Source organism: Clostridium sp. AUH-JLR23 (genome assembly GCF_964238065.1).
GTDB lineage: Bacteria > Bacillota_I > Bacilli_A > Erysipelotrichales > Coprobacillaceae > Allocoprobacillus > Allocoprobacillus merdigallinarum.
This window is the reverse complement of the sequence record NZ_CAXSKY010000020.1, coordinates 1-50603: the sequence shown is the minus strand read 5'-3', so window position 1 is coordinate 50603 and position 50603 is coordinate 1. Positions and strand designations below refer to the sequence as shown.

The 50603-nt window shown below is 31.5% G+C and carries 61 protein-coding genes and 1 other RNA gene; 17 read left to right on the top strand and 45 right to left on the bottom strand.

Translation table 11 applies throughout. From position 1 onward, the window contains the following. Window positions 1-208: 208 nt before the first annotated feature. Window positions 209-661 (bottom strand): D-aminoacyl-tRNA deacylase, encoded by a 453-nt coding sequence (dtd, locus tag ACESR5_RS10140; RefSeq protein ID WP_087244220.1) that lies wholly within the window; start codon window positions 659-661, stop codon window positions 209-211. Between the two features lie 218 nt (window positions 662-879). Here dtd and ACESR5_RS10135 point away from each other — a divergent pair, with 218 nt between their 5' ends. Then, entirely contained in the window at window positions 880-2145 is a 1266-nt protein-coding gene (locus tag ACESR5_RS10135) for a replication-associated recombination protein A (protein WP_373155446.1), read from the top strand. Window positions 2146-2202: 57 nt separating this feature from the next. On the opposite strand, the gene ACESR5_RS10130 is transcribed toward ACESR5_RS10135, so the two are convergent. Genes ACESR5_RS10130 through mutS form a run of 5 tightly spaced genes read right to left on the bottom strand, consistent with a single transcriptional unit; the run spans window position 2203 to window position 8751 of the window. Next, a complete protein-coding gene (locus ACESR5_RS10130; RefSeq protein WP_373155443.1) occupies window positions 2203-3120 on the bottom strand; it encodes an NDP-sugar synthase in 918 nt (305 codons plus the stop codon). 33 nt (window positions 3121-3153) lie between these two features. After that, entirely contained in the window at window positions 3154-4083 is a 930-nt protein-coding gene (miaA, locus tag ACESR5_RS10125; RefSeq protein WP_373155440.1) for a tRNA (adenosine(37)-N6)-dimethylallyltransferase MiaA, read from the bottom strand. After that, window positions 4076-4435, bottom strand: a complete 360-nt coding sequence (locus tag ACESR5_RS10120) for a phage holin family protein (protein WP_087244209.1) — start codon at window positions 4433-4435, stop codon at window positions 4076-4078. Before ACESR5_RS10120 ends, miaA begins: the two co-directional genes overlap by 8 nt. Beyond that, the gene (gene mutL, locus ACESR5_RS10115; RefSeq protein WP_289527680.1) at window positions 4435-6249 is read right to left on the bottom strand and encodes a DNA mismatch repair endonuclease MutL; all 1815 of its coding nucleotides are present in this window, start codon (window positions 6247-6249) and stop codon (window positions 4435-4437) included. The genes ACESR5_RS10120 and mutL overlap by 1 nt, the downstream gene beginning before the upstream one ends. Before the next feature lie 12 nt (window positions 6250-6261). Beyond that, window positions 6262-8751 (bottom strand): DNA mismatch repair protein MutS, encoded by a 2490-nt coding sequence (mutS, locus tag ACESR5_RS10110; protein WP_373155437.1) that lies wholly within the window; start codon window positions 8749-8751, stop codon window positions 6262-6264. A 303-nt stretch (window positions 8752-9054) separates the two neighbouring features. On the opposite strand from mutS, the gene ACESR5_RS10105 reads away from it, so the two are divergent. Continuing rightward, on the top strand, window positions 9055-10239 hold the full coding sequence (locus tag ACESR5_RS10105) for an IS110 family transposase (protein ID WP_373155434.1): 1185 nt from the start codon (window positions 9055-9057) through the stop codon (window positions 10237-10239). A gap of 264 nt (window positions 10240-10503) precedes the next feature. On the opposite strand, the gene cotE is transcribed toward ACESR5_RS10105, so the two are convergent. From cotE to ACESR5_RS10035, 14 genes are all read right to left on the bottom strand, one after another. After that, complete coding sequence (gene cotE, locus ACESR5_RS10100; RefSeq protein ID WP_087244206.1) at window positions 10504-11010, bottom strand: outer spore coat protein CotE; 507 nt, start codon at window positions 11008-11010, stop codon at window positions 10504-10506. A gap of 147 nt (window positions 11011-11157) precedes the next feature. Next, on the bottom strand, window positions 11158-12666 hold the full coding sequence (locus ACESR5_RS10095) for an IMP dehydrogenase (protein WP_087244205.1): 1509 nt from the start codon (window positions 12664-12666) through the stop codon (window positions 11158-11160). Window positions 12667-12731: 65 nt separating this feature from the next. Next, a complete protein-coding gene (locus ACESR5_RS10090; RefSeq protein WP_206080655.1) occupies window positions 12732-13067 on the bottom strand; it encodes a YlbF family regulator in 336 nt (111 codons plus the stop codon). Next, on the bottom strand, window positions 13060-14502 hold the full coding sequence (gene miaB, locus ACESR5_RS10085) for a tRNA (N6-isopentenyl adenosine(37)-C2)-methylthiotransferase MiaB (protein WP_087244203.1): 1443 nt from the start codon (window positions 14500-14502) through the stop codon (window positions 13060-13062). The genes ACESR5_RS10090 and miaB overlap by 8 nt, the downstream gene beginning before the upstream one ends. Window positions 14503-14583: 81 nt before the next feature. Then, window positions 14584-14829, bottom strand: coding sequence for a hypothetical protein (locus tag ACESR5_RS10080; protein WP_087244202.1), 246 nt, complete (start codon window positions 14827-14829; stop codon window positions 14584-14586). A 62-nt stretch (window positions 14830-14891) separates the two neighbouring features. Next, window positions 14892-15152: a stage V sporulation protein S gene (locus ACESR5_RS10075; RefSeq protein WP_087297571.1), complete on the bottom strand. Its 261-nt coding sequence runs from the start codon at window positions 15150-15152 to the stop codon at window positions 14892-14894. Between the two features lie 47 nt (window positions 15153-15199). Then, window positions 15200-15982 carry a TIGR00282 family metallophosphoesterase gene (locus ACESR5_RS10070; protein ID WP_087244200.1) on the bottom strand — a complete coding sequence of 261 codons (783 nt, stop codon included), beginning with the start codon at window positions 15980-15982 and terminating at the stop codon, window positions 15200-15202. Window positions 15983-16024: 42 nt separating this feature from the next. Continuing rightward, on the bottom strand, window positions 16025-17584 hold the full coding sequence (gene rny / locus ACESR5_RS10065) for a ribonuclease Y (RefSeq protein WP_087244199.1): 1560 nt from the start codon (window positions 17582-17584) through the stop codon (window positions 16025-16027). Window positions 17585-17729: 145 nt separating this feature from the next. Continuing rightward, window positions 17730-18761: a recombinase RecA gene (gene recA, locus ACESR5_RS10060; RefSeq protein ID WP_087244198.1), complete on the bottom strand. Its 1032-nt coding sequence runs from the start codon at window positions 18759-18761 to the stop codon at window positions 17730-17732. Between the two features lie 44 nt (window positions 18762-18805). Beyond that, window positions 18806-19261 carry a CinA family protein gene (locus tag ACESR5_RS10055; RefSeq protein ID WP_087244197.1) on the bottom strand — a complete coding sequence of 152 codons (456 nt, stop codon included), beginning with the start codon at window positions 19259-19261 and terminating at the stop codon, window positions 18806-18808. Between the two features lies 1 nt (window position 19262). Continuing rightward, on the bottom strand, window positions 19263-19856 hold the full coding sequence (pgsA, locus tag ACESR5_RS10050) for a CDP-diacylglycerol--glycerol-3-phosphate 3-phosphatidyltransferase (protein ID WP_129737924.1): 594 nt from the start codon (window positions 19854-19856) through the stop codon (window positions 19263-19265). Between the two features lies 1 nt (window position 19857). Beyond that, complete coding sequence (locus tag ACESR5_RS10045) at window positions 19858-20799, bottom strand: RodZ family helix-turn-helix domain-containing protein (RefSeq protein WP_087304867.1); 942 nt, start codon at window positions 20797-20799, stop codon at window positions 19858-19860. A 217-nt stretch (window positions 20800-21016) separates the two neighbouring features. Continuing rightward, window positions 21017-21338: RNase P RNA component class B (rnpB, locus tag ACESR5_RS10040), an RNA gene on the bottom strand. A gap of 40 nt (window positions 21339-21378) precedes the next feature. Next, window positions 21379-21711, bottom strand: coding sequence for a DivIVA domain-containing protein (locus ACESR5_RS10035; RefSeq protein ID WP_087936336.1), 333 nt, complete (start codon window positions 21709-21711; stop codon window positions 21379-21381). A gap of 148 nt (window positions 21712-21859) precedes the next feature. Between ACESR5_RS10035 and recU the strand changes: the two genes are divergently transcribed. Both recU and ACESR5_RS10025 read left to right on the top strand, forming a co-directional pair. Next, complete coding sequence (gene recU / locus ACESR5_RS10030; RefSeq protein WP_373155426.1) at window positions 21860-22453, top strand: Holliday junction resolvase RecU; 594 nt, start codon at window positions 21860-21862, stop codon at window positions 22451-22453. Next, a complete protein-coding gene (locus ACESR5_RS10025) occupies window positions 22453-25257 on the top strand; it encodes a transglycosylase domain-containing protein (protein ID WP_241147473.1) in 2805 nt (934 codons plus the stop codon). The genes recU and ACESR5_RS10025 overlap by 1 nt, the downstream gene beginning before the upstream one ends. 31 nt (window positions 25258-25288) lie before the next feature. On the opposite strand, the gene nth is transcribed toward ACESR5_RS10025, so the two are convergent. The 6 genes from nth to spoIVA form a co-directional block, all read right to left on the bottom strand. After that, window positions 25289-25945, bottom strand: coding sequence for an endonuclease III (gene nth / locus ACESR5_RS10020; RefSeq protein WP_129737916.1), 657 nt, complete (start codon window positions 25943-25945; stop codon window positions 25289-25291). Beyond that, a complete protein-coding gene (locus ACESR5_RS10015) occupies window positions 25938-26537 on the bottom strand; it encodes a DnaD domain protein (RefSeq protein ID WP_087244191.1) in 600 nt (199 codons plus the stop codon). Before ACESR5_RS10015 ends, nth begins: the two co-directional genes overlap by 8 nt. 1 nt (window position 26538) lies before the next feature. Continuing rightward, window positions 26539-27015 carry a hypothetical protein gene (locus tag ACESR5_RS10010; RefSeq protein ID WP_087244190.1) on the bottom strand — a complete coding sequence of 159 codons (477 nt, stop codon included), beginning with the start codon at window positions 27013-27015 and terminating at the stop codon, window positions 26539-26541. Window positions 27016-27094: 79 nt separating this feature from the next. Beyond that, a complete protein-coding gene (locus ACESR5_RS10005) occupies window positions 27095-27811 on the bottom strand; it encodes a zinc metallopeptidase (RefSeq protein WP_087304870.1) in 717 nt (238 codons plus the stop codon). A gap of 66 nt (window positions 27812-27877) precedes the next feature. Continuing rightward, window positions 27878-28150 carry an HU family DNA-binding protein gene (locus ACESR5_RS10000; protein ID WP_087244188.1) on the bottom strand — a complete coding sequence of 91 codons (273 nt, stop codon included), beginning with the start codon at window positions 28148-28150 and terminating at the stop codon, window positions 27878-27880. A 71-nt stretch (window positions 28151-28221) separates the two neighbouring features. Continuing rightward, a complete protein-coding gene (gene spoIVA / locus ACESR5_RS09995) occupies window positions 28222-29700 on the bottom strand; it encodes a stage IV sporulation protein A (protein WP_373155421.1) in 1479 nt (492 codons plus the stop codon). Between the two features lie 123 nt (window positions 29701-29823). On the opposite strand from spoIVA, the gene ACESR5_RS09990 reads away from it, so the two are divergent. After that, entirely contained in the window at window positions 29824-30297 is a 474-nt protein-coding gene (locus ACESR5_RS09990) for a VOC family protein (protein WP_373155418.1), read from the top strand. Window positions 30298-30313: 16 nt separating this feature from the next. Here ACESR5_RS09990 and ACESR5_RS09985 read toward each other — a convergent pair whose 3' ends face one another. The 7 genes from ACESR5_RS09985 to ACESR5_RS09955 form a co-directional block, all read right to left on the bottom strand. Then, window positions 30314-30898 carry a hypothetical protein gene (locus ACESR5_RS09985; protein WP_168082424.1) on the bottom strand — a complete coding sequence of 195 codons (585 nt, stop codon included), beginning with the start codon at window positions 30896-30898 and terminating at the stop codon, window positions 30314-30316. After that, complete coding sequence (locus tag ACESR5_RS09980) at window positions 30891-31397, bottom strand: hypothetical protein (RefSeq protein WP_087297582.1); 507 nt, start codon at window positions 31395-31397, stop codon at window positions 30891-30893. The genes ACESR5_RS09985 and ACESR5_RS09980 overlap by 8 nt, the downstream gene beginning before the upstream one ends. 46 nt (window positions 31398-31443) lie before the next feature. After that, window positions 31444-32919 (bottom strand): ribosomal protection-like ABC-F family protein, encoded by a 1476-nt coding sequence (gene abc-f / locus ACESR5_RS09975; RefSeq protein ID WP_373155413.1) that lies wholly within the window; start codon window positions 32917-32919, stop codon window positions 31444-31446. 206 nt (window positions 32920-33125) lie between these two features. After that, window positions 33126-33371 carry a stage VI sporulation protein F gene (locus ACESR5_RS09970; protein WP_289527690.1) on the bottom strand — a complete coding sequence of 82 codons (246 nt, stop codon included), beginning with the start codon at window positions 33369-33371 and terminating at the stop codon, window positions 33126-33128. Window positions 33372-33512: 141 nt separating this feature from the next. Next, complete coding sequence (gene der / locus ACESR5_RS09965) at window positions 33513-34820, bottom strand: ribosome biogenesis GTPase Der (RefSeq protein ID WP_087244180.1); 1308 nt, start codon at window positions 34818-34820, stop codon at window positions 33513-33515. 13 nt (window positions 34821-34833) lie between these two features. Then, window positions 34834-35496, bottom strand: coding sequence for a (d)CMP kinase (cmk, locus tag ACESR5_RS09960; protein ID WP_087244179.1), 663 nt, complete (start codon window positions 35494-35496; stop codon window positions 34834-34836). A gap of 37 nt (window positions 35497-35533) precedes the next feature. Further along, complete coding sequence (locus ACESR5_RS09955; protein WP_143746774.1) at window positions 35534-36235, bottom strand: hypothetical protein; 702 nt, start codon at window positions 36233-36235, stop codon at window positions 35534-35536. Window positions 36236-36342: 107 nt separating this feature from the next. Between ACESR5_RS09955 and ACESR5_RS09950 the strand changes: the two genes are divergently transcribed. Next, a complete protein-coding gene (locus ACESR5_RS09950) occupies window positions 36343-36525 on the top strand; it encodes a ferredoxin (protein WP_087244178.1) in 183 nt (60 codons plus the stop codon). A 15-nt stretch (window positions 36526-36540) separates the two neighbouring features. Here the strand turns inward: ACESR5_RS09950 and ACESR5_RS09945 are convergent, their stop codons facing one another. From ACESR5_RS09945 to ACESR5_RS09920, 6 genes are all read right to left on the bottom strand, one after another. Then, the gene (locus ACESR5_RS09945; protein ID WP_087244177.1) at window positions 36541-36756 is read right to left on the bottom strand and encodes a hypothetical protein; all 216 of its coding nucleotides are present in this window, start codon (window positions 36754-36756) and stop codon (window positions 36541-36543) included. A gap of 108 nt (window positions 36757-36864) precedes the next feature. Then, entirely contained in the window at window positions 36865-37605 is a 741-nt protein-coding gene (locus ACESR5_RS09940; protein ID WP_087244176.1) for a pseudouridine synthase, read from the bottom strand. Between the two features lie 42 nt (window positions 37606-37647). Then, window positions 37648-38157 carry a spore maturation protein B gene (locus ACESR5_RS09935; RefSeq protein ID WP_087297587.1) on the bottom strand — a complete coding sequence of 170 codons (510 nt, stop codon included), beginning with the start codon at window positions 38155-38157 and terminating at the stop codon, window positions 37648-37650. Beyond that, window positions 38150-38719 (bottom strand): hypothetical protein, encoded by a 570-nt coding sequence (locus ACESR5_RS09930; protein WP_373155407.1) that lies wholly within the window; start codon window positions 38717-38719, stop codon window positions 38150-38152. The genes ACESR5_RS09935 and ACESR5_RS09930 overlap by 8 nt, the downstream gene beginning before the upstream one ends. Then, window positions 38712-39722, bottom strand: a complete 1011-nt coding sequence (locus tag ACESR5_RS09925) for a D-alanyl-D-alanine carboxypeptidase family protein (RefSeq protein WP_373155404.1) — start codon at window positions 39720-39722, stop codon at window positions 38712-38714. The genes ACESR5_RS09930 and ACESR5_RS09925 overlap by 8 nt, the downstream gene beginning before the upstream one ends. 38 nt (window positions 39723-39760) lie before the next feature. Then, window positions 39761-40291, bottom strand: a complete 531-nt coding sequence (locus ACESR5_RS09920) for a DUF5662 family protein (RefSeq protein WP_373155401.1) — start codon at window positions 40289-40291, stop codon at window positions 39761-39763. A gap of 107 nt (window positions 40292-40398) precedes the next feature. On the opposite strand from ACESR5_RS09920, the gene ACESR5_RS09915 reads away from it, so the two are divergent. Further along, entirely contained in the window at window positions 40399-40770 is a 372-nt protein-coding gene (locus tag ACESR5_RS09915; RefSeq protein ID WP_087244171.1) for a hypothetical protein, read from the top strand. A gap of 156 nt (window positions 40771-40926) precedes the next feature. Here ACESR5_RS09915 and ACESR5_RS09910 read toward each other — a convergent pair whose 3' ends face one another. The 5 genes from ACESR5_RS09910 to ACESR5_RS09890 form a co-directional block, all read right to left on the bottom strand. Continuing rightward, window positions 40927-41370, bottom strand: coding sequence for a GNAT family N-acetyltransferase (locus tag ACESR5_RS09910; protein ID WP_087244170.1), 444 nt, complete (start codon window positions 41368-41370; stop codon window positions 40927-40929). Between the two features lie 101 nt (window positions 41371-41471). Beyond that, window positions 41472-41726: a hypothetical protein gene (locus ACESR5_RS09905; RefSeq protein WP_373155396.1), complete on the bottom strand. Its 255-nt coding sequence runs from the start codon at window positions 41724-41726 to the stop codon at window positions 41472-41474. Then, window positions 41707-41958, bottom strand: coding sequence for a hypothetical protein (locus ACESR5_RS09900; protein WP_373155393.1), 252 nt, complete (start codon window positions 41956-41958; stop codon window positions 41707-41709). Before ACESR5_RS09900 ends, ACESR5_RS09905 begins: the two co-directional genes overlap by 20 nt. A 43-nt stretch (window positions 41959-42001) precedes the next feature. Beyond that, window positions 42002-42250: a DUF3781 domain-containing protein gene (locus tag ACESR5_RS09895; RefSeq protein WP_087304881.1), complete on the bottom strand. Its 249-nt coding sequence runs from the start codon at window positions 42248-42250 to the stop codon at window positions 42002-42004. Window positions 42251-42275: 25 nt separating this feature from the next. After that, the gene (locus ACESR5_RS09890) at window positions 42276-42827 is read right to left on the bottom strand and encodes a Sir2 family NAD-dependent protein deacetylase (protein WP_087244167.1); all 552 of its coding nucleotides are present in this window, start codon (window positions 42825-42827) and stop codon (window positions 42276-42278) included. Window positions 42828-43009: 182 nt separating this feature from the next. Between ACESR5_RS09890 and ACESR5_RS09885 the strand changes: the two genes are divergently transcribed. From ACESR5_RS09885 to ACESR5_RS09860, 6 genes are all read left to right on the top strand, one after another. Next, a complete protein-coding gene (locus ACESR5_RS09885) occupies window positions 43010-43285 on the top strand; it encodes a helix-turn-helix transcriptional regulator (protein ID WP_087304882.1) in 276 nt (91 codons plus the stop codon). An 84-nt stretch (window positions 43286-43369) separates the two neighbouring features. Next, window positions 43370-44374 (top strand): permease, encoded by a 1005-nt coding sequence (locus ACESR5_RS09880; RefSeq protein WP_373155387.1) that lies wholly within the window; start codon window positions 43370-43372, stop codon window positions 44372-44374. Between the two features lie 11 nt (window positions 44375-44385). Next, entirely contained in the window at window positions 44386-44646 is a 261-nt protein-coding gene (locus ACESR5_RS09875) for a hypothetical protein (protein ID WP_087244164.1), read from the top strand. Between the two features lie 14 nt (window positions 44647-44660). Continuing rightward, window positions 44661-45002, top strand: coding sequence for a thioredoxin family protein (locus ACESR5_RS09870; RefSeq protein WP_373155384.1), 342 nt, complete (start codon window positions 44661-44663; stop codon window positions 45000-45002). Between the two features lie 4 nt (window positions 45003-45006). After that, window positions 45007-45396, top strand: a complete 390-nt coding sequence (locus ACESR5_RS09865) for a phosphatase (RefSeq protein ID WP_087244162.1) — start codon at window positions 45007-45009, stop codon at window positions 45394-45396. A 144-nt stretch (window positions 45397-45540) separates the two neighbouring features. Next, window positions 45541-46569 (top strand): MerR family transcriptional regulator, encoded by a 1029-nt coding sequence (locus ACESR5_RS09860; protein ID WP_373155382.1) that lies wholly within the window; start codon window positions 45541-45543, stop codon window positions 46567-46569. A 17-nt stretch (window positions 46570-46586) separates the two neighbouring features. On the opposite strand, the gene ACESR5_RS09855 is transcribed toward ACESR5_RS09860, so the two are convergent. Then, entirely contained in the window at window positions 46587-47081 is a 495-nt protein-coding gene (locus ACESR5_RS09855) for a hypothetical protein (protein WP_373155379.1), read from the bottom strand. 108 nt (window positions 47082-47189) lie between these two features. Here ACESR5_RS09855 and ACESR5_RS09850 point away from each other — a divergent pair, with 108 nt between their 5' ends. The 4 genes from ACESR5_RS09850 to ACESR5_RS09835 all read left to right on the top strand — a co-directional run bounded on the left by ACESR5_RS09850 (window position 47190) and on the right by ACESR5_RS09835 (window position 50450). Continuing rightward, a complete protein-coding gene (locus tag ACESR5_RS09850) occupies window positions 47190-48005 on the top strand; it encodes a Cof-type HAD-IIB family hydrolase (protein WP_373155376.1) in 816 nt (271 codons plus the stop codon). 120 nt (window positions 48006-48125) lie between these two features. Next, window positions 48126-49538, top strand: coding sequence for an ROK family protein (locus ACESR5_RS09845; protein WP_373155373.1), 1413 nt, complete (start codon window positions 48126-48128; stop codon window positions 49536-49538). Between the two features lie 97 nt (window positions 49539-49635). Next, window positions 49636-50064: a BREX-3 system P-loop-containing protein BrxF gene (brxF, locus tag ACESR5_RS09840; protein WP_087244158.1), complete on the top strand. Its 429-nt coding sequence runs from the start codon at window positions 49636-49638 to the stop codon at window positions 50062-50064. Window positions 50065-50249: 185 nt separating this feature from the next. Further along, window positions 50250-50450, top strand: a complete 201-nt coding sequence (locus tag ACESR5_RS09835; RefSeq protein WP_087244157.1) for a hypothetical protein — start codon at window positions 50250-50252, stop codon at window positions 50448-50450. Window positions 50451-50603: the final 153 nt, after the last annotated feature.

Below are 50603 nucleotides of genomic sequence, written 5' to 3'. Positions count from 1 at the left end.
TATTGACGTGTTTACTGTTCAGTTTTCAATGTCCCTGTGCCCTCTCGTCGAGTGCTCATCTATAATACCATCTATCCCTTGCCTTTGCAAGTCTTTTTTTTACTTTTTTTCTTTTTTTTGTTTTTTGATGGTTTAATCATTACTTTTTTCTTAGAAAATAAACGTCTTTTCCTTTAAAACATTCAATTTTCTTATTTATAGTATAAATTTACTTACAAATTTCCTGACTATCTAAAATAATTGTTACTGGTCCATCATTAATAAGCGAAACTTTCATATCAGCCCCAAATACACCTGTCTGCAACTCAATCCCATGTTCTTTAATCTTTTCATTAAAGTAATCATACAATGGTATAGCATATTCAGGTTTTGCAGCATGAATAAAACTAGGTCTTCTTCCCTTTTTACAATCCGCATACAATGTAAACTGAGAAATAGATAAAATACTCCCATGAACATCTTGCAAAGATAGATTCATTTTCCCATTTTCATCTTCAAAAACGCGTAAGCCAATCATCTTATCAACAATCTTATCGACAATTTCTTTTGTATCATCTTGACAAAAACCTACCAAAACCATAAATCCTTTTTGTATTTGTCCATATACACTCCCATCAATTGTAACACTGCTTTCTTTAACTCTTTGAACGACAACTTTCATTATATCCTCCATTTTCCTGTATCTCCATTAATGAGATACAAACCCTATAATCAAAACCTAATTTTGCATTAATTCAAATCAATTGAGTACATTTCTCTATAAAATATTTTTAGTATCAATATTCACAACAAATTTCATTTTCGCATTTTTCACCTATCCTTATACCTTGAAAAATGCTATAATCATTATATCAAAATCATAGAAAAAGGAAAGATTTTATGGCAACAACTTTAGCACATCGTATGCGTCCAACATCTTTAAAAGATGTTCTTGGTCAAAAACATATAGTCGGAGAAAATGCTTTATTTTCTCAATTTGTTAAAAAGAAACATCCTATGTCGACTATTCTTTATGGTCCACCTGGATGCGGAAAGACAACAATTGCATCAGCTCTAGCTAACGATTTAAATATTCCATATCGCCTTTTTAATGCTTCCACTGGAAACAAAAAAGAAATGGATATAATCATTGAAGAAGCAAAACTTTCCGGTGAACTCTTTGTCATTATTGATGAAGTTCATCGTCTTAATAAAGATAAACAAGATCACCTTTTACCCCATATTGAAAATGGATTACTTATTATTGCTGGATGTACAACAGCAAATCCATATCATTCTATCAATCCTGCCATTCGTTCGCGTTGTCAGATAGTAGAAGTTAAACCTTTAAGTCAAGACGATATTATTCTTGGATTAAACCGTGCTTTAACTGCAGAAAATGGTTTGAATAATGCATATCAAGTTGAAGATGGTGTCTTATCATATATTGCTCAATTAAGTAGTGGTGATATTCGTTATGCTTATAACTGCTTAGAAATCAGCACCATTCTTTCTGAGGATTCACTTATTACTTTAGATACTGTTCAAAAATCTTTATTTAAGGCTAATGCTCAATTTGATAAAGATGAAGATCAATATTATGATACATTAAGTGGTTTACAAAAATCTATACGTGGTAGTGACCCTAATGGTGCAATGTACTATCTAGGAAAATTAATAGAAGCTGGTGACATAGAATCTTTAGAAAGAAGAGTTATTACAACAGCATATGAGGATATAGGTTTAGCTAATCCAAATGCCTGCATGCGTACCGTCATCGCTTTTCAGGCAGCTAAAGTTATTGGCTTCCCTGAAGCACGCATTCCTATCGCAAGCGCTATTATTGATTTATGCCTATCACCAAAATCGAAGTCATCTGAAGCGGCTATTGATGCTGCTTTAGCATCTTTAGCTAAACATCCTTATCCAGCACCAAACTATTTACGATTAACACCTGTAGGACTTGAAGAAGATGAAAAATATAACTATAATCGTCCCGAACTTTGGGAATATATTCAATATCTTCCTGATCCAATCAAAAAAGAACAATTTTATATTCCATGGATGACAAGTTCTTATGAAAAAGCACTTGCTGAAAACTATCGTCGTATACTTAAACATGGACGTACCAATCAAATAAAAGAACTAAATAAAAAACAAAAATAATATAAAAAAAGTCTATTTTTAAAATACTACAATATAAGAATAGACTTTTTAATATTTTTATAACTCCCATAGATGTCGTGGATAAACGCCATCTATTTTCATTTTTGCAATAGCATTTTTGACAATAGCTTTATCAGCCTGGTAAGTCATTCCATACCATTGACAAGGTGTTTTTAAAACTTTAAGCTTGACTATTTTATCTTCCAACAAATCATTTACAACTTCAGGTAAAAAATATTCACATTGAAGAGGATTTGAATTTAAATTCTGTTTTAAAAAACATGACATTCTTTCAACAATTTCTCTTATAATGTCCTGATGAAAACCCCACAGGTTCATAGACACAATTGTTCCATTTTTTAAAGAGTGCCATGACCCATCTTCATGATATAAAATTTCATTTCCATCCGATCTGATTTGTGTACGTTCTGTAATATGATTAACGAATCCATATTCATTAACTTCACAAATCCCTCTAGCTACACTTCCGTTTTCAGATAAAGTTTTTTCAATACAATATCCAACCATCGCTATTTCTTTGGTTGAATATTGACAATATTGAGATAAATAATCATAAATCATCCCAAATGACTCTACTCCATAATAATCATCTGCATTAATAACTGCAAAAGGGCCTTCAATAAAATGTCGACAACAATATACTGCATGTGCTGTTCCCCATGGCTTCACTCTATTTTCAGGAACGCAATATGAAATTGGAATATCAGCAAGATCCTGATAAACGTAATAAACATTCATTATTTTTTCTATACGATATCCTATTGCCTCTTTAAAAACCTGTTCATTTTCCTTTCTAATAACGAATATTACAGTTTCAAATCCAGCTCTTTTTGCATCAAAAAGTGAATAATCTATGATGGTATATCCATCCTGATCAATTGCATCAATTTGTTTCAAACCACCATAACGGCTCCCCATTCCTGCAGCCATAACAATTAAAATTGGTTTTTTCATATTATTTTCCCTCATCGAATTTAAAAATAATTGTTAGATATTTTCAATAAATACTTCTTTAATTTCTTTAATAACTTCTTGAATCGTATGATCAAAACAATCTAAATCCACATCATACCAGTGAACAGGAAATTGGTTTCTAAACCATGTATATTGCCTTTTGGCATATTGTCGTGAATGTTTTTTGATATTTTCATACACTTCCTCACGACTAATCAATTGATCAAAATAATCAAACCATTCTTTATATCCAATAGCTTTCATACTTTGATTTTCCCTTGTCAATCCGGTTTGATATAATTGATAAACTTCCTGTTCTAATCCTTGTTGCTTCATAGATTCAACACGTTGATTAATTCTTTCATATAGGCATTCTCTTTCCATAGTCAAGCCAACAAAATAGGCATCATATAAACAAATATGTTGTTGAGCATCAATAATTTCACTTTTTCTTTGACCAGTCTGCTCATATATTTCAATAGCACGTAAAACACGTTGACGATTATGTGGATGAAGCTCCAAAGCACTCTTAGGATCTATTGATTTTAAATATTCATAGAGTTCTTCGTGACTATAATGATCATATTTTTTTCTAAAGAATTCATGATGGTCTTCTGTATCATTAAAAGTATAATCATATAAGGCCGCTTTAATATAAAGACCAGTCCCCCCAACAATAATAGGCATTTTTCCTCTTTGGACAATTTCATCAATCGTTTTTCTAACCTGAGTTTGAAAATCTTTCACACTATAATAAGCATCCGGCTCTAACATATCAATACAATGATGAACAATTCCCTGCATTTCTTCATGAGTCACTTTAGCCGTACCAATATCCATTCCTTTATAGATTTGCATGGAATCTCCACTAATCACTTCACCATTGAAATATTTTGCTAAAGCAACTCCCATTCTTGTTTTTCCTACACCTGTTGGTCCTACAACAACAATCACTTTATTCATTGATTTTACCAATTCCCAGTAAACTATATAAAATAGAGATGATAACCGATATAATAATTGTGAGACCAAAAGAAGGAATATAAAAATCTGGAGCCAAAATCATTTCAGCTATTTCTAATACAAAACCATTAATAATCAACTGAAACAATCCTAAAGTTAATAATGTGATAGGAAAAGCTATAAAAGTTAATAGAGGTTTAATAAACGTATTTAACAAAGCTAAAACAATAGCAATCAAACAAGCAACACCAAAGTTTTTCACATACACTTCTGGAAATAGATATGTTGTAAGCATAATAACAGCACCACCTAAAAGAAATTCTAAGACTAAACGAAAAATACTTTTACGCATTAAACCACCCTCTTAAATAATTTTTCTAATTCATAACTACTGTAAAAAATAATTGTTGGTCTACCATGTGGACAAACATATGGATTATCACATCGCATAAGATTATCAAAAATAGTCTGCATATCCGCTTGTGATAAATACGTATTTGCTTTTAATGATGCTTTGCAGCTAAGTGTTGCAATCGCATGATCTTGCAAGGCAACAACATCTAAATGATTTTTATGCAAAACTTCTTGAATCATTTCATCTACAAATACATTCTCATCAATTTTTTTCATCCACAGTGGTAAACTTCTTACAATATAACCATGTTGCCCAAATACTTCTAAATGAATACCTACTTTTTCTAGCATCTCTTTTCTTTCTTCTAAAATAAGAAATTCACTCATTGGATATTCAAATTGTAATGGAACAATCAATGGTTGCATTGTCAAATCAAGATTGGCAAATTTATCTTTATAATATTCATAATTAATTCTTTCCTGAGCAGCATGCTGATCAACCAGATACATTCCTTTTTCATTTTCACCAATCAAATAAGTTCCATGAATCTGTACTTTCGCATATATTTTTTCCTTTATAGGTTTTATTTTTTCTTCCTTCATCATAGGTTGTGGATTTTCAGGTATGATAACATCCTGTTGCACCTCTTGACTTTGATATGCCAAAACAGGTTCTTCAACACTATGATTGTCTTTTGAAACAGTTGACTGAGTCCATAAAGGTGTTTCTTGAATTGGCGGTTCTTCTGAAATTGGCAATGTCATTTGATCTAATTGTGGTTTGAAAGTTTCTCGTTCTGTTTGCTTATTTTTAGCTTCATATGTTAAATCGACCTGTCTCAATGTTTCACTGACACCATTATAAATTAAATCTCTTAATTCATATTCTTTAGAAAAACGAACTTCTAATTTAGACGGATGAACATTGACATCAACCAAATAAGGATCAACTTCAATATTGACAACAGCAATAGGGTAACGATTATCAGCCAAATAAGAACGATAGGCATTATTAATAGCATCTATACTCATGATATTTTTAACATAGCGATGATTAACCAAAGTAATAATATTAGCTTTAGATGCACGTGATGTATCTATTTTACTGATATATCCATCTATTTGAAATTCATCAGTCTGCAGATGCAATGGCAACATATTTTTAGCTGTTGCAATTCCATACATATTAGCAATGACCTCTAAGAGCTGTCCTTTTCCATTCGTTTGAAAAATAGCCTTATCATTATGATAAAGATGAAAAGCTATTTTAGGATAAGCCAATGCCATACGTTCTACATATTGATGAATAGCCGCAAATTCACTATTAACAGATTTTAAATATTTTAATCTGGCAGGAACATTTTGAAAGAGTTTCGTAACAGTGATTTGTGTCCCTTTAGGCAAGTCGCAAACTTCCTCTTGCTGATACTTACCAAATTCATAAACAATAGATGTTCCCTGCAAGCCCGTTGAAGTTCTTAAATCAAAGCGACTGACTGAGGCGATAGAAGGAATAGCTTCTCCTCTAAAACCTAATGTCATAATATTGAATAAATCTCGATCATCCTTAATTTTACTTGTCGCATGCCTAGAAAAACACAAACGTGCATCCACTGCTTCCATGCCTTCTCCGTTATCACAAACTTTTATTTTTTGCATACCACCATCTTCAATGAATATATCAATTTTTGAAGCACCGGCATCAATACTATTTTCAACCAGTTCTTTGACGACACTTGATGGTCTTTCTACAACTTCCCCAGCCGCAATTTTATTAGAAAGAATATCATCTAATTGTCTGATTTTCCCCATTTTCTCACCTCACTATAATAATTTTTTTAATTCAATTAATGTACTTAAAGCATCTAATGGAGATAATGACATTGGATCAATACGTTCTAAAGCTTTTTCCACTGCACTTTCTTTTGTAATCATTTGAGGTTCTTGTTTTTCACTAATAACTTTTTCAATATTATTATTTTCTAAAGATTCTAAAATCACTTGAGAGCGTTGGATAACTTCTTCTGGTAACTTCGCTAATTGAGCAACATTAATACCATAAGAGCGATGACTTTTCCCTGGTTTAATCTTATAAAGGAAAACAATATGATCATCTTCTATTGAAGCACTGGCATGTACATTTTGAATATGGAAAGATGCATCCATCATTGTCAGTTCATGATAATGTGTTGAAAACAGAGTTATACACTGTATAGATGTTGCAATGTATTCAATAATGGATTGGGCAATGGCCATACCATCAAAAGTTGCTGTCCCACGACCAATTTCATCAAAAATAATTAATGAATCTTTGGTTGCATAACGTAAAGCATTATTTGCTTCAAGCATTTCTACCATGAAAGTTGATTGTCCAGAAATCAAATCATCACTAGCACCAATACGGGTAAAAATTTGATCAAAGATAGGCATATTCGCTTCATCTGCTGGAACAAAAGAACCAATTTGTGCCATAATCACACTTAATGCAATTTGTCGCATATACGTAGATTTACCACCCATATTAGGTCCTGTAATCAATAGAATAGATTGATCTTCAGGAATATGAATATCATTAGGTACATAATTTTGTCGAGAGATAACTTGTTCTATCACTGCATGTCTGCCATTGACAATATTTAAAGTATGATTTTGATTAAAAGTCGGTCTGACATATCCATATGCACTTGCTTTTGAGGCCAAGGATTGATAGACATCAATTTGTGCAATTACTGCGGCAACATCTTGAATCAAATGGACATCTTTTTTAATATATTCTCGCATTTGTACAAAAATTTCATATTCTAGCGCAACAATTTTATCATTAGCACTTAAAATCTTAGCTTCCATTTCTTTAAGCTCTGGTGTCACAAAACGTTCAGCATTAGAAATACTTTGTTTACGTGTATATTCAAACTCATCTTTAATCATTGGTAAATAACTTTTTGTGACTTCAATATAATAACCAAAAACACGATTATAACCTATTTTTAAGCCTTTGATGCCTGTTTTTTCTCTTTCTTTAGCTTCAAATTCACTTAACCATTGTTTTCCATTTTCACGAATATATCTCAATTCATCTAATTCCTGATTATAACCTGAGCGAATCAATCCACCTTCTTTTAATGTCAATGGAGGATTATCAATAATGGCCTCATCGATGGTCTGGGTTAAATGTGATAAATCTATGAGTTGATTCGCCAATTCATGCGTATAAGGATGATCTAATGATAAAAGCTGATGCTTCAATTCTGGGATCACCTTTAAAGAAGAAGCAATCCATTTTAAATCTCTGGCGTTAACATTTCCAAAAGCAATACGTCCAGCTAATTTTTCCAAATCATATACATCATTAATAATATCTTTAATAGTTTCACGTTCAATGAAATTATCAATTAATATTTCAATGATATCCATACGTTTTTCAATTTTTTCCTGATTAACCAATGGTCTTTCAATCCACTGTCTTAATAAACGACCACCCATTGCTGATTTTGTATCATCTAATAACCATTGCAAAGTCCCATAACTTTCATTATTTAAATTCTTTATTAATTCTAATGACTTCTTTGTATAAGAATCCATATAAATATAATCTTCAGTTTTTACTTCCTGAATTTTTTGTATATGTTCTAACTCTCTTTTTTGAGTATCCAACATATAATTTAATAATAAAGAACATATTTTGGTTTGTTTTAGATCAGTTATTGAATCAAAGATTTTTTTATAGTTTTCATTAAATTTATCATTATCAAAATGTGAAATAAATAAACCCTCCATTGTCCAATCATCTTGAACAACAATTTCTTTCAACCCTAAAGAATCAATATAGTTTTTAAGAACATGTTCCTTTTTATCAATATTGACAACATAGAATTCACCTGTTGAAATATCGCAATAAGCCAAAGTATAGTTAAAATCAAAAATACCTAAAGCCCCAATATAATTATTTCTTTTTTCATTTAAAGACGTATCCATAATCGTTCCAGGAGTAATAATTTGAACAACGCCACGTTTGACAATACCTTTTTTTCCAGGTTCAGATAATTGTTCTACAATTGCTACTTTATGTCCTAAATCAATAAGTTTTTGAATATAGCCACTGACTGAGTGAAAAGGAACTCCACACATAGGAACTCTTTCTTTAACCCCAGCATTTTTTCCAGTCAAAGCTAAATCCAATGCTTTAGATACAACAATAGCATCATCAAAAAACATTTCATAGAAATCACCTAAACGAAACATCACTATAGCATCTTGATTTTGTTCTTTAATTTCCAAGTATTGCATCATCATTGGTGAATATTTTTGCTTCATAATATTCCTGGTATATTATAATTGACTCATTTATCAGTCATTAAAATATACCTTCTCCTTTCTATCAACTTTATTAATACGTAGTTGATGACGTTTAGGTTTATATGTAAAATTGAAATATGTGTTTGTGGATTTGTATTTTTCCGTGTGGCTTTGACTACTTCAAGGAGGTTTGGACCACTCACTTATTCCTCAATAACGATGAGTTAGATGAGTCTTTGAATTCGCATTTTGAACCAGGTTTTATGGTCTAAGTGTTGTGGGTACCACATCACATGAAATTTATTTGAAAGGATGGTTTTTATGAAATTAGTTGGTATTGATATTGGAGAGCACAAGCATTTCGTCAGCATCGTTGACAAGTTGACTGGTGAAATTATTCTTCAGCCTGTCGCTTTCTCTAATAATGCTCAGGGTTTTGAATTCCTTATCTCTCAGATCGCTCTCTATCCTGTTGATAGCGTTCTTATCGGTATGGAAGATACTGGTCATTATCATTTCGCTTTATTGCGCTTTCTTTTACAGAAGAACTACAACGTCGCTTTGATCAATCCTAAAACTACCGATCTCAATCGTAGAATGGATGGTGGCATCACTAAAAACGATAAACTTGATACTCTTAATATATGCGATATATTAAGCTCAAATAAACTCAAGAAACCTTATCGTTTGACGTCTTCTAAGAAATTTGACCTTTATGAACAGAAGCAGCTGACTAGGTTGCATCATTCCCTCAAGGAACAGATCAATGTTCTTTCCAATCGTCTGCAGAAATGCATAGATCTTGTTTTTCCTGAATATAACTCACTTTTTAAATCCAAGTACGGAAAAGTCTATATGTCTATTCTTAAACAGTTCGGCAGTGCAAAGGCTATTGCACAGGCTGACATCAGAACATTACGCAAATGCTTTGATATTACCGGCAGAGGCAATCGCATTTCTCTGACTGCTGAAAAGCTGAAGGAAAGTGCAAAAACATCTGTTGGCATCTCTTCATTGGCTGATGAGATGCAGATCAAGCATTTGATGGCTCATATCGAACTGCTTAATGATCAGCTCAAAGAAATAGATAAAAAAATAGAAGAGTTTTCCACTGACTTAAACTCTCCTATCATCTCCGTACCAGGAATTTCGCATTTCTCTGGTACATCAATTCTAGCAGAATATGGAGATATTTTCAACTATTCTAAGCCTTCAAAGATAATAAAGGCAGCGGGTGTCGCCCCATTTCACTACGAATCAAGTCAGTACGAAGCCAAGCATAGTGCCATAACCAAGCAGGGATCGGGCTATTTAAGAAAGACGTTATATCAGGTCATTGTGCCAGTCATCAGGTTCAACAAGGTCTTCAAGGATTACTACGACCTTAAACGCTCACAGGGAAAAAGTCATCGCTGTGCGCAGGGACATTGCATCAGGAAGCTGTTGAGAGTTATCTATCATCTGGTAACGACAAATCAGCAGTTTGATGCATCGTTACTGAGATAGAAATAGAATGAAACCGTATTCAAAAAATGTCTATTCCATAGGCTATTTTCGTCATGCCCAAAAACACAAATCATATTCACATTTCAAAGATCTTACATATTGATTAGCTACCATAATCAAATCATTTAACATTTTCAAACTTTTTCATCAAATGACTTGAATTTTATATAGTTAGCTCCTTTATAACTTCCACATTATAGCATATTTTGTAAAATAAAGAAAAGATTCCATACAAAAAAAAGATGCAAAAAGCATCTTCCTATACTAGCCTTTAATAAAATGCGGATTGATTTCAATATCTTCTAAATCATCCCAAATTTCTTCTTCATCTTTCACTTCTACTTTAATACATGTTTCTCCACTAATTTCAATTTGCATTTCTTTTTCAATTTCAATTGTCACTTCTTTTGATGCATGCGTAGCCGATAAACATTTTGGTTTTTCTAAACATCTCCCTTTGACCTGATCACTATTTTCAAATTCACGATCTTCCTTTTTAGTAACCTGCATGTCGTCAATATAAGTGACCTGATGTTTTTCTACAATTGAATCCATTTCATCATGATAACTGTACCAAATGTGAATATCAAAAGTACCAACAATTTTAGGAATCTTATTTTTAATAGCGGCTTCATAGTGATGATTAGTAATCCAGCACCCCAGTATATCATCAGGTAAATGACTCAAAGTAAAATTGTAAGTATTCCTAGATAATTTTTTGCCTTTAGCCACAATCGCTTTTGTATAGATCTCTCTAATATTATGACTCATAAACCCACCTCTATATACTATATGATAAATCTCCTTAATTACCACAATTTTTTAATATATTCATCAAATATTAACCAGTGAGTTCGTGAATTCCCTTAATCAATAATCATAAACATGATAAAAAAAAGATACTTCAAATGAAGTATCTTATTGATTATGTGATGGTGTTGAATCTTTCAACACAACATCATGTGCTCCACCTTCAACAATACTTGTTGAAGAAACAAGAGTGATTTTGGCTTTTTCCTGTAATTCAGGAATTGTTAAAGCACCACAGTTACACATAGTTGATTTAATTTTGGCAAGTGTTAAACCAACATTATCTTTTAATGGACCTGCATATGGTACATAAGAATCAACACCTTCTTCAAATGAAAGTTTAGCATCTCCACCTAAATCATAACGTTGCCAGTTACGTGCACGAGCGCTACCTTCACCCCAGTATTCTTTCATATACTGTCCATTGATATTGACTTTATTTGTAGGTGATTCATCAAAACGAGAGAAATATCTTCCTAACATGATAAAATCAGATCCCATTGCTAAAGCTAATGTCATATGATAGTCATGAACAATTCCACCATCACTACAGATAGGAACATAAATTCCAGTTTCTTTAAAATATTCATCTCTAGCTTTAGCAACTTCAATAGTTGCAGTTGCTTGCCCTCTACCAATTCCTTTTTGTTCACGTGTAATACAAATAGAACCTCCACCGATTCCAACTTTAACGAAATCAGCACCACATTCAGCTAAAAATCTAAATCCTTCAGCATCAACAACATTTCCAGCACCAACTTTTACACTATCACCATAATGTTCTCTGATCCATTCAATTGTTAATTTTTGCCATTCACTGAATCCTTCACTAGAATCAATACATAATACATCTGCTCCAGCTTCTACTAACGCAGGAACACGTGTTGCATAATCTCTTGTATTGATACCTGCACCAACAACATATCTCTTAGATGCATCTAATAATTCATTAGGATTAGATTTTCTTGATTCATAATCTTTTCTAAATACAAAATATTCTAATTTCTGATTATCATCAATAATTGGTAAAGCATTCAACTTATTATCCCAGATAATATCATTAGCTTCTTTCAATGAAACACCACTTTTAGCAGTAATCAATTTATCAAATGGTGTCATAAACTCAGATACTTTTGTATCTAAAGACATACGTGAAATACGATAATCTCTTCCTGTTACAATTCCAACTAATTTTCCATTTTGTGTTCCATCTTCAGTCACAGCCATAGTTGAATGTCCAGTTTTTTCTTTTAACGCAATAACATCCTTTAAAGTCTGATCAGGAGCAATATTTGAATCACTTGGAACAAATCCAGCTTTATAATTTTTCACTTTTCTAACCATTTCAGCCTGTGCTTCAACAGTTTGTGATCCATAAATAAATGAAACTCCACCTTCTCTTGCTAAAGCAATAGCCATTGTATCATTAGATACAGATTGCATGATTGCTGATACAAGTGGGATATTTAACGATAATGCAGGTTCTTCACCTTTTTTAAATTTAACTAATGGTGTTTTTAAACTGACATTTTTTGGTTGACACTGAGCACTTGAGTATCCTGGTACCAATAAATATTCATTAAAAGTATGTGATGGTTCTTCAAAAAAATATGCCATAATCTCTCTCCTTTTTCTTATATTGTCATTTATTGAAGAAATTATATAGATTTTTCATGATTTCGTCAACTCTTTTTCTTCAATTCCAGATTAATATCATTTTGAATCTGATTTAATAATGCATTCACTTCTTCTTTTAACACTAAATAATTATATACTAACGGATTTTCATCAAACGATTTTTTCTTTTTCTGATAAGCTTGGATTAAACTTTCACAGTCGTTATTCAAATGTTTAGCTTTTACAATAGCCTGCTGCATTTGTTTTAACTCCTTCTCCAAAGCTTTCAACACTTCATCATTTTGTATCTTCTTTTCATATCTTTGATATTCTTTGACAATATCCTGATTTAAAATCCATTGATTCAAAGCTTCAGCCTTTTCTTGAACTTGTTTATTCAACTTCTTCACCTTTCAATGCCCATGTTTTGACTTCTGTGACTCTAACAGGAACTATTTGACCAATATGTTCAGGATTTCCTTTAAAATTAATAAGTTTTTGATGTTTTGTATATCCTGTTAACATTTCATTATCTTTTTTAGATGTTCCTTCTACGAGAACTTCTACAACCTGATTTAGAAATTTTTGATTTTGTTTAAGTGCTTTTTCATTCACCAAATCATTGAGACGATATAGACGTTGTTCTTTTGTATGAATGTCAATATCATCCTCCATCTTCGCTGCTGGTGTTCCCGCACGAGGTGAATAAATAAATGTATATGCTAAATCATATTCACAATATTCATATAATGATAATGTATCTTCAAACTGTTCATCTGTTTCCCCAGGGAATCCTACAATAACATCAGTTGTGATAGTACAATCAGGAATCTTTGATTTAATCTTATCAAATAATTTTAAATAATCCTCTCTTGTATATCTTCTTCCCATACGTTTTAAAACTTCACTATTTCCTGATTGAACAGGTAAGTGAATCGCTGGCATAATGTTATCATATTGAGCAATAACATCAATCATTTCATCACTGAAATCCCATGGATGACTAGTTGTAAAACGTATACGTGGAATGCCAGTTTTAGCTACATCTTCTAACAATGAAGCAAAGTTATAATTATCTTGAAAATCCTTACCATAAGAATTCACATTTTGGCCTAATAATGTAATCTCCTGATATCCCTGCTCTTTTAATTCTAAAACTTCTTGAAGAATTTCTTCTTTTAAACGTGATCTTTCTTTACCACGTGTGTAAGGCACAATACAATATGTACAAAACTTATTACATCCATACATAATATTAACCCAAGCTTTATAAGGATGTGCGCGATGACTTGGTAGATTTTCAATGACATCCCCTTCTTTAGACCAGACTTCCAAAACCATTTCTTTATCTAACATAGCTTGTTTTAATAAAACAGGCAAACGATGGATATTATGTGTTCCAAAAATCAAATCTACTTGTGGATGTTTTTCTAAAATCTTATTAACAACAACTTCTTCTTGAGCCATACATCCACATATTCCAAAAATAATATTAGGATTTGTTCTTTTGACTTTTTTAAGATATCCAATTTTTCCAAAAACCTTTTCTTCAGCATTTTCTCTTATTGCACAAGTATTCAGTAAAACAACCTGTGCATCTTTAATTTCATCAGTTGCACTGTATCCTAAACTTTCTAAAATACCTGCTAGTGTTTCACTATCACGTTCATTAGCTTGGCAACCATATGTCTGAATAAAGTATTTCTGTCCTTTTCCAATACCAACCATATCTGCTGGTATTTCATAAGCATCTTTAATATGATGTATTTCATCTTTTCCTCTATGTTTGGCATCTTTTAAAGATGGACCTTTAAAATATTGACTATAATCTTTCATTTTCTCACCACTTTCTGCTTTATTATACCAAATAAATCAAAATAAGAAAGAAAAAAATAAGGACATTGTCCTTATTTTTCATTAACCAAAGAATCCATCTGGCTGAATTGAGAAATATAAGATTCCACCTTCTGGTGTTTTCTTAAATAAACCTTTGCAATATGAAGCAGCTTCATCAGGGCTTAATTCTGTTTCACATTCAATTTCAGCTTTAATTCCTGTTTTCTTTATAAATTTACATTTAACTTTATCATCTTCATACCCATCAAAGAAATCAATTAATTTTTGAACTTGAGCAGTAGACATTAATAATTTACATTTTGCCATAATATTTCCTCCTTATTATCACATTTCTATTATAACACTTTGCTAAAAAAAATAAAGCCTTTTCATCTCATTTCTACATTTAATCTTAATGATGTAATGACCTGATTATCAATTGTCAAATCATAAAATGATGGGATACAATACAATTCATATCCACTTGGTGCAATGTAGCCACGTGAAATAGCAATAGCCTTCATAGCCTGATTTAAAGCAGCTGCTCCAATCACTTGAATTTGAACCTTTTGGTGTTCTCTTAATAAACTCGTTAATGCTCCAGCAACCTTGCTTGGTTGTGAAGAAGACGATACTCTCATCATTTCCATAAAAATTCCTCCTTGCTTTTAATATATGAGCAAAGAGGAAAAATATACTATAAAGGATGATCTGGATCAATACAAATTCTTTGAATATGCGTACACTCATTATTTTGATTAAATGATAGTAAAGTTGCTCTGAATTGACCCATTCCTTCAGCTACCTGGAAAGGTGTCATAATGCCCATTTTCATGCGTTTAATAATTCCCTCAACATCACATCCAATGGCACTATGATAAGGACCTGTCATTCCTACATCACATTGAAATGCTGTTCCATGAGGCAAAATCTTTTCATCAGCTGTTGTGACATGTGTATGTGTCCCTAGCACTGCCGCAACTTTTCCATCAAGATAATAACCTAAAGCCACCTTTTCACTTGTAGCTTCAGCATGAAAATCAATAATATGTATATCACTTTGATCTTCTTTCAAAATTTCATCAATAGCTTCAAATGGATTTTGTGACTTTCCATCCATAAAAGTAATACCTAATAGATTCGTCACACGAATCTTACGATTTTGAAACATAATCTCACGACTTCCAACACCCGGCAAAGCTTTAGGCTGATTATAAGGCACAATTAAACGATCTGCTTCGTCTATATATTGAAACAGTTCCTTTTTAGCAAATGTATGATTACCCATGGTCATAAATGATATACCTTGAAATAAAAACTCATCATAATGTTTTTTTATTAATCCTTTGCCGTGCGTTGCATTTTCTACATTGGCAATGACAAAATCAATCTGATATTTCTTCTTCAACAATGGTAAATATTGATCAATCATTTCTCTCCCAATTGCTGAAAAAACATCTCCAATAAAAAGAATGTTCATTATCTCTCCTACTTTCTAAAAAAAGATAGGATATCCTATCTTTTATTTGGCAATTTCATTGGCACGAACTTCACGAATAACTGTCACTTTGATATGTCCAGGATAAGTGAGTTCGTTTTCAATTTTATCTCTAATATCTCTTGCAAGCTGATGGCTTGTTAAATCATCAACTTGATCCGGTTTGACGATAACACGAATTTCTCGACCAGCCTGAATAGCAAATACTTTATCAACACCATCAAAACCTTTAGAAATTTCTTCTAGTTTTTCAAGTCTTTGAATATAATTTTCAATTGTTTCGCTACGGCTTCCAGGTCTAGCAGCCGATAAAGTATCAGCAGCTGCTACTAAGATAGAAATAACGCTTGTTGGTTCCACATCTCCATGATGTGATTCAATGGCATTAATAACAGTTGCATTTTCACCATATTTCTTTGCAAACTTCACACCTAACTCAACATGGCTACCTTCCATTTCATGGTCAACAGCTTTTCCAATATCATGCAATAATCCCGCACGTCTAGCAAGCTGTTGGTTGAGACCAAGTTCAGCTGCCATCATTCCAGCAAAATGCGCAACTTCTAATGAGTGCTGTAAAGCATTTTGACCATAACTTGTACGATATTTCAATTTTCCAATCAACATGATAATTTCTTTGTGAACACGTGATAAGCCTAATTCAAAAATAGCATCTTCCCCAGTTTTTTGAATAACTTCATGAAGTTCATTTTTTGTCTTTTGAACCACTTCTTCAATACGACCAGGTTGAATTCTTCCATCTCTAATCAACGTTTCTAATGAAAGACGTGCAATTTCTCTACGAATTGGATCAAAGCAAGAAATAGTAATAGCTTCAGGTGTATCATCAATAATCAATTCTACTCCTGTTGCATTTTCAATTGCTTTAATATTTCTTCCTTCACGTCCAATAATACGACCTTTCATTTCTTCGCTTGGTAAAGCAACAACATTAACAGTTCGTTCAATCGTTTCTTCCTGTGAATAACGATTAATAGCTGCTGCAATAATATCTTTTGCATAAAGCGAAGCTTTAGATTTTGCCTCATCTTCCTGCTCTTTGATATAAGCTGTCACTTCTTTTGACATTTTTTGTTCAACTTGTTTAAATAACTCTTCTTTTGCTTCATTAGCGCTCATTGCTGCAATTTTTTCTAATTCCGTAATTTTTGCATCAATCTGATCTTTCAATTGAGCCTCTAATTTCCCTAGTTCTTCACTTTTCTTTTCTAATTGCACTGCTTTTTCTTCCAAAACATCTTCTCTACCTTGTAAAGCAATATCTCTACGATCAATATTTTGTTCTCTTTGCAATAGTTTATTTTCAAATTTAGTAACTTCTAAGCGTTGTTCCTTGATTTCTTTTTCAGCCTCAAGCTTATATTCATAAGCCTGTGTTTTCGCATCAAGAATCGCTTCCTTAACTATATTATCAGCCTTAGAATTGGCTTCATCCACAATTCTAGAAGCATCATTATGAGCTTTAGATACTCCTAATTTTGTTAAAATAAAATATAAACCAAATCCTAAAGCGACACAAAGAACATAGGTAACAATAGTAAGAGGGGCACCAAATTCTTGCATAATCTTCCTCCTATTTCCTATGACAAATTTCTTGTTGTGCATTACACACATAAAATATTATACCGTATTTTTGTGAAATTGACAATAAAATATCAAAAGATTGCTTTTTGACCACAATAAAAACCAATATAGAAAACTATATTGGTTAAGCTTCTTCATGAGCAAAAATCTGTGCTTTGACTTTTTCTTCAATTTCATTCATAATATCAGGATGTTCAGCTAAGAAAATTTTAACATTTTCTCTACCCTGACCAATTTTTTCACCTTGATAAGCATACCATGCGCCTGATTTATCAATAATATCATGAGCAACTGCCAAATCAATAATTTCACCATCTCTTGCGATACCTTTACCATAAATGATATCCACAGATGTTGTTTTAAATGGAGGTGAAACCTTGTTTTTAACAACTTTAATATTGACTTTATTTCCAACAATCTCACTACCATTTTTGATAGCTTCACTACGTCTGATTTCAATACGCACAGAAGCATAAAACTTCAAGGCACGTCCTCCTGTTGTTGTTTCAGGATTACCATACATAACACCTATTTTTTCTCTTAACTGATTAATAAAAATAATTGTACATGATGTTTTATTCATAAGTCCAGACAAACGACGCATAGCCTTAGACATCATACGCGCCTGTAAACCAACTGAATTATCACCCATTTCACCATCAAGTTCAACTTGTGGAACCAAAGCCGCTACTGAGTCAACAACAACCAAGTCAATCGCATTACTCTTTACTAAAGTTTCCGCAATAGCTAACCCCTGTTCTCCACTATCAGGCTGTGATAAAATCAGTTCATCAACATTCACTCCTAAATTTCTCGCATAAATAGGATCAATAGCATGCTCTGCATCAATAAAAGCAGCTCTTCCTCCCTGTTTTTGAACTTCTGCTATCGCATGAAGTGTTAATGTTGTTTTCCCACTTGATTCAGGACCATAAATTTCAATAATACGTCCTTTGGGATAACCACCAATACCAAGTGCAGCATCCAGTGTTAACGAACCGGTAGGAATCACATCAATATCAACTGCCACACGATCGCCTAATTTCATAATTGACCCTTTACCAAACTGCTTTTCAATTAAATGAATGGCATCTGTTAATGCTTTTTCTTTTTTATCATCAACTGATTCTGTTTTTTTCACTTTCTTTTCTGCCATAAAATATTCCTCCTACTATTTATATACAACACTTTTTTATGAAATTACTTCAAAATTTCTAAAATTTTTTCAATTCCTATCAAAATAGCCTGTTTTTGAATATCATCACGGCTGCCAGAAAGACGATAACAAAAAGTATATATATTTTCACCATAGGCAATACCAATATAAATCAAACCAACTGGTTTTCCTTCCATTGCTGATGGACCTGCATTTCCAGTAAAAGAAATGCATACATCACTATCAAACATTTTTTGTCCTTGAATGGCCATCAGTCCTGCGACTTCTTTAGAAACAACGCCAAACTGATCAATAATTTTTTCATCAATATGCAAAACATCTCTTTTAATACGTGTCTGATAGCTCACTAATGTTCCTCGATAAACAGCCGAAATGCCACTAATACTACCAATTGTTTTGGCAAAACCACCTACTGTAAAACTCTCTACACTGCTTATCGAAATATTTCTTTGTATTAATAATTGAGCTAATTCTTCCATTTTACATACTCTCCATGATATATTGTCTATTTTTCATAAAATAGTCTACTCCACTCACAAAAGAAATCAATGTTGCAAGCCAAATCATGATCTGATCCATTGGAATATGCAAACCAGCAAAAACAATATTATTCAATAACAGCAAACAAATAGCAATCATTTGTGTCATTGTTTTTGCTTTTCCTAGATAACTTGCCGCTAAAACAACATTCTTTTGGCTGGCAACCAAACGAATAGCATCAACAATAATATCTCTTGAAATCATAATGATAGGAATAATGATATGAATATCATGTGTTGAAGCTAACAATAACAAAGTCGTATTGACAATCAATTTATCAGCAATTGGATCAATAAACTTTCCAAAAGTCGTAATCAAATGCTGTTTTCGTGCAATATAACCATCTAAATAATCCGTCAATGCTGATAAAGCAAAAACCAAAAACAAGATAATATCCAATAAAGATAATGATGTTGATAAAACATCAAAAACAGGTATCTCAATACCTAATGATTGATATGGTATCAAATAAACAATAATAAATAATGGGACACTCAATAAACGAATTGTTGTTAATTTATTAGGTAAATTCATATTATTCCTTCTCTAATGTTAAAATGAAATTGACTGGTCTATCTTGATTAGTATTGATATCTTCATCAGTTAATGGAATTTCCTGATTATTAATATAATAACGATGTCCTCTATTATTACCATTACGTAAATCTAAACTTTCAAAATCACTTACATTAAATGTCAATTCTACTGTTTCAGTTTCACCATCTTCATTTTCATGATAAATTTTTGATACAAACTGATCATATATCTCATCATTGACTCTCATTTGTGCCCAACAAGGTGCATTATATTCAACTTTCAATGTAAATGTTTGGGCATCTGCAGGCAATTTGAAATTATAATCTAAAAAATCATTTCTAGTAAATTCTACAGTTCCTTGTGTTGTTTGTGATTGATTACCATTATTTCCAGAATTTGACGGCTGATTATCTGGAGGTGTTGTTTCCACATTTCCTTCTACTGTCAATTGATTATCAGGTTTTGCTGGATCATCACTTTGAGTACGTGTTGCATAAAATCCAAACCAAATAACGACAATCACCAGACACACTAAAACCAAAATAATAGCCGCACGAATAATCGTTACATGCGATTTATCTTCATATACAGAAGGTTTTCTAGTTAATTGAGGTGCTTTAAAAGAGAATTTTTTCCCTTTATTCACAATTTCTTCATTATGATCTTCCTGTATTTCTTTTTCCTTTAATTCTTCCAACTCAATTTCACGAGTTAATTCTATATATTGCTCTGTTAACTGTTCTCCATCCATCTCTAAAGCTTGTGAGATTTTTTTGAGGTACATCTTTACATAAGCTTCATCACCTTTATAGCGATCAAATTTCCCATTTTCTATATCTCTTAAAACAGCGACTGAAATTTTTGTTTTTGCTGATAAATCTTCTATCGTCATTTGTTTCTTTTCTCTTTTTTGACGAATATTTTGACCTAAATTATCCAAAAAAATACCTCCTTATTTCCAGAAAATGTCCCTTCAATAATAATCATATTAAACCATAAAATAGTTATTTTTACAATACCAACACTATTATTTTATGAATTTATGAACAAGTTATGAATTTTATCCTATATCTATATAATTTCCTGTCAAAAAAAATAAATATTTTTATTTTAGGTAGAAAAAAAGTCGACATTTCTATCGACAAAATTGCTCATTCTGATAAGCCGAGTTCTGTTTTTCAACCGATTATTTATCTATGTGTATAACACATCTTCATATCAGTTCAATTCCCTCTATGAAGCTCCCCTACCAAAATTTGGGTTTCATCCTTGCAGAGTTTACCGCTTTTCACTCTTTTTTTCAAAAGACATTGTTTCTGTGGCACTTTATGACTTATCAACCATGCCTGACGGTTTAGGTCTTAGGTCTGTCGTTAGCAAGATGCTACCTGCATTTATTAGATGCAGTACAAACACTACAATCATCGCAGATTGTGGATGCCCGGACTTTCCTCTATTTCTAGCAATCGGTTCTCATGAGCATGCATATTTTACTCAAAATCGCAAAAAAAAGCAATCATTATTTATTTTTATAAACTTCTTTTTCTAAATTAGAGATTCTTTTTAACAAATCTACATTAGATGAAAGATTTTCTTCCATAGAACGTAAATTATCCTGTTGAATCAAATGTTCTCTTTCCATATTTGCCATTTTCATTTTTAAAGCTTCGTTTTCTTTTTGTAGATTTTCAATCTGTTCATAAGATTCATTCAACATTTGCGCAAATGTTTCATAATCTTCAACAACTGTATCTAAAAAATAATCTACTTCGGTTGCACTATAACCCTTAAAATCTATTTGAAAATGTTTGTTTAAAATTTTTTTTGGACTTAACTGTATTTTATTTGCCATATCCATCACCTTTCCTCTTCCATATTTTCACAAAAAACAATTATAAATGCAAGATATTTTTAAAAAAAGATGATTTTACACACAAATTAGACAAGATGGGAAAAATATATGTTATAATAACATGGTAAATCAATGAAAGGATATAATTATGGTTAATTACCCTAATATGAAACGCAGCTGGCAATCTTCAACATTACCAACGCACGATAAAAAACATTATACAGCTCATCGTGGAATGTCATTGGAAGAAGATATTACATTATCAAATCAATATTATCTTTCACATGATATTGCGGTTATTTATAAAAAGCCAACGCCTATTCAAATTGTCAAAGTTGACTATCCCAGACGTGAAGCCGCTAAAATTGTAGAAGCTTATTATAAAACACCTTCAACCACAGACTATAATGGACTTTATCGTGGGAAATATGTGGATTTTGAAGCTAAAGAAACAAAAGTCAAGACCTTTCCTTTTGCAAATATTTCAAAACATCAGATTGATCATCTACAAAAAATCATCAATCATGGAGGGATTGCTTTTGTTATTATTGCATTTACCTCATTAAATGAGGTATACTTAATTGACGCAAGTCATATCATTAATGATTATTATCATTCCCAGCGAAAATCAATAACATATGAAAAAATCAAAAATCTTGGACATCTGATACCCCAAGGCTATCAACCAAGATTAGATTATTTAAAAGTTGTTGACGATTGGTATTTTAAGGAGGATGAATGATGAAAAAAATAAACCGAAAAAAATCTACCAAAACAGAAAACAAAAAACAAAAAAGACGAATTATTAAAGTTGTTTGTTTAATTGTTGCGGTTATGATTACTTCTGCTGGTATGTATTTGGGATTTGGGATTTTCAAACAGGTAGAAGGCTTTTCAAAGGAAAAACTCACTTCTGATGAATCTTCTGTTTTATGTACAACAGACGGTGAAGAGTGGTTTTCCGTTGCTCGTGGTGGTGTTCAAAAAAATGTCAGTTACAATGACATTCCTCAAGTAATGATTGATGCTGTTGTAGCTGCTGAAGATTCACGTTTTTTTGAACATAACGGGTTTGATGTTCCTCGTATTGTCAAAGCCTTACTAGGTAATATTGCTGCAGGTGGTATTACAGCTGGTGGTTCAACAATTACTCAACAGTTAATTAAAAAGTCATACTATCCTGATGAGGAACAAACCATTGAAAGAAAAATTGGTGAAATTATTCTTTCAATCGAAGCAACTTCTCAAATTTCAAAAGAAGAAGTTCTTGAACTCTATTTAAATAAAATTTATTTTGGATATGGTCCTCAAACAGTAGGAATTTATGCAGCTTCAAGATATTATTTTGATAAATCAGTACAAAACTTAACATTACCAGAAGCGGCTTTGTTAGCAGGTACTTTAAACTCTCCAAACCGTTTTGATCCGTTTAGAAACCTGGACTTAGCTCAAGATCGTCGTGATACAATTCTAGGTTTAATGTTACAGCATGGTTATATATCTAAAGAAGAATGCGAAGCTACAAAAGCTATTCCAGTTGAAAACACATTGAAATCAAATCCAATTTCAACAAGCGGACAATATCAGGCATATGCTGATAAAGTCATTCGTGAAGTTCAGGAAACAACTGGTTATGATCCATATGAAACACCTATGCGTATCTATACATATATTGATACTGATGTTCAAAAACAATTAGATGATATCGCAAGTGGTGAAACATATGATTTTCAGGATTCAAGAATTCAAGTGGGTGCTGTTATTCAAGAATCCACAACAGGACGCATTGTTGGTGTTTTAAGTGGACGTGATTATACACCTTTAGGGACAACATATGCATATGCATCTCAAACAGGTGCAAGCTATGGTCAAAAGAACCAACCTGGTTCTTCATTAAAACCTTTAATTTCATATGCTGCTGCATTTGAATTCTTAGATTATTCAACAGCCCATTATGTCCATGATGTTCCTTATGAATATGCAAATGGTTTTGTTCCTAGTAACTGGAACGGAAGAAAATATAATGGTGATATTTCTATTTCAAGTGCCTTAAGCAATTCATGGAATGCTGCTGCTTTACAAACATTTAGTGAAGTCATTACTGGAAAAGATTGTAATGGTAATGATGTTGGTGATGGTATTGGTATTGATGGTGCAACTCAATATCTTGAAAGCTTGGGATTTGATATGGAAGGCGAATCAGTTGACATTGGTTATGCAATTGGAGCATGGCGACAAGGTGTCACTCCTGAATCTGAAGCTGGTGCCTATGCTGTCATTGCGAATGGTGGAACTTATATTGAACCTCATACAGTTCAAAAAATCGAATTATTAACAACTGGCGAAGTTATTGAAATTGATCAAAAATATCAAGAAGAAAAAACACAAGCCCTTTCTGAAGAATCAGCTTATATGATTCGTGATATCATGACTGACTATGTTAAATCTGGAACAGGAATGTATAGTATGTTAAATTTAGGATATCAGATTGGTGCTAAATCAGGAACTTCTAACCATGCTGATGATACAAGTGTTAATGAAAAAATTCGTGGTCAAAATAAAGATGCCTGGTTATCAGCTTTTTCTCCAGATTATACATGGAGTGTCTGGACAGGTTATAATGCTAAAGATCAAAAAGAAGGTTATTATACAAAAAGCAATCGCGATTCCAATAATATCGCAACGATGATTGCCAAATTCTTACATGAAGATGGTATGAAAAATTCATATCCTTCTCAACCATCTGGATTAGTAAAAGCAAGCTGTGTATCAGGTATTTATCCATATGTGACTCCAGGTGAAGGTGTGCCTGATAATCGTGTTGTTTCTGGTTTATTCAAAAAGAACAATACACCTAGTGGTAGTGCAAATGGTTCTAGTTTAAATAATCTGTCATCTTTTACAGCTGAACTTGCTGATGATAAGCTCAATGTCACATTCACTGAATATGATCCAAAGAGCATGACAGAAGATGCAACACCTACAAAAACATATACAGCTGGTGGAAATAGTTACACACTTCCATATCTAGGTAATATTAATCAATTATATGGAAAAGTTGTTTATAAAGTTGATATTGCAGATGCCTCTGGTAATGTTGTTCATAGTGAAACTTTAAATAGTGCCACTGGAACAATAAATTACACATTATCACCTGGTACATATACTGTAACAGGATACTATGCTTTTGAAAGTGGCAATGGAACTTCTAATAAGATTTCACAAACAATCACAGTAGAAGACACAACGCCTGCAAGCTATACACGTACTGCATTAACAGAAAGTTCAGTTACATATCAGGTCACTGTCCCTTCTGGAACTTCCATTACAGCTTCATTAAATGGAACAAATCAAACACTTCAACAAAGTGGTACAATCACATTTAGTCAATTATCCGCTGGAACAACTTATTCTGTCACATTTACACATACACAAGCTGATGGTCAAACTGTGACTCTTGGTACTGATTCATTCATGACCACAAGTCAAACACAACAACCTGACCCAACTCAGCCTACAACACCGACACAAACTCCAACGCAATAAAAAATAAGACTGACTTCTCAACAATGAGTTTTCAGTCTTTTTCTATATTTAAATATTTTTTTCTTTTAGGCTCTTTACATATATCAATGAGTGAACAATGCTGACAATCAGGATTTATAGATTTACAATGATATCTACCAAAGAAAATCATTTGATGATGCGTTTTAATCCATCTTTCTTGAGGTATAGCTTTTTGTAGCTTTTGTTCAACCACCAAAACTGAATCTTTCTTAAAAGCAAAACCAAGCCTTTTTGAAATACGTTCTACATGTGTATCCACTGCAATAGCAGGCACTTTAAATCCTTCTGATATAACGACATTCGCTGTTTTACGCCCTACCCCTGGCAATGTCTGTAAGGCTTCATGATCACAAGGAACCTGACCATCAAAATCATCAATGAGTTTTTGCGCCATTGCTTTGACATTTTTCGCTTTATTTCGATAAAGACCAATAGTACGTAAATCATTTTCTAATTGCGATAAAGGGGCTTTCGCATAATCTTCAACACTTTGATATTTTTGAAATAACTGTTCTGTTAATTTATTCACACTCGCATCTGTTGTTTGAGCAGATAACATGACTGCAATTAACAATTCTAATTCATTATGATGAACCAATTCACATTTAGCATCTGGATACATCTCATCAAAAACATCTAAAATACGTTTGACTCTTTCCTTATTCATTTTCTTCCCACCATTTATAATCCTTTATACTTTGTTCAACCTCATTATGACTTGGTTGTGGCTTTGCAGGAGCATAGCGCTTTGTAACGCCATAACGTGCCCAATTATCCAATACTTTTTCGATATAACGAAAAGTAATAACACCTGATTTCACTGACTCATTTAAAGCATCAACAATCATTTCATCATCAAAGCCCTGACACTTTAAAGAATTAATTAACTGTACTTCTCTTTGACTTAAACTACGTCCAAAGGCATCTTCAAAAATGCTAACCAAATCAATATCCTGGCTTTCTGTTTGAGTCGGTTGATTTAACAACATTTTTTGTAAAGGCTTGAGATTTAATGAACCATGTTGTCTTGAAATCCAATGTTTATCAACCAATGACATCAAAATATCATCAATCTTTCGAAGTGATAAAGAACAAATACGTGAAATTTGTGATGGTGTAATAGGTTTAACTCCTATATCATCTAAAGTCATAATCAACAATAGTACATAACACTCCTGATCAGAAATATGCAGTTGTTTAGACTTTAAAATCAATAACTTCTGAAAATCAACACAACGATAATCTAATAATTCATCCATATTATTCTCCTAGCCTTACTGCTTTTATAAATTCTCCAGTTGCCAAATCATAATATACATATAACAAAGATTGCTCATCCTGGTAACGTCCATAATATACAAATCGTTCATTTTCATAACCAATTTCCATACTTTCTATATTGACCTGATATTTATCTTGAATAGCTTTTTGGACAACTGCTTCATCAGCCACTTCACCTTGATAAGTATCTACCAGTTTTAAATCCTTATTATATGCCACATAAGATTCAACACCATTTATTTTCACTTTGACAATATAATAAGTTTCTTTACCACGATATTCACTAAAATAATCATCATATTCATATTGATTTGTTTCACAAATTTCATTTCTAATTTCATCAAGTTGATGATGATATTGATAATATGGAACATGAACAAATAACATATAAAAAGAAACAACTGCTAAAATAATAACTAACACAACAACTGAAATAATAAATGTATGTTTTTTCAATCTGTCCACCTCCAGTGTTTCTATTATATAACAAAAAGTCTAAAATGCAAAACAAAAATGAAAAGACCATCACTGGTCTTTACTCATCTCTTGAATTACCTAAAATAATCAAAAATATTCTTAACATACTCATTAATGTTGAAATCAAAGCCGCAACATAAGTCATGGCTGCAGCTGATAGCATTTTCTTAGCACCATCATATTCCAAAGTCGTTAAATAACGTGTTTTTAAAATAGAAAGTGCTCGAGAAGATGCATTGAACTCTACTGGGAGAGTCACCAGCTGGAAAGCCAAGATTCCACACATTGCAATAAAACCAATCCAGGCAATGTCTGTTTGACCAAGAATCAACCCAATAAAGATGGCAATCCATCCTAAATACTGTCCAACATTCGCAATTGGTAAAATAGCATTTCTTAATGAAATAGGAATATATTTTTCTTTATACTGAATGGCATGTCCACATTCATGTGCTGCTACAGCTAAAGAAGCTATAGAAGTTCCATGATAAATATCACTGGAAAGATTAATTGTCTTGCGACCAGGATTATAATGATCACTTAATTGACCTTTCACTTCATAAATCTGAATATCATATAATCCCTCACTATCCAATATTTCTCTTGCCACCTGTGCTCCACTTATACCACGCATATTAGCTATCTTTTTATAACGACTATATGTAGATGTGACTTTCATTTGTGCCCATAAGGCCAATATAGCAGCCAAAATAACAAAGATTGTTCCAATCATATAATAGCTATTATAGTAAACTCCATAAAACGGAAAAAACATTTTTTCATCACCTCAATAATTATAATATACCCATTATGTTAACTCAGTATGTCAAAAAAGATGCAATTAATTCATTGCATCTTTTAATCTATTGCTTGGCTTAAATGAAACAGTTTTACTAGCTGGGATAATCATTGCTTCTTTTGTTTTAGGACTTACACCTTTACGTTCTTTTCGATTATTCACTTTAAAAGTTCCAAATCCAGAAATAAGCACTTTATCCCCATTCAAAATACTTTCAATCATTGTATCAAAAACTGTATCTACTAACGCTTCAGCATCTTTTTTTGTTAAATCTTTTTTTAGTGAAACGATATCAATAAGCTCTTTTTTATTCATTTTTTATACTGCCTCCTACTTAAATCTAAGTAGTAGTATAACATTTCAAAAACCTAAGCGCAATAACAAATTTATAAAACTATTGCAATCACATTTGACTTCCCTTTATTCACAATTTTACTTAAAATATCATGCACTCTAATACAAGCGGTTTCATTCATAGAGGCTAATTTCATACGCATACCTTCATTAATCAAATCGCCCAATTTACGTCCAAAAACGTCACAATCAAAGATAGCTTCTTTATTATTTTCACCATGACTTTGTAAATATTGAATAAATGCTTCTGCCTGTTCTTTCGATCCAATAATAGGTTCAAATGTAGACTCTATATCAACCTTAATCATATGAATAGTTGATGCTGTTGAAACAAGTTTCATTCCATAACGTGGTCCCTGTTTAATCACTTCAGGTTCACTTAATTCTATATCATCCATTAAAGGTAAAGCATATCCATATCCTGTCTGTTTAACCATTCTAATGGCATTTTGATAAGCCTGATACTCCTGACTCATCTGTTTCAAATCCTGTACCTGTTTTAAAAATAATGCAGCATCGAATTTTTCCTGTCCCAAAATTTCATTTAATATTTCCTGATATAGACCATTTCTTTCTTGAATACGTAAAGTTGCTGATGAAGAAGATGTATCAATAGATGAAAGATAAGCTTTGCGAATAAAATCAAATTCACTCATATGCGTTGCTATTTTTTCTACATCTCTAAAACGATGAATCTCTAATAATGATTTTTCTAATGACTCATCCAATGTCTGTTTTAACCAATGAGATGAATCCATTAAAGCTATCCAGCGAGGAACTTCAATTTTAACTTCATGAATTGGAAATTCATATAATGCTTCTTTTAATAAATGCGTTATATCTTCCTCATTCATTTCAGTTACCCTTAAAGCTATAACAGGAACATCATGTTTCTCTTTCAAATCTTCAACAAGCTGATTACACTGTAGACTTTGAGGATCTTTTGAATTGACAACAATCACAAATGGTTTCCCAATTTCTTTAAGTTCACGAATCACATCATCTGTTGCCTGTACATAATCTGCTCCAGGTATTTCACAAATAGAGCCATCACAAGTCATGACAATCCCAATCGTTGAATGATCCTGTATCACTTTTTGGGTCCCTATTTTCGCAGCTTCATCAAAAGGAATAGCTTCTAAATACCATGGTGTTTTGACATAACGAATACCTTGCTCATCCTGATAACCTTTCGCTCCATCTATGACATAACCCACACAATCAACAAGACGAATATTGACTCCTAAATTATCTTCTATTTGAATGTGAGCAGCCTGATTAGGAACGAATTTAGGTTCAACTGTCATAATCATTTTTCCTTCACCAGATTGAGGCAATTCATCAGTAGCACGTATTTTAGCGTCTGGATTATCAATATATGGTATCACAGCTTTTTCCATAAAACGCTTAATAAATGATGATTTCCCCACCCTGACTGGTCCAACAACCCCTAAATAGATGTCACCATCACATCTTTTTCCAATATCTTTTAATATATCTATTGTCTGCATAGACTTCCTCCTTCTCACACATCAATATATGAATTTCATTTTTTATTTAGAACAAATTACAAAAAGATAAAAAAAGTTCATGTTTTTATGGTAGAATGAAACATAGTGAAAAGGAAGGATATTATGAAACTCAAAAATACTGTTTTAATTGTCAATAACCTAGAACAATCTAAAAAATTCTACAAACAAGTTCTAGGATTAAAAGTTTTATTAGATTTTCATGGTTCAGTCACATTGTCATCTGGTATCGTGCTTCAATCAAAAGAAATCTGGAAAGATCTCATTCACAAAACTGATCAAGATATTACAATGGTTAATCATGCAGTGGAATTATCCTTTGAAACAGAAGATATTGATGCTTTTATGTTAGTTTTAGACCAATATCATGTGACTTTACTACATCCCCCAAAAGAAGGCACATGGGGACAAAGAGTTGTCCGTTTCTATGATCCGGATGGTCATATTATCGAGGTGGGAGAGAGTATGCGTAAAATTATCAAAAGATTAGTGAGTCAAGGTTTTTCTTATGAAGAACTTGCTCATCGCTTACGTTTACCCTTAGACTATATTAAGCAAATTTTAGAATCTCATTCATAAAAAAGACAAAAGCACATTAACGCTTTTGTCTTTTTCGTTTTAACTTATTCATTTTCTTGACTTCTTTATTCCAATATTGATTCGCTTTTTTCATAAAAATACGATCTGTTAACATTGTTGTCTTGCTATAAAAATCCTGATGATGAATAATAGCATCAGAAAGGCGCTTCATTTCATTAGACACAACAAAACGCGAAATCGTCTTCATAATAAAAAGTGCTGATCCAATTTTTAAGCTACCTTTATAATGTAATTGCTCTCTTTGACACCAATTTTGTAAAATTTTCTCTGAAATATCACATTTTTCAGGTTCGTATTCATCACAAGCAATCAATGCATAAATTTCAGTCGGTCCTTTTGGCTGTGACTCTAGGCGTTCAAAAATTTCTAATGTTGAAGATGGTATAGAATCAAGCGCAATGAAGAAAAGAAAAATAACCTGATCATATTGAAAAAAAGTACGTTCATCAAAAGTCGATACATAACGAACATCTAAACAATCACAACGATCATCAAGATAAACTTCTAATCTTGATAAAAAAGGTTTCATAAATGTTTGAGTATGTTTCAATCCCGAATTCAATAATAATATTTTAGCCAAGATCAACACCTCCAAACGTACGCAAAACTTCATCTAGCTCATCTTCTTCACAAAAATAAGCATCAACAGATGAATAAGAAAAACCAAGTGTTGAATCATCTAAAATGTCTTTAAACAGCTTCTTTTCTGCATCTGTTGCTTGACCATATCCAATCACCAATAATTTTTTACGCAACTGACTTAAACCCAAATGACAGGTTTCCCCATCCACCATTGTATAATAAGGTTCATGATTAACGACCAGTCTTTCCAGCATCTTTTTAAAAGGAATATCAAAGCATCCATATTTCACCCTTGTAATATATATAATCAACTGACAATCATTTGTCCATTTAGAAATAATACTCATATCATCTTTAAAATAGCAGGAACCCTCACATTTTAAACAAGATAATCCTCCTGTACATGTTGAATAATGAATATTATTTAAATTCACAATAACTGAATTTTGAAAAAAGTCAGTTGAAATATCTCTATCTGTAACAACTAAATTTTTCATCTGTGTTCTCCTTTGTCTTTTATTGTATATGGATACACATTATTTGTCAAACCAGTTCTTGAAAATCCATTATTTTCGTAGCAATGGTCTGTTGAAAATATTGATCATGTTCAACAAACAACAAAGTAGGCTGATAAGTTAAAATTGCATTTTCAAGTTGGATACGTGAGAAAATATCAATATAATTTAAAGGTTCATCCCATATATATAAATGGGCCGAGGTTGCCAGTGAAATAGCTAACATGATTTTTTTCTTTTGACCCTGGCTCAAATTTTCTAATGCGATATCAAAATGAGAACGTGAAAATCCTAATTTTCTAAGTAAAGTCTTTACCATTGTCTGATCTGCTCCATACTTTTGAATCCAATCATTCAAATTCCCTTTTAAAAATGTACAATCCTGAGGAACATAGGAAATTTTCAGTTGACTGCCACAATGAAAATCACCTTCATGATCAATCTTCTCTCCTAATAAAAAATGAATCAGACTTGATTTTCCACAACCATTTGGTCCCTTTAATAACACACGATCACCTTGACAGATTGTTAATGATAAATCCTGAAAAACAGTCTTTTGTTGATAAAACAATGAAAAATGTGAAAACTGAATCAGTTGTTTTTGAAAATACTTTAAACAATTTATTTTTAAATCATCATATTCCTCTATATCCTTTAAAAGCTTCTTTTTTTCTTCAATAGCCTGAATTTGACGTTTTTCAATATTTTTAGAACGCTTCATCATTTTTGCTGCCATATGGCCTACATAGCCTTTATCAGCAGCACCTCTTTTTGATTTTTCAATCTGATGACCCCAATTTTCTTTTTGTTGTTTAGATTTTTCCATCTTTACAATATCTTTCTTTAATTTTTTATTCAGCATCATTTCTCTTTCATCTTTTTTGGTCTTATCATTATACCAGCTAGAAAAATTTCCATTCACAATGTCAATCGTTGTTGGATTAATCGCCATAACATGATCACAACAGCTATCTATAAAATGACGATCATGACTAACCAATAAAAAGCCTTTTTGTCTTTGCAGATACTCAGCAATGCGTTCACGAGAATTCTGATCCAAATGATTGGTTGGTTCATCAATTAGTAAAAATGAATTCTTTCTTAAAAACAAAATAGCCAATAATACTTTCGTCTGTTCACCATAAGATAGCGTATCAAATGGTCGATAAAAGACATCTGAGCCATCTATATCTAATAAATGTAATTCTTTTTCAAGTTCCCATTGTTCTAGTGTTGGACATATCTCATAACAGATATCTATCGTTAATAATTGTGGATCTTTGATAGTATAAGAAAAATAACTGCATGCTTCGCTCATGATGATTTGACCTTGATAATCATATTCTTTCATCAAAAGCTTTAAAAGTGTTGTTTTTCCACGTGCATTGCGACCAATCAATGCTGTTTTAAAAGAAGTATCTAATGAAAATGAAACATCATCAAAAACAAGTTCATAACTTCCTTCATAACCAAATGTTAAGTGTTGTACCTGAATTAACGACATCAAACATCCCTCCTTTATAAAATAAAACGACAAGAAAATAGTCCTTGTCGTTATAATTATACTTATGATAAAAAGAGAGCTATTTTCTTGCGTGCATCTTCTAGATGCAAATCTTTAGTTTTCTGCAAGAAAATTTATACATCCTTCCACTTCCCCTTCATCATTTCCATTATAGCTTGTCTTATATTCCTTTTCAAGCCAAAATATCATTTTACAAGCTTATCTATATCGGAAGGGACCTGATTGTTTTGAATAATATGAATGATCTTATCCATTTGTTCAGGTTTCACCTGTCTATTTGTCAAACGTGAAATCTTATTGACAAATTCTCTGATATTTTTCTCATCTTTTAAGTCTTTGGTCTGTAAATCATTTGCTAATGATAAAATATCAGCTTTAGACACATTCGTTTTCTGCGATACCTTATCCAATAATTTATCTTGTTTATCCATTTGAATCACCCAAGATTAATATATGCACATATATAAATGATTGTTCAGCTTTTCCATTGACAAAGCTTTCATTCCACAGTCATTCATATTTTTATATGATTCAAATTTTCGATGAGCTTGCGATATTTAAAAGTGTATTTTTTAATCTCTTTTTCTACAAAGAATATGAATAGGTGTTCCTTCAAAACCAAAAGCATCACGTAAACGATTTTCTAAATATCGCTTATAGCTAAAATGTAAGTATTGTGGATCATTTGTAAACAAAACAAATGTTGGTGGACAGACACTGACCTGATTGGCATAATAAATTTTTAAACGTCCACCATTAAATGTTGTTGTTGGATTCATTGTTTGTGCATCAATCAAAACATCATTTAAAACACTTGTCGCAACACGTTTTTGACTATTGGCATAAACCTCCTGAATCATCGGCAACAACAAATGAACACGTTTTTTATCTTTAGCCGATACAAAAATAATAGGTGCATAATCCAAATATTTGAATTGTTCACGAATCTGACTTTCCATTTTTTTCATTGTCTTAGAATCTTTTTCAATCAGATCCCATTTATTAACTACCAGAATAACAGCTTTTCCAGCTTCATGGGCATATCCAGCTACATGTTTATCCTGTTCGATAATTCCTTGATTCCCATCAATAACCATTAAGACAACATCACTTTTTTCTACAGCTGATAAAGCACGTAAAACAGAATACTTTTCAACATTTTCATAAATTTTTCCTTTTTTACGCATTCCTGCTGTATCAACAACACAATACTTCTGTCCATCTTTTTCAAAAGGTGTATCAATAGCATCACGTGTTGTTCCTTCAATATCTGATACAATGACACGTTCTTCACCTAAAATGGCATTCGTTAAAGAAGATTTTCCAACATTTGGTCTTCCAATCACTGAAAAACGAATAACATCATCTTCTTTTTTTTCATCCACAGCAGGCAATTGATGAATAATTTCATCTAAAACATCTCCAATACCAATACCATGACTTCCTGATACTGCAATTGGATCACCAATACCTAAACTATAAAAATCATAAATATTATCTTTAAATTTCTGATCATCTATCTTATTAACAGCTAATACAATTGGTTTTCTTGATTTTTGTAGTAAACGAGCAACGAAAAGATCTTCTTTTGTAACGCCCTCACGACCATTGACAACAAATAAAATAATATCTGCTTCTTCTATAGCAATTTCAGCCTGCATTTTGATTTGTTCAGTAAAAGAAGCATTTTCTAATTCAATTCCACCTGTATCAATGATTTTAAAATCACGTGTCAGCCATGATGCATCCGCATAGATACGATCACGTGTAACACCTGGAGTATCTTCAACAATGGAAATGCGTTGACCAACAATACGATTAAAAATTGTTGATTTCCCAACATTCGCTCGTCCTACAATTGCTACAATTCCTTTTCTCATGATTATTCACTCCCTATACTCTCTGTTCTACAAGTTGCATCACTTTTGCAACAACTTCTTCCAATGTCATGTCTGATGTATCAATTTCAATGGCATCATCAGCTTTTTTTAAAGGAGAAATAAGACGGTTCATATCTTGTTCATCTCTTAAAGCAATCTCTTTTTGAATGTCTTCTAAATTGGATTCAAGACCTCTTTGCAAGTTCTCTTTATGACGACGTAATGCTCGACATTCAATGCTGGCAACCTGATAAATCTTTAACTCAGCATCTTTTAAAACAACCGTTCCAATATCTCTACCATCCAAAATCACACCGCCACCTTGAGCCATTTGTCGCTGCTTATCAACGAGAAAAGTTCTGACTGCTTCATATTGAGAAACAATACTTGCTCCCATTGACACTTCATTTTCACGAATAGATGATGTGACATCTTCATGATTCAATTGAATCGTTCCATCTGGAAACATTTGAATATCTATATCCTTTAAAAGTGCTGATACACCCTGTTCATCATGGAAATCAATATGATTTAACCAGGCATAATAAGCGACACAACGATACATAGCTCCAGTATCAATATATGTATAATTTAAATTCTTAGCTACCATTTTGGCAATTGTTGACTTTCCAGCAGCAGCTGGACCATCAATAGCAATTGAAATTCTTTTCGTCATATTCTATAACCTCACTTTTCAAAACCAACTGAATTCTTTAAAAAAACAACTGTTTAGCAATAAAGAATGCTAAAACAATAAAGATCACAATAAAAACAATAATCACATAATTTAAAATTGTCACTAATTTACTATCTTTTTCTTCTTCTGTATCTTCTTCTACAATTTGTTCTCTTTGTTTTTTAACTTTCACTTCTTCTTTATGTTTAGTTTTTTCTACTTTTTCTGGTTTTGTTTTTTCAACTTTTTCACGTTTTGTTTTTTTCTTATCTTCCTTCATAAAATCCGCAATAGTCAAACCTTCTTCATATTTCTTTAACTCCTCGGCATCTTCTTCTGGCGACATTGCAGCTAATTTTTCTAATAAAGACATTTTCTTTTGTGGTTCAGCCTTTATTTCCTGTGTTTGAGACGTTTGTGCATGTTGAGGCTGATGTTCCTCAGATTGTTTAATTTTATTTAAAATATCTAAACGTGTATTATATTGTTCTTTACCAACATTCACTTTTGCTTCATTTAAAGCAGATTTAATTTCTTCATTATCAGGTTTTAATGTTTCATATGATAAAGGTTCCATTAATGTATCCTGAATATCTTTCTTTTGATTTTGAGGTAAAAAAGCTAAAAAATCATCTTCTTCATCATCCTGTTCATATGTCATCTGACGATCAATTGCTACCTCTTCTTTCATTTCATCTCTTAATTCTTTATATTTATTAATTCTTGTTTGTTTCTCCATTTCGCATCACCGCCCTCATTATAACATAACTATAAAAAATTATAAAATAAACTTTCAAAATAATTCTATTTAGTATATAATAGGCGTATGAATAGGAGGTAATAAAAATGTATAAAGTTAATGAAAATTGTATTGGTTGTGGTTCTTGCACAGCAGTATGTCCAGAAGTTTTTGATTTAAACGCTGACGGTTTAGCAGAAAACATTCTAGGTGAAGTTCCAGCTGAATTAGAAGAAGCTGCAAAAGAAGCTGCAGCATCTTGCCCAGTTGATGCAATTGTTAATGAATAAGATAAAAAAAAGAGCTTAAGGCTCTTTTTTTAATGGATAAGAATTCATTTCGTTTTCAATTAAATGTTTTTTCATTTCATTTTGTGGTGGTTTAAAAAAGCTAATTGTATGACATTTATTACACCATATAAAATGAATACCTTCTAATTCTTTATATTCAATAAAAGGCTCTTTAGCCCCACAGATACCACAAACATTTGTTTTTCCCGGTTCTAAAACAACACTACGCATATTTCATCCTCCTTGCTTTCTATTATAATCACTTCATATCAGTCTTCAATAAACTTCATCATACAAATAACGACAAAAAAAGATATCTCTTGCAAGATATCCCTTTATTTAACGATTTCTGGCATTTTTCTTAGATAATGCCATCGTCTTTAATTCTTTCACTTCTTGAGGTTTTAACATACGATATTGTCCTGGTCTTAATCCTTTTAAATCAACTGTTCCCACACGTAAACGATGTAATCTTTTAACTGGATGATCAACAGCTTCAAACATTTTCTTAACCTGTCGATTCTTTCCTTCAATCAATTTAATCATTAACATGGTTGTTCCATGTTCTTCATCTTTACCAACAATCTTAATACGACAAGGTAAAGTCTTGACTCCCTCAAGATAAATACCTTTTTCTAATTGACGAACAGTCAAACCATTAACCAAACCTTTAACACTTACTTCATAAACCTTTTCTAAATGTGATGAGGGATGCATCATTAAATTTGCAAACTCTCCATCATTCGTCATCAACAATAAACCAGATGTATCATAATCCAATCTTCCCACTGGATAAATACGTTCCTTCACATCAGGCAAATAATCAATAACCGTTTTTCTTCCCAGTTCATCACTTAATGAACAAATACATCCCTTAGGTTTATAAAATACATAATAAACTTTATTTTCACTTTGAAGAGCCTTTCCGTCAATCATGATCAAATCTCCTTTTTTGACTTTAAAGCCCAACTCACTTACGACTTCACCATTGACTTCGACTCTCCCTTGACGAATAAGATCTTCAGCTTTTCTTCTTGAAGTATATCCACTCGCTGCAATTGCTTTTTGTAGTCTTTCCACAGTATCACGTCCTTTCCCTATCATTATACATAGTTTATCAAATTATACAAACATTTTTAAATAAATCATAATCGCAAATATGACAGACAAAAAATCCATCGTTAAACCTACAGGTAAAGCATAACGGGTTTTCTTCATATGAATAGAAGAAAAATAAAGTGTCACAACATAAAATGTTGTATCACTGCCACTTTGAATAAGTGTTGCTAGTAAACTTAAAGGATGATCAACACCAAACATTTCATAAAACGAATAGAGATACGATAATGAAGCATTGGCACTGACAGGTCTTAACAAACCGAGTACAAGTATATCAATAGGAATCTGTAAAAATTGTAACACTGGCTGAAAAAGATGACTCAAAAGTTCAATAGTTCCACTACTTTGAAGTAATTGTACAAAAACCATAAATGCCATTAATGTTGTAAAAAGTGTCTGAAATAATGTCAAAGCGTCTTTGACCCCTTCAATAAACAAATCAAATAAAGGATAATGTTTGATTAAACCATCAATAAAGACACAGAGTAATAAAATAAAAACAATCTTATTCATGATCAATCACCCTTTGTATAATCAATCCAATGATAATAATTGTAATACCAGTAACTAACATATATGGATAAAATGCATAAATATCCTGTGAGCCCATTTGTTTTCTGATCATAAATAATGTTGATGGAAATAAACATAATCCTGCTGTATTGATAATCACTAAAGTCAGCATCTCACGACTTGGACGTTGTGGATGAGGATTGTATTCCTGAAGTTTTTGAAAAGCTTTAATACCACTCAAAGTCGCAAGTGTTCCTAAACCTAAAAGATTTGCAATCACATTAGAAGAGAGATAAGTATAAACATCATCATGTTTCATGACTGGTCCATAAATGACACGAAACAATGGTTTAAAAATAATTGAAAAATAATTCATGAATCCTGTTTTTTGAATAATGTTTAAAAAACCACCCCACAAACAAGCTGCCAGTAACACATTTAAAAGTAAATCCCATACCATAAATGGTGTATCCATTAAAGCTGTCATCATGGCTTCTTCCTGATGACGACATAAACCAATCAACAAAAAGACAACAACGCTCCATTTCCAGATTCTAGCCATTCATGCATTCTCCGAACAACATCCATGCATATTGAAAAATCATTTGTAAAGCATTTTGCTGATTGACTTCATAAATGGGATTTTCATTTACATAAACTTTTAATATATCACCCTGTGATTGCAGGGATACATTTTGACTTTCCTGTCCACAATAATAAAGATTCTGATCAATGAGAAATGAATGACCGTGATACTGATAGATTCCTTTAGATAAAACCAGTACATTTTGATATTTTTGAAAACATTCTTCATACTTTTTTTGATGAAATTCAAAATCATTTCCACAATTAAACGTCACAATAACTAAAGAAACATCATCTTTAATTGCACGTGTGACTAAGGTACGTTTTGCTTTTTTGGTATATCCTGTTTTTCCTCCAACACAATACTCATATTCTTCCAGCAATCTATTTTTATTATGCCATGTTCCCCCACCATCTTCACGTTTATAAGTTTCTTTCATGACAATATCATTGAAAATAGGATTTTGACTACAATAAGACATAAGCAAAGCCATATCATAAACACTGGACTGATTTCCATCATCTTCTTCATCCAAACCAGTTGGATTAGAAAAATGTGTATCTGTCATATGAAGTTCCTGAGCCTTTTGATTCATCATTTCAACAAAGTGTTCAATACTTCCACCAACATTTTTTGCAATCACATTAGCTGCATCATTTCCACTTCTCAATAATAAACCATGCAATAAATCTCTTAAATTAATGCGGTCACCTATATGTATATAGATGCCACTTCCCCATGCTTCATTAACTTCTTCACCAATCTCATATTCATCATCCAGTTGTCCATTTTCAATCGCAACAATTGCTGTCATAATCTTAGATATGGAAGCAACACTCTGGACTTCATGAATATTTTTTCCTTCTAATACATTGTGTTGAGTACTTTCCATCACAATATATGATTGACCTTGAAAATCAACGGCATGTACATTGACTATACATAATAAAAAGCACAAAAAAAACATGATTTTTTTCATAGTATCACCTATAAATACTATATGAAAAAGAATACATGTTATGATTTTTTCTTCCATTCTGGATGTGTACGAATATATACAATGGTTTGATCTAAGCCATGATCATGAAGATAATGTAAAAGATGTTCTAAAAAAGCACGTGTATCAGGGTGCATAATATAAGAATATTTTCCCCTTTCATAATAAGCGAGTGGAAATGTATCTTGATATTTATCACCTTGATAAGTCTGACTGGCTGCTATACGATCACAAAACATTTCTAAAACATAGCGTGTCGGCATTTTGGCAGGCTGCAAACCATTGCGTGTAAAATCGACCCAAAATTCCCAATGATGTTTATTTCTTCCCTTGTGATGTAACCAGGCTAAAGAATAACCTTTGTCACAACGTTCTACAGAATTTGGCGACTTATCCCCTTGGTAATACTTGATTCCTGTAGAAAATTCACACCATGAATATTTTGACATATCATGTAGTAGACCCTGTTTATATAAACCTATACGAAAGCATAGTTTCATGACTTTCCATTTATGTTTTGTTATTGTTTTGAAATGGCCTAAAGCTTTCATCGAATCACCCGTATTTAGTATACAATGTTTTATATTTGAAGTAAATCTCTTTATTTTTTTTCAAACAGTGCTATAATGTAAGCGATGTGTAAGAGGAGGTTTGAGAGATGTCAATTAAAGTTGATGTTCGTACAAATATTAATGATTATGAATTAACACTTGAAAAATGCTCTGAAATTATTACATTATTACAAGATACATATCAGAATATTAGAAATGATATGTATGCTCGCTTTTTAAGCATTCGTATTTTAATCAAAACATTATCTATTGTTGCATGTTTGATTGTTTTATATTTATTAACACATAGTGCATTTTTCTTATATTCTACACCTATCTTTATGGTTGTAGCATTAATATTTGCGATAGTGAGTGCTGAATATATTACGACACAAACACGTAAACAAATTGTTATACAATTAAAGCATTACACAAAAGCACGTGAACAATTATTGCAATACGAAAAAATCAAGTTATAATGACTTGATTTTTTTATTATACAGTTTACTATAAACCATCATTATTCTATTTTTAGAATTGAACTTATAATCAACTTTTATCATTTATCACAAATCTTTATTAATTTTCATAATGTCATTTCGACATATTCTACATACCCTTTGTATCTTATCTATTTATAGCTTTCTTTGTAAATAGATCATATCTATCAATTGAATACCCTGCTCATATATAGGATGGTCATAATGGTCTATAAAAAAATTTTGAATACTATGTGAACGGATAAAACCACATTTTTCATAAAAAGGAATTGTCAAAGGACTATCTCCTGTACCAACCTGTAAAACAGAATATTTTTCTTTATATTTTTCAACAATAAATTCTATCAAAATACGCCCATATCCTTTTCCCTGTGCTTCTGGCTTAGTTGCTATATTTTTGATTTCAAGAATTCCATGACCTTCATCAGTCACAACACATTCACATTGAATACCATCATCATCTAATACATACATTGTTCCACGTTCAAGATACTGATCTATCATATCTTCCTGTTCATCAGCCAAAAGCAACAATGAAAGAAATTGTTTTTTATTTTTCTTAATTTCTTTAATTTCCATATCAACACACCTCTGTATTTTGATGCTCATTCTTCTAAACTTATATGAAAATATTTTTGAATCCACACCATTCGTGAATAAAACAATGATTTGACTATATATTATTCATTATGGATTTGTTTTAAATATTCTTGTATTTGTGATGCTAAAGAAACTGAACGCTCAACAATATGATGCGTCATGCTTCCCTGATTTTCAAAATCTATGTTTGTTTCTAAAACAATTTCTACAATGGGATATTCAGGCATTATTTTTTGATTATGATTCCATTTTGTTTTCTGTAATATTTTCCAGTATTTTCTTTGAATATCTGCATTTTGTCCCATTAACCATAATTCAAAATTGAAGTTTTTCATGATTTAATACAATTCCAAACCTTAGTTTTTGATCTCTTAAATACTGATTAAAAAAAGCAAAATAAGTATAATCTAAATATCCAAATGAGATATTTCCTGTATTATAATCTTTAGGAAATTTTGATTTTAATTGTCCAACATATGGAATCAAAGTCAAATAAGCAGTTTGTATATATCCTTGATTTAACTGTTCTTTATATATTTCCAAACATTTTTGAATATCCTTTTTCATTAAAAGATTCTCCATTCTTTCATATTTTTTATTTGATAACTATTTATGTCATTTTATGTGCTGTTATAATTGTATAACTCAATGAATTGATAGTGATCTTGATTTGATCAACCTCACAATACCAATTTTTACCACGTTTATAAATATGACAATTTTTGTCTAAAATCTTATTTCGACAGTACGCCACAACATCTTGTGTATCAAGTTTTAAGTTTCTTTTTATTCTTTCTATTCCTAATTCTGTCGTATGAATCTTATCAATATGATCAAGCAATACTTTTTTCTCTTCCATCACTTTTTTCTCCATCAATACCTACTTATTTCATAAGCTTTTCTAATACTTTTCTGACATTATGAGCAGCATCTTCCTGGATTTCAATAATTCTTGCCCCTCGACTTTTCGCAACTTCTCTTAAATCAACCGCAATCGCTGTATGATAAGAACACCCAATCACCAAAAAGATATCATCTGGTGTTAAATCATATACCATTTCATAAGCTTTTTGGTAATTTGGTGCAGGATCTCCATATAATACAGGTTTATTATATAATGACCAGGCAATAGACATTTCATCATCGTCAGGTAAACCACCATGCATTTCTAAAGCATCACTGCCAGCAAGTTTATGTAAACCATCAATATTCATGGTAATGACTGGAATATGATACTGAGCTAAGGCATAATGGGCATCATTAGGTTTCGCTCCATTCATATTGGCTTTCAGTTGTCTAATGACTTCGTTATATTCTTCATGATGCGTATTTGCATAATCTCTAAATAATTTTTCTCTAATATCAGGTCTTTCCATAAATGTTGGAATATTGGATTGTTTTGATATTCCTGCTCCTGTAAATGCAATTATTTTCATAGAAATCATCTCCTTTAAATATTGTATACTATTTCCATTTGTTTTTATATAAAAATATTTGATAAATCATTTATTAAATATAAAATCAACATTTTGCCATTTCTTCTCTATTTTTATCACATTGACAATCATCGATATGTATGTTAATATCATATCGAAGAATATAGATATGAGGTGATGATATGGATAAAGATTATGAACAGGAAGCAAAAGTTTTCAAAGCATTTTGTGATCCTAATCGTTTAAAAATTCTTAATATTTTAAAAGATGGAGAACATTGTGCATGTAAACTTTTAGAAATTCTTGATGTAAGTCAATCTACTTTATCACACCATATGAAAATATTAACAGATGCAAGGGTTGTGAATGTAAGAAAGGATGGCAAGTGGTCACATTATTCTTTATCAGGTGATGGGATTGAAAAAGTTATCCAGTATTTAAAAAATTATTGCATGTAAATGATTTTTCATTTTATAAAGCCACCATTAGGGTGGCAAAAATTCAAATATATAAATCGAAATATATCGATATAAGGAGGAACTATGAAAGAAATTTGGTTATTCTTTCAAAATCAAATTTTAGGAATGAACTGGCTTAATGAATTGATTGCTTTATTGCTAACTTCTGTTGGTATAGATATCAATTCCAATATTGGAGCCAGTATTCAGTTTTTTATTTATGATGTTATAAAGATCACAGTATTGTTATGTGTATTGATCTTTATGATTTCGTATATTCAAAGTTATTTTCCACCAGAAAGAAGCAAGAAAATTCTAGGTCGATTTCTTGGTATAAAAGCAAATATCATTTCTGCTTTATTAGGTACAGTAACGCCTTTTTGTTCATGTTCATCTATACCGCTATTTATTGGATTTACAAGTGCTGGCTTGCCATTAGGAGTCACTTTCTCATTTTTGATTTCTTCACCTATGGTTGATTTAGGAAGTCTTGTTTTATTGATGAGTATCTTTGGAATCAAAATTGCAGTCGCCTATGTTATAGTTGGGCTTATTATTGCTGTTATTGGCGGAATAGTTATTGAAAAAATGCATATGGAAAAATATGTTGAAGCATTCATTATGAAATCTAGTCATGTAGATATTAGCTCACCAGATCTAAGTAAAACAGAACGTCTTCAGTATGCCAAGGAGCAGGTTATAGAAACCTTTAAAAAAGTTTTTCCATATATTTTGATAGGTGTAGGAATTGGAGCCATTATTCATAACTGGATTCCAGAATCATGGATAGAAGGAATATTAGGTGGAAATAATCCTTTTGGAGTTATTTTAGCAACAATTGTAGGAATTCCAATGTATGCTGACATTTTTGGAACTATTCCAGTTGCAGAAGCTTTACTGGCTAAAGGTGCTTTACTTGGAACAGTATTAGCCTTTATGATGGCAGTGACAACATTAAGTTTACCTTCACTGATTATGCTAAAAAAGGCTGTAAAACCCAAACTTCTAGCATTGTTTATTGCAATCTGTACTCTAGGAATTATGATTGTTGGTTATTTGTTTAACATATTTTCATTTTTACTGTATTAGGAGGAAGGCATATGGCAAATGTTGTTCATTTTAATATGATCGTCGATATCAATCAGTTATTAAAAGAAAAAGGAATAGAATATTCCATTCATGCTATTGGAGCATGTACATGCAATGGCTTAGAACTTCGACAAGATGGTAAGGAATATCCTATTGATGAAATTATTGAATATATGAATGAGTATCTGGATAAAAAATGGATGAGAGTTAGAAAAAGCAAAGACAATGAACATATTCTTAATGTGGAATCAAAGTTTGATTATGAAAGATGAAAAGGAGAATGTATATGAATCTATTTAAAAAGAAAGAAAAAAAGGAATGTTGTTGTAGTCAGATTGATGAGGAAAGTGTTAAAAAAGCTGAAGAATTAAAAAAAGATGATGGAATAAAAATCTTAGGCTCAGGATGTCAAAAATGTGATAAACTAAAGGAATCAGTAAGAATAGCATTATCAGAATTCAATTTTAATTTACCAATTGAACATATCACTGATTTTTCTCAAATTGCATCCTATGGTGTTATGTCCACACCAGCATTAGTATTGAATGGAGAAGTTGTTTCTTTTGGGAAAGTTTTATCAGTAGATGAAGTCAAACATATTTTATCAATAAAAATGAAAGGTCAATAAATATATGGAAAGAAAACTTAAAATTGCATTTGTGTGTGTTCATAATTCATGTCGCAGTCAAATTGCTGAAGCATTAGGAAAAAAGTTTATGAGTGACAGATATGATTTTTACTCTTGTGGAACAGAATTGAAACCTCAAATTAATCAGGATGCTGTCAGACTTATAAAAGACATGTATCAAATTGATATGGAACAGAACCAATATAGTAAATTAGTCCAAGATATTCCTCAAGTAGATATCGCTATTTCTATGGGATGTAACGTTACTTGTCCATATGTAGGTAAAAGTTTTGATGATAATTGGAATTTAGATGACCCTACTGGAAAAAGTGATGATGAATTCATCAAAATCATCAAAGAAATAGAGAAGAAAATAAAAAAATTAAATTATTAAATAAAATGAGCTTATAAGCTCTTTTTTTATAAAATCATATTGACCTTATAGTTATTGAAAGGTGTATGTTATAATAAAAGAGATCATATATAACTCTTTTCAAATATAATCATAGACGCTTAAAGACGAAAGGACGATATGCATATGAAAATCAAAGAAGTCGAAAAATTATTACAAATCAATTCTCAAACAATACGCTATTATGAAAAATTAGGTTTTTTAAAGCCAAAAAGGGATGAAAATGGTTATAGAAATTATACACAGGAAGATGTCCATATATTAAGAAAAATACATTTTTTAAGAGATTTAGATATTCCTCTAGAAATGATTCAAACAATTCTTCTAAATCCAGATCAATTTCAAAATATACTAAATAAACATTTAAAATTTTTACAAGCAAAGATTGAAAATCTAGAAGAAGTTCAACAGAAATGTTTCCATTTAAATCAAAAAAACATTCCCTTGTTAGATGCAATTATTGATGGAGAATTTCAAAATCAGCCTGCTCATTCACATGATGAAATTAAATCAATTATTCATAAAGCATCTGAATTTATAAAGCCCTACCCTGTTGTCACATTAGGAAGAAAAACAACCCCTTTTCAATTTCTAAAAGAAATAATACTCATATTTATTTCTACAACTTTGATCACTATGAGCTTTCTTTTATATTTTATCAATACTCATACAATGACTCATATACATTGGGGTTTATATTTATTGAGTGTTATCCTCCTGACAATTATTTTCATATTCATATTATTTCATGAAAAATACTATGAATTTGGAATTGTTGATTTCTATATATTTGACAGCTATAAAATGAAGGCAAAGAGTATAAAAGCAGTATTAGAAAACACAACCCACGAAATAGCCAGACATTATTTATACAAAGATATTTGCAATGTTAAAATCCATGTTGAAAAAAAGATTGGTGGCATTGGTTTTGGACCTGTGACATATTATAATATTATCTATCAATTTCATATGCGAGATGGGAATCATTTTCAAATAAATAGTTCCTTATATCAGGAAACATCGCAGGATAGAAAATCTGTTTATGAGATATTAGATTATCATCATGTTAAAATTATTGATGAACAGAATTTAAAACAGTTCTTTTTACAAAAAAATCTATCTATTTATGAATATTTAGAAAAAAGATGCACATGATTGCATCTTTTTGACTCTTATATATCTTCAAAATATTTTGTCATGACATCATCTTTGTATTTAAAAAAGTATTTTTCTACACCTTTTACGAAAAAGTCACGACGTTTCTCCACTTGCTGATCATCTTCCTCTTTCCATACCTTCGCTATAAGTTCATGATGACGATAAAATATCTGGCATAATTCCAACACTTGATATTGGGTATTATAAAGCTGATACAGTTCTATAATTCTTTGATCTAACAATTGATTATATTGTCCTTTTTTTGAAATACCTTGAATATGAAAAAGAGTATCCTGACATTGATGTTTTTGATAATAATGACATGGTTTACATATATCATCCCCTTCTATTGTCAGTTGGCAAAGCAAATAAGGATTTTTTATAATAGCATTAGCAATAGCATAAAAATCATGTCCCATCTTTTGGTCAGGAACAAATTCTTCAATTCCTGTACAATATAATTTAAAAATATCCATAAAATGATGGGGTTTTATGATAACTGTTTTCATATCAATCCTTCCTCTTTTTATTATCCATATTTTTCATGTCTATTTATTAATATTTTCTTAATTTTTTATGTTATAATGCTTATATATCAAATAAAGGGGAATAAATTCATGGCTATAAAAATGATTGCGGTAGATATGGATGGAACGTTTTTAGATGAAAATTCATCTTATAATCAAAAACGTTTTGATCACATTTATCAAATATTAAAAGATAGAGGCATTCGCTTTGTGGTAGCAAGTGGTAATCCATACAAGAAACTTCAAAACTGTTTTCCTCATATTCAAAATGAATTAACTTATATTGCTGAAAATGGAGGTTACATTATCAGTGAAGGTAAAGAGCTATATTTTGCACATATATCCTCTCAGGACAGTCAACTGATTATTGATACACTTCAAACAATGCCTGATGTTTTATGCTGGGTATGTACAAAAAATCAATCTTACACATTAGAATCATTACCTGAACATTATTATCAAATGTTTCTTCCCTATTTTCCTCATGTGAAAAAAGTTCAAAACTTTTCACTCATTAAAGAACCTATTGTGAAATTTGCGCTTTACTTACCTCAACAAAATACAACTCAACGTATTCATGATTTGACTCAAATTGCCAGTCAAGATATTAGAATTGTTGATAGCGGACATGCCTGTATTGATATTATTCCTCGTTTTGTCAGCAAAGGCATGGCAATTCAATTGTTAATGAAAGAGTTTCATATTTCACCTGATGAAGTTATGGCTTTTGGTGATGCTGACAATGATCGAGAGATGTTATCAACAGTCAAATATGGCTATGTGATGGCAAATGCAAAAGAAAAAATGAAAAAAGATTTTCAATGGATGGCACCAGGATTTAATGATGAAGGTGTTTTAGAAGTCATTGATTATTATTTACAAAACAATTCATTCTTCAATTTATGATAGTTTTTTATCAAAAATATTGATAAATAGAACTTTTTTTAAAAAATTATTTTCTACTTTAGCAAAATATATGATTTTATCCATTTCTCCCTCTATAATAAAGATAAAGGGGGATTTTTTATGGATGAATTTTTAAGAGATATTCACACAATGCTTTTTAAGCAATGGATTTTAATTCAGGATCAAAGTCAATGTCAAATCTATCTTGATGATAAAAATGAAAATATCATAGATATTAAAACCAATTATAGTTTCAGTCAAGTTATTTTTAATCCCTTAAATATTATTGAATTAAGTGTTACCAATACAATGACTCAAAATATTGAGTTTTATCTTCATTTTCAAATGAAAACTATGAAACATGCTACTGAACTTTTTAATGAAATGATGAATAATATTCTACAATTGGTTGATAAACCAAAAATCAAAATATTATTAAGTTGTAGTGGTGGTTTAACAACGTCTTATTTTGCTTCTAAGCTTAATGAAGCAGCTCAAATTTTAGATTATCATTATGAGGTCAGAGCGATTGGATATACTGATTTATTTAATGTAGGCAATGAATATGATGTGATTTTATTAGCTCCACAAATCTCATTCATGCATGCAAAAGTACAGGAAATCTTAAAAGATAAAATTGTCTTAAAAGTACCTCCACAAGTTTTTGCCAAATATGATGTCGCCAAAACTTTACAACTTGTCAGACATGCCTTAGAACATCAAAAGTTACCTCATAATTCTAAAACTGAATCAACTATCAAACCATTACAAGTCATTCCACATCAAAATACAAAGATTCTTGTTTTGTCTCTATTTAGAAACAGTTTACGTGTTCACATTGCCTATCATCTCTATGATGAACAAAATCATATTATCAGCAGCAATGAAATTATTAAATTTAAAATCAGCATGGAAGACATTTATGATGTCATTGATACAATCTTATTACAATATCCACGTATTCAAATCATTGGCATTTCAACACCAGGTATTATCAATAATGGTTTTGTCGCTTCTACAAGTATCATAGGATTAAATAATTTTAACATGTATCAGCTACTCAAGGAGCGCTACCATCAACATATTGTCATTGATAATGATGTCAATACTGCTGCAGTCGGTTATTACGCTTCTCAACAACAATTTTCATCACTGATTTTCTTATTTCAGCCAAATAATCATTTTGGAGGAGCAGGAATTATTGTTAATGGACAACTTGTTAAAGGTCATGCGCATATTGCTGGAGAAGTGCAATACTTACCACTCAATTATTCTGCCCCACCACAAACACTTGCCAAGACACCTGAAGGCGCTTTAGAACTTGTATCTAAAACAATTGTAGCTTTATCTTCTGTGATTGGACCAGAAGCTATTATTCTTTCTTGCACTCTTATTCCTGATGTTGATGAGTTAAAAAAGATGATTGCTCAATATATACCTGAAAAGTATCTACCACGTATCATCAAAATAGAAAATATTCAAGAATATATTTTAATTGGTCAATTAATATTATGTTTACAAGAATATAAATAAAAGATAAAAAAGCTTTTTTTACGATATACATAGAAAACGCTTACAGAAAATGCTATAATATTCTTAACAAATAAAAACAGAAAAGGAGATTATAGCAATGGATTTGAATAAAAAAATAGAAGACATCAGTCATGCAGAGTACAAACTTTTACTAATCATTGGACAGCCTGGAAGTGGAAAATCAAAAGTCATTCGTCAATATAGTGAAGAAACAGGTATTCCTATTCTTGATCTTGATAAGATTTTCTATCATACACCAAGTGAAAAACTTCTACCTGAGATGAAAAACTTTTTAACAACTTATCACCAAAAAGTTTTATTGTTAGATAATAAAAAAATTCTTTATGCAAAAAACAGTCAAATTGATTTATTAGCTTTCCTTAAAGAATTATCAAAAGATATTATTGTTGTTGCAACATGGAATGGAAAAATTGAAGATGGACAGCTCTTCCATTTTCGTAATGACACTTCAGAAGATCTTATTTATTCAACTGATAATAACGATTTTAAATATATCTTATGCTAAAAAGAAGCAGAATTTACTGCTCAATGTCGTCAATTTAACGACAAATTTAAATTAGAAATCTGACATATTCAGATTTCTTTTTTTGTTTATTAAGATTCATAAGTAATTATAGAAGTGATATATCATATTTAGTGAAATCTCAACGATTTAATGATATAATTGTAGTATAGAAAAGGAGTGGTTTTATGTTTGTGAAGGTTGTTCAAAATAATAGAGGCAAAAAAGGCACTTATTTCTGCTCTCTTGTTGAGTCTTATCGTGATGGTGATAAAATCAAGCACCGCACTATTCGTAGTTTTGGTCTTCTTACTGAAGAACAGGTTCCCTATCTTAAAGCCATGTATGCGAAAAAGAAACCTAGACTTGTGTATGATGATGAAGAATAATGTCTATCTATTCTACATTTGAATATTTTGATGCTCTTTTGTCTCATCCTGATATTTTTGAGATTGCTAGAAAAGTTCCCAGATATTTTACAAGAGATTCAAAATTGGGACTTACAGGACTGCTCAAGTTTCTCATATCTAGACAAGGTTACA

Excerpts from the sequence above, each read along its gene's own strand:
- mutS (WP_373155437.1), bottom strand. The coding sequence starts at position 8,751 with ATGAAGCAAAAATATTCACCAATGATGATGCAATACTTGGAAATTAAA.
- ACESR5_RS09850 (WP_373155376.1), top strand. The coding sequence starts at position 47,190 with ATGGCTATAAAAATGATTGCGGTAGATATGGATGGAACGTTTTTAGAT.
- ACESR5_RS10080 (WP_087244202.1), bottom strand. The coding sequence starts at position 14,829 with ATGGCAAAATGTAAATTATTAATGTCTACTGCTCAAGTTCAAAAATTA.
- ACESR5_RS09935 (WP_087297587.1), bottom strand. The coding sequence starts at position 38,157 with ATGAATAAGATTGTTTTTATTTTATTACTCTGTGTCTTTATTGATGGT.
- ACESR5_RS09945 (WP_087244177.1), bottom strand. The coding sequence starts at position 36,756 with ATGCGTAGTGTTGTTTTAGAACCGGGAAAAACAAATGTTTGTGGTATC.
- pgsA (WP_129737924.1), bottom strand. The coding sequence starts at position 19,856 with ATGAATTTACCTAATAAATTAACAACAATTCGTTTATTGAGTGTCCCA.
- ACESR5_RS10135 (WP_373155446.1), top strand. The coding sequence starts at position 880 with ATGGCAACAACTTTAGCACATCGTATGCGTCCAACATCTTTAAAAGAT.
- ACESR5_RS10075 (WP_087297571.1), bottom strand. The coding sequence starts at position 15,152 with ATGGAAATGATGAGAGTATCGTCTTCTTCACAACCAAGCAAGGTTGCT.
- ACESR5_RS10005 (WP_087304870.1), bottom strand. The coding sequence starts at position 27,811 with ATGTTTTTTCCGTTTTATGGAGTTTACTATAATAGCTATTATATGATT.
- ACESR5_RS09970 (WP_289527690.1), bottom strand. The coding sequence starts at position 33,371 with ATGGATAAACAAGATAAATTATTGGATAAGGTATCGCAGAAAACGAAT.
- cmk (WP_087244179.1), bottom strand. The coding sequence starts at position 35,496 with ATGACGAAAAGAATTTCAATTGCTATTGATGGTCCAGCTGCTGCTGGA.
- rny (WP_087244199.1), bottom strand. The coding sequence starts at position 17,584 with ATGCAAGAATTTGGTGCCCCTCTTACTATTGTTACCTATGTTCTTTGT.
- ACESR5_RS10130 (WP_373155443.1), bottom strand. The coding sequence starts at position 3,120 with ATGAAAAAACCAATTTTAATTGTTATGGCTGCAGGAATGGGGAGCCGT.
- ACESR5_RS09875 (WP_087244164.1), top strand. The coding sequence starts at position 44,386 with ATGGCAAATGTTGTTCATTTTAATATGATCGTCGATATCAATCAGTTA.
- ACESR5_RS09880 (WP_373155387.1), top strand. The coding sequence starts at position 43,370 with ATGAAAGAAATTTGGTTATTCTTTCAAAATCAAATTTTAGGAATGAAC.
- ACESR5_RS09855 (WP_373155379.1), bottom strand. The coding sequence starts at position 47,081 with ATGAAAACAGTTATCATAAAACCCCATCATTTTATGGATATTTTTAAA.
- recA (WP_087244198.1), bottom strand. The coding sequence starts at position 18,761 with ATGGCAGAAAAGAAAGTGAAAAAAACAGAATCAGTTGATGATAAAAAA.
- ACESR5_RS09900 (WP_373155393.1), bottom strand. The coding sequence starts at position 41,958 with ATGAAAAAGGATATTCAAAAATGTTTGGAAATATATAAAGAACAGTTA.
- ACESR5_RS09870 (WP_373155384.1), top strand. The coding sequence starts at position 44,661 with ATGAATCTATTTAAAAAGAAAGAAAAAAAGGAATGTTGTTGTAGTCAG.
- ACESR5_RS09955 (WP_143746774.1), bottom strand. The coding sequence starts at position 36,235 with ATGGAGAAACAAACAAGAATTAATAAATATAAAGAATTAAGAGATGAA.
- ACESR5_RS10025 (WP_241147473.1), top strand. The coding sequence starts at position 22,453 with ATGAAAAAAATAAACCGAAAAAAATCTACCAAAACAGAAAACAAAAAA.
- ACESR5_RS10055 (WP_087244197.1), bottom strand. The coding sequence starts at position 19,261 with ATGGAAGAATTAGCTCAATTATTAATACAAAGAAATATTTCGATAAGC.
- ACESR5_RS09950 (WP_087244178.1), top strand. The coding sequence starts at position 36,343 with ATGTATAAAGTTAATGAAAATTGTATTGGTTGTGGTTCTTGCACAGCA.
- recU (WP_373155426.1), top strand. The coding sequence starts at position 21,860 with ATGGTTAATTACCCTAATATGAAACGCAGCTGGCAATCTTCAACATTA.
- ACESR5_RS09885 (WP_087304882.1), top strand. The coding sequence starts at position 43,010 with ATGGATAAAGATTATGAACAGGAAGCAAAAGTTTTCAAAGCATTTTGT.
- ACESR5_RS09835 (WP_087244157.1), top strand. The coding sequence starts at position 50,250 with ATGTTTGTGAAGGTTGTTCAAAATAATAGAGGCAAAAAAGGCACTTAT.
- spoIVA (WP_373155421.1), bottom strand. The coding sequence starts at position 29,700 with ATGCAGACAATAGATATATTAAAAGATATTGGAAAAAGATGTGATGGT.
- der (WP_087244180.1), bottom strand. The coding sequence starts at position 34,820 with ATGAGAAAAGGAATTGTAGCAATTGTAGGACGAGCGAATGTTGGGAAA.
- ACESR5_RS10070 (WP_087244200.1), bottom strand. The coding sequence starts at position 15,982 with ATGAACATTCTTTTTATTGGAGATGTTTTTTCAGCAATTGGGAGAGAA.
- ACESR5_RS09865 (WP_087244162.1), top strand. The coding sequence starts at position 45,007 with ATGGAAAGAAAACTTAAAATTGCATTTGTGTGTGTTCATAATTCATGT.
- ACESR5_RS09845 (WP_373155373.1), top strand. The coding sequence starts at position 48,126 with ATGGATGAATTTTTAAGAGATATTCACACAATGCTTTTTAAGCAATGG.
- brxF (WP_087244158.1), top strand. The coding sequence starts at position 49,636 with ATGGATTTGAATAAAAAAATAGAAGACATCAGTCATGCAGAGTACAAA.
- ACESR5_RS09860 (WP_373155382.1), top strand. The coding sequence starts at position 45,541 with ATGAAAATCAAAGAAGTCGAAAAATTATTACAAATCAATTCTCAAACA.
- ACESR5_RS09930 (WP_373155407.1), bottom strand. The coding sequence starts at position 38,719 with ATGGCTAGAATCTGGAAATGGAGCGTTGTTGTCTTTTTGTTGATTGGT.
- ACESR5_RS09925 (WP_373155404.1), bottom strand. The coding sequence starts at position 39,722 with ATGAAAAAAATCATGTTTTTTTTGTGCTTTTTATTATGTATAGTCAAT.
- ACESR5_RS10105 (WP_373155434.1), top strand. The coding sequence starts at position 9,055 with ATGAAATTAGTTGGTATTGATATTGGAGAGCACAAGCATTTCGTCAGC.
- ACESR5_RS09920 (WP_373155401.1), bottom strand. The coding sequence starts at position 40,291 with ATGAAAGCTTTAGGCCATTTCAAAACAATAACAAAACATAAATGGAAA.
- ACESR5_RS09980 (WP_087297582.1), bottom strand. The coding sequence starts at position 31,397 with ATGAAAAATTTAGTTGTTACAGATAGAGATATTTCAACTGACTTTTTT.
- ACESR5_RS09915 (WP_087244171.1), top strand. The coding sequence starts at position 40,399 with ATGTCAATTAAAGTTGATGTTCGTACAAATATTAATGATTATGAATTA.
- ACESR5_RS10000 (WP_087244188.1), bottom strand. The coding sequence starts at position 28,150 with ATGAATAAAAAAGAGCTTATTGATATCGTTTCACTAAAAAAAGATTTA.
- ACESR5_RS09895 (WP_087304881.1), bottom strand. The coding sequence starts at position 42,250 with ATGGAAGAGAAAAAAGTATTGCTTGATCATATTGATAAGATTCATACG.
- ACESR5_RS09905 (WP_373155396.1), bottom strand. The coding sequence starts at position 41,726 with ATGAAAAACTTCAATTTTGAATTATGGTTAATGGGACAAAATGCAGAT.
- nth (WP_129737916.1), bottom strand. The coding sequence starts at position 25,945 with ATGAATAAGGAAAGAGTCAAACGTATTTTAGATGTTTTTGATGAGATG.
- ACESR5_RS09910 (WP_087244170.1), bottom strand. The coding sequence starts at position 41,370 with ATGGAAATTAAAGAAATTAAGAAAAATAAAAAACAATTTCTTTCATTG.
- mutL (WP_289527680.1), bottom strand. The coding sequence starts at position 6,249 with ATGGGGAAAATCAGACAATTAGATGATATTCTTTCTAATAAAATTGCG.
- cotE (WP_087244206.1), bottom strand. The coding sequence starts at position 11,010 with ATGAGTCATAATATTAGAGAGATCTATACAAAAGCGATTGTGGCTAAA.
- ACESR5_RS10095 (WP_087244205.1), bottom strand. The coding sequence starts at position 12,666 with ATGGCATATTTTTTTGAAGAACCATCACATACTTTTAATGAATATTTA.
- ACESR5_RS09990 (WP_373155418.1), top strand. The coding sequence starts at position 29,824 with ATGAAACTCAAAAATACTGTTTTAATTGTCAATAACCTAGAACAATCT.
- miaB (WP_087244203.1), bottom strand. The coding sequence starts at position 14,502 with ATGAAAGATTATAGTCAATATTTTAAAGGTCCATCTTTAAAAGATGCC.
- dtd (WP_087244220.1), bottom strand. The coding sequence starts at position 661 with ATGAAAGTTGTCGTTCAAAGAGTTAAAGAAAGCAGTGTTACAATTGAT.
- miaA (WP_373155440.1), bottom strand. The coding sequence starts at position 4,083 with ATGAATAAAGTGATTGTTGTTGTAGGACCAACAGGTGTAGGAAAAACA.
- ACESR5_RS10015 (WP_087244191.1), bottom strand. The coding sequence starts at position 26,537 with ATGGATGAATTATTAGATTATCGTTGTGTTGATTTTCAGAAGTTATTG.
- ACESR5_RS09890 (WP_087244167.1), bottom strand. The coding sequence starts at position 42,827 with ATGAAAATAATTGCATTTACAGGAGCAGGAATATCAAAACAATCCAAT.
- abc-f (WP_373155413.1), bottom strand. The coding sequence starts at position 32,919 with ATGTCGTTAATTCAGGTACAACACTTAACATTTGGTTATGAAGGAAGT.
- ACESR5_RS10120 (WP_087244209.1), bottom strand. The coding sequence starts at position 4,435 with ATGCGTAAAAGTATTTTTCGTTTAGTCTTAGAATTTCTTTTAGGTGGT.
- ACESR5_RS10035 (WP_087936336.1), bottom strand. The coding sequence starts at position 21,711 with ATGGCAAATAAAATACAGTTAAGTCCAAAAAAAATTTTAAACAAACAT.